Raw genomic sequence first — 55,824 nt, forward strand, 5'->3', positions numbered from 1 at the left:
AAACTCGCCCTCATCGCCGTCGCCAGGAAGCTGCTCACGGTCCTCAATGCCATGATGCGAGACCGAAAGCCGTACCTACAGACCAAACCGACATAACAGTTGCCGGCCTTCGCCGGGACGACGGTGGAGTTTGTGGCGCGGCCAGTGAGACGTACTCGCCCCCTCACCTCGACGTCAGCGTGATCGCCTCCGCGGTTGCGGCTTCCACAGCGCCGCGGCTGTAGAGCAGCGGCACATACTGGCCCGTCGCCCACAGCGGCGCGAGGTCGCGGTAGTGGCCGCTGAAGGGATCGCCGGATTGGCCCGGCGTGTTGACGGCGCGGCTCGCATCCCAATTGCCGACATCGAGCACCATGCGGAATGAAGCGCCGGAGATCAGATGATAGTCGGAACGGCGATAGGTGGCGGCGCGCGGCACGTTGGCGGCGCCGCCAAAGGCGAGCGGGCCGACCTGCATCTGCGCCGCGGTCGCCTTGTCGGCGAGCGGCATCAGCGCGTGATTGAACTGCGCGACATGCAGCCGGCCCCAGCGCCAGGTCGACGCATCGGGACCGAGTTTGTCGGCAACATCGGCGACGGCCTCGCCGAGGCTGTCGCGCAGCACGCGGTCGCGCTCGGCTGAGGGATCGCTGCCGAGCGCCGCGTCCGGCTTTTCGAGATAGCCAACAATCGCGGAGATGCTGGAGGCTTCCGGCGCGATCAGCTCGGCCGCCTTCGGCGCGGTGGTCTTGAGCAGCACCGGGCCGAGATGGTTTGCGATCCACACCTCATAGACCGCGGCGGCCGCGCTGTCGGCCGCGTCGCGCGCATCCCACGCCTTGAGCAGATCGAGGCCCTTCTTGACGTTCGCGTCATCCGACGTGAGCGGCTTCAGCAGCGCGACCAGGCGCCGCGCGAGCATGCCGGTGTCGTCGTTCTGCAGCGCCATCGCGTCCGCCAGCGTCACCTTGCTGTTGGCCTGCAGCACCTCGGTGATGCGCTGCCAGCGCGCGCTGTCGGCCCATTCGAATCCGACCCTGCGCTCACCCACCGGATAGTCCGCCGGCAGGTTCATCTGGTTGGCGGTGGCGATGAAGCCCTGCTTCGGCTGATAGAGCTTCGGCAATTCGTCGAGCGACAGAAAGCCCTGCCACTCATAGCGGCCGTCGCCGGGCACCGGCATCAGGCCGTCGAAACTGGCGCGGCGCGGCGTCTTGCCGGCGGCGACCCAGCCGATATTGCCGCTGATATCCGCATAAACTTGGTTCTCCGACGGCGCGCCCCAGCGCCGCATCGCACCGAGGAAGCCGTTCCAGCTTTTCGCGGTCATGTAGTCCGACGAGCCGAAATAGGCCGAGGTGCCCGGCTCGAACCAGATCGAGCGCACGGCGAACGCATGCTTCTTGTCGGCGTCGACGAAGATCACCGGGCCGTGGCGGGTGAACTTCAGCTCGAGGTCGCGGTCGGCCTCGCCCTTCACCGCTTCCTTCTCGTGCACGATCCGCATGTCCTCCCAGCCGGTGCCGTAGCGGTACTGGTTCGGATTGTCGGGATTGAGCTCGTAGACGTAGAGGTCTTCCTGATCGACGTTGAAGATGGTCAGCCCGAACGCGATGGTGTCGTTGTGGCCGATCGAGATGCCCGGCAGCGCCGGCTCGCCGGCGCCGATCACGGAGATGCCGGGTGCGTTGAGGCCGACGATGTAACGCAGCGACGGCACCGAGTGCTCGCGATGCGGATCGTTGGCGAGGATCGGACGTCCGGTCGCGGTGCGCGATGCCGCGATCACCCAGTTGTTGGAGCCGATGGTGTCGCGCTGCTGATCGGCCTCGGCGAGGAACGTGTCGGGGTCGTGCGCCAGCGCCGCCTTCTGGTCCTTCGGCGCGGCGAACTTCACCGGCCGCGTGGCAAGATCGTAGGCGGCGAGCACCGCCTTCGGCACGCTGCAGGGATCGAGGCCGTCGGGAATCCTGGTGGTCCAGGTCGGCTCCAGCTTGACGCGGAAACGATCGGCATCGAGGCCGACAGCGCAGGCCACCCGCGAGCGCTTCACCTCGGAGGCGACGTTGCGCGTGAGACCATGGCTGCGGACGCGCACGACGTCCTCCGCCGACCACAAATCCGGCATCGTGCCTGCGATCCTGAACTCGATCGGCAGCGCGCGCTTGCCCGCCTGGACGTCGGCGACATAGGCGTTAACGCCGGCGACGAAGGCCTCCGCATAGGATTTCGCCTTCGGGCCATAGGCGGCCCATTCCGCATTCATGTCGCCGCGATAGAGGAACAGACGCAGCGCCTTGTCCTGCTCGGCATAAGCGGGGCCAAAGTCCTTCGCCAAGAGGCCGAGCCCGCGCTTGCGCCAGAGATCGATCTGCCAGAGCCGGTCACGCGCGGCGTTGAAGCCCTGCAGGAAGAACAGGTCGTGCTCGTTGCCGGCATAGATGTGCGGAATGCCCCAGACATCGACCAGGATCTGGCCCGGCACCTTCAGCCCCGCGACGTCGGTCTTGACCTCGCGCGCTGCGACGAGCGGGCTCGGTTTCTCGCGCGCGGTGGCGGGAGCGGCGAACATCGCGGCGCAGAGCGCGGCGGTGAGTAGCTTGGTGACCCGGTTGAGATCCGTGTTCATGTTGTTCTCCGATGGTTGTTATTGATTGTTGTGCGCACTTGACGAGATTGAATTGAGCGGCAACCGCAGCGGCGCTGCGCCCCCTCTCCCGCTTGCGGGTCGCGACGAGCAAAGCTCGCGCTGAGAGGGCTGGGGTGGGGGTGTCGCCGCTTGCGACACTCTTGGTGAGGAGAGAGCCCCCACCCGTAGCGCATCTGACGATGCGCTACGACCTCCCCCGCGAGCGGGAGAGGTGGAGAAACATCGCGGCGACACCGCTCCCCTACTCCCCCTCGTCGCTCGCCAGCACGCCCTTCACGGCGCGGGCCCAGCCGGCGAGCTTGCGCTCGCGCGTCGCCTGGCTCATCGCCGGCCTGAAGCGGTGCTCGAGCCGCCAATTGTCGGCGAACTTCGCGGGCTCCGGATAGACGCCGGCATCGAGGCCGGCGAGATAGGCGGCGCCTAGCGCCGTGGTCTCCTGGATCATCGGGCGATCGACCGGGGCGTTGAGCAGATCGGCGAGCCGCTGCATGGTCCAGTCCGAGGCGGTCATGCCGCCGTCGACGCGCAGCACGGTGTTGGCGGCGTTGGCCTCGGGCCAGTCGGTGCGCATCGCGGCCCACAGATCGAAGGTCTGGTAGCAGACGCTCTCCAAGGTCGCATGCGCGAGCTCGGCCGGGCCGGTGTTGCGGGTCAGCCCGAACAGCGCGCCGCGCACGCGCGGATTCCAGTACGGCGCGCCCATGCCGACGAAGGCGGGCACGAGATAGACGCTCTGCATGCTGTCGGATTTGTCGGCAAGCGGCCCGGTCTCGGCGGCGTGCTTGATGATGCCGAGGCCGTCGCGCAGCCACTGCACCGCGCTGCCGGCGACGAAGATCGAACCTTCGAGCGCGTAGGTGCGCTGGCCGCCGAGCTGGTACGCGATGGTGGTGAGCAGCTTGTTCTTCGAGGCCACCGGCGTGGTGCCGGTGTTGAGCAGCGCGAAGCAGCCGGTGCCGTAGGTCGACTTCATCATGCCGGGCTCGAAGCAGGCCTGACCGATGGTCGCGGCCTGCTGGTCGCCGGCGATACCGGAAATCGCGATCGGGCCGCCAAATAAGTCCGCCGTGCTCTCGCCGAACCGGGCGGAGGAATCTTTCACCTCGGGCAGCATCGAGCGCGGCACGCGCAGCAGCTTGATGAGGTCGTCGTCCCAGGCGCCGGTGTGGATGTTGAACAGCAGCGTGCGCGAGGCATTGGTGGCGTCAGTGGCGTGGACTCTCCCGCCGGTGAGCCGCCACAACAGATAGCTGTCGACGGTGCCGAACAGCAGTTCGTCGCGCTCGGCGCGCTCGCGCGCACCCGGCACGTGATCGAGGATCCAGGCCACTTTGGTGCCCGAGAAATAGGGATCGATAATGAGACCGGTCTTGGCCGAAATCGCAGGCTCATGGCCCTCGGCCTTGAGCCTGGCGCAGATGTCGGCGGTACGGCGGTCCTGCCAGACGATGGCGCGGTGCACGGCCTGTCCGGTGGCGCGGTCCCACACCACGGTGGTTTCGCGCTGGTTGGTGATGCCGATCGCGGCGATGTCCTTGGCCTTGAGGCCGGCCTTCTCCAGCGCCTCGCGGCACACCATCACGGTCGAGGTCCAGATGTCCTCCGGCTCGTGCTCGACCCAGCCGGAGGCAGGGAAATGCTGCGGAAACTCCTGCTGCGCGACGGCGGCGATGGAGATGTCGCCGCGAAACACCATGGCGCGCGACGATGTGGTGCCCTGATCGATGGCCAGCACGAAAGACATGAGCGTTTCCCTTAAAGAGCTTCATCCCGAGAAGGATTGGTGCAGGCGCAAAGGGAGCGGATTACCGCGGCGAGGTCAAGATTGGTGGTGAGTGTGGCCGGATGGTCGAGGCAAGAGTCCGCGACGGTATCAGTCCCGTCATCCTGAGGTGCGAGCGGAGCGAGCCTCGAAGGGTGCACGGCCCCCAAGTCGGGCCGTCGACCCTTCGAGGGCCGCTGAAGAAGCGGCCACCTCAGGGTGACGGTGATAGAGCGAACGCAAGGAGAGAGACAGAGTCCGATCACATCGGCCGGTAGGTCCTGACGTCGGCGGGGACGTTGACGCCGATCTTGATCGCACCGACCGCGCGGATGATGTCGTCACCGAGCAGCTGGGCGAAGCAGGCATAGCCCCAGTCGTTCATGTGCAGGCCGTCGGCGGTGACGAAATCGGTGATGGGGATCGCCTGTTTCTCGTGCCAGTCGCGCATCACCTCGAAGCGCGGGAAGATGCCGACATGGCGCAGCGCGGCGATGCGGCCGAGCAGCTTCACCATGCCGCGCGCGCTTTCGGGACGCTCGGTGACGCGCGGCGAATATTGCGGATCGACCAGCACGACGTCGGCGCCGGACGCCTGAAGGCGCGCCACGCCGTCCTCGACCTGCTTGGCGGTCTCGGCAGGATCGAGGTTGCGCAGCACCGCGTTGGTGCCGACCTGCCAGATCACCATGTCGGGATGTACGTCGATCACTTCGGTTTGCAGCCGCGCCATCATCTCGGGCGCGTCCTCGCCGCCCTTGCCGCGATTGAGCACGGTGATGTCGGCGGACGGATATTGCCGGCGCAACTGTCCGGCGAGCCGGTTGGGATAGGTGAATTCCGGCGCAGACGAACCATAGCCCTGGGTCGAGGACGAGCCGAACGCGATGATGACGACCGGCTTGCCGGCGGCGAGCTTGGCCGCGACATGCGGTAGCGAGCCGGTGCTGTTCGGCACACCCTTGGGCTGCTGACAGGGCACGCGGTGGAAGATGTCGCTGGCGGATTTCGCGGCCTGCTTCACCCTGTCGAACGCCTTCGCGGCGACGCCGGGTTGCGGCTGCTGAGCGGCGGTCGCTTCGATCGCGGCGGGCCTACTCGGCTCCGTCTTCGTGGCTTCAGCCTTGGTACCGGATGAGATCGCTGCATGCTGGTCGCCCTGCCCGGTCTGCGCGCGCAACGGCGCGACCGCGAGCAGTGCCAGCGCCGCAACGGCGCACAGACTCCGCTTTGCGGAAGCGCGAAAAGGAAAGGCAAAACGCATTTACTCTGCTTCCTTAATTCTGCTGCACCGGGCCCAGATGGGCCGCATCGATCACGAATTTCGCCAGTGCGCGGCCGAGACAGGCATGAACCTTCTTGGCCAGATCGACACCATGCGAGGTGCTGAACAGGTCAAAATATCCGGCGTCGCTCCACTGCTTCATAATCGCGAACCGGTCGAACAGCGGAACGTCGTGCTGCTGCGCCACCACCTTCATGTTGTCGAGATATGGCGGCGCAGAGATCATCGTCTCCGTACGCGGGCTGTATTGCAGATTGACCAGCACCACGTCGGTCCCGGCGTCCCGCAACGCAACAACGCCTTCGTTGATGGCGGTACGGAAATCGTCGGGATCGACTGCTCGCATAGCATCGACCGTTCCGGTCTGCCAGATAACCAAAGTAGGCTTTTTTGCTTCAACAAGCTTAACAAGAGTTCCCGCGGTCTCCTCGGCGGTGCTCTTTCCCTGTAATTCTACGGATAGATCGATCGTCGACGACGGCAACGCCTCCTTCAGCGCCGCCTGCAGCGTGGCCGGATAGGCGCTCGCCTCGTTGCCCTGGATGGTCGAGGAGCGGCTGCCGACGACCAGCACGTTGAGCGGCCGGTTGGACTTGATGGCGTCGGTGACCTTGGGCAGCGAGCTCTCGCTCGTAAGCAGATAGGCGGGCACGTCGCAGGGCGGCGGCGGTGCCGGCTCCGCCGTGTCGCCGGCGCGCGCGGGCGCCGCCGCCAAACCGGCCGTCAGGCAGGCTGCGAGCAGCGTCAGGCCCAGCATCGTCCGCGCGGACTTCATGCTCCCCCTCCCGCCAGATCGGCGTTGCCGGCGGCGCCTTTTTTCGAGGCGCCTTTGTCGGCGGAGTGTTTGTACCACGAAATGATCCACGCCATGCCGCACATGATGAGGATGCCGCAGACGCTGATCAAGGCGTGCAGTGCGGCACCGCCAGATACTTCGGCAAGCACGAAGTGACCGGCAAAGGCGAGGAAGACCCCGAGGCAGAATATCTCAAGCGAATGCTGGCCACACAGGATCAAAGGTCGCAGCCAGGGCGATTTCAGCCCCGGCCAGTCCTTGGGCAGGAAGCGTACGGTGAGCGCGGCGAGCGCCAGGAAGTGCGCGAACCGCAACACGTCCAGGTCGGTCTTGTTGATCGGATACATCCATTGCTCGATCACCTTCGGCATGATGTGGCCGAGCTGCGGCACGTACCAGGTCAGCGTCACGAAGAACGCCGCGACCAGATAGACGATGCAGATCCACATCGTGATGTTCGACGACAGGATGCGCGACATCCGCCGCGCGCCGCCGAGCGCGCACCAGGCGCCGAACACGAACAGCAATTGCCAGGCGAACGGATTGAACGCCCAGAAGCCGTTCGGGTAGGCCGAGAGATAGAGGTCGAACTGCCAGGTCAGCGCGTAGAGCACGACCGAGAGGCCGAGCGTGACGTCGGGCTTCCATTTCATCAGCCACAGGATCAGCGGCAGGAACAGCATCAAGACGATATAGAGTGGCAGCACGTCCATGTTGACGGGACGGAAGCGCAGCAGCAGCGCCTGGACGATGGTGACGTCGGGCTGCTTGAGGAAGTCCATGATCCCCATTTCCTCGCTGTAGAGCGGGTTCTCGAACGAGGTCGCGACATAGGAGATCTCGGCGAGGAAGATCGTGAACAGGAAGACATGCGCGACATAGATCTGCCAGACCCGGCGCAGGATGCGCGCGGTCGCGATCACGAAGCCGCCCTCCAGCATGGCGCGGCCGTAGACGAAGGCCGCGGTGTAGCCGGAGATGAAGATGAAGATCTCGGTGGCGTCGGAGAAGCCGTAATTGCGGATCGTCAGCCAGGTCAGAAGATTGGTCGGCAGATGATCGATGAAGATCAGCCACAGCGCGAGCCCGCGGAACAGATCGAGGCGGAGCTCGCGCTCGCCGGTCGCCGGCAGCGTGATCGCGGGCGCAGCAACCTTCGCCTCGACCTCAGCCTTTACCTCGGCCTTGGCGTCAGCCACCGGCGAACCGGCTATGGGGTCGGCAATCGAGCTCATCAAACACCGTGTCGGCCGCGGACGCCCCGCACGCCGTGCTGAAAAGATAATATCGGTCCGCGAGTTGCCGACAAAGCACGGAGTGCGGCGGCATGCGGCCGCGCTTTAGAGCGGAACTATGTTGAAACCGCGATGAACGGACCGCCCTTGGGCCGCCTTTTCACGGCCCGGCGGGCGATTGGTTCCGGCGGCTCAATTGGCTATGATGGCGCCCTGTTCGAGCATGATCCGGTCGAAAACGGACCATACGCCAGGACCATCGGATTGAGCCGCATGTACCGCGCCGTTACCCGCCAGATCGAAGTCACCGTCGAGCCGAACTTCATGCCGGAGCGCTCGTCGGTCGACCGGCGCGAATATTTCTGGTCGTACAAGATCGTGATCGTCAATTCGGGCCCGGAAACGGTGCAACTGCGGACGCGGCACTGGATCATCACCGACGCCGCCGGCCGCCGCCAGGAGGTACGCGGCGAGGGCGTGGTCGGCGAGCAGCCGGTGCTCGCGCCCGGCGAGCGCTTCGAATACACGAGCGGCGTGCCGCTGCCGACCGCCTCCGGCTTCATGACCGGCAGCTATCAGATGGTCACCGAAGCCGGCGAGCGCTTCGACATCGACGTGCCGACATTCTCGCTGGACAGCCCGAGCCCGGGCGGCAAAAGGGTGTTGAACTGACGCCTGCGTAGCCCGGATGGAGCGAAGCGCAATCCGGGGCAGGTGCATACGCGATTGGAGCGGCCCCGGATTGCGCGGAGCCTGTCATCGGGCGCGCGTTCGCGCGACCCGTTGGCTTCATCCGGCCTACGATGACGAACGCGCCTGCTCCACGCCGGCTTCCTGCGGCGTGAACTCATACACCGACGAGCAGAACTCGCAGGTCACGACGACCTTGCCGTCCTTCACCATCTCGGCGCGGTCGTTCGGCGCGAAGCTCTTCAGCATCGACGACACCGCATCGCGCGAGCAGGAGCACTGCGCGCGCAGCGTTTGCGGGTTGAAGACGCGAACGCCGCGTTCGTGGAACAGGCGATAGAGCAGCCGCTCGCCGGACAGATCGGGATCGATCAGCTCGACGGCCTCGACGGTCGAGATCAGCGACTGTCCCTCGACCCACGCATCGTCGTCCGGCACGCTATGCGTAGCCGTGCCTTCCGGCGCATCGCCGGGATGCAGATCGGCCTGCTTGGCCCGCTCGGGCGCCTTGGGCAGGAATTGCAGCAGGATGCCGCCGGCGCGCCAGTGCAGCTTGCCGCCCTCGCCACCGCGCATCTCCTCGCCGACCGCAAGCCGCACACGCGTCGGAATCTGCTCCGAGCGCAGGAAATATTCATGGGCTGCCTCTTCCAGGCCGCCGCCGTCGAGCGCGACCAATCCCTGGTAGCGGCTGGTGTTCGAGCCCTGATCGATGGTCATCGCAAGGTGGCCTTTGCCGAGCAGCTCGCCCGAGCTCTGGCCGTTCTTGAGGCGCGATGCGTCGTAGCGCGCATAGGCGCGCAGCCGGTCGGGCGCCTGGAAATCGACGATCAGGAGCGACACCGGACCGTCGGTCCGGGTCTGCAGAATGAAGCGGCCCTCGAACTTGACCGACGAGCCGAGCAGCGTGGTCAGCACGATCGCCTCGCCAAGCAGCTTGCCGACCGCGGGCGGATAATCGTGCTTGTGCAAGATCTCGTCGAGCGCGGGGCCAAGCCGGGTCAGCCGGCCGCGCAGGTCCAGCGCGCCGACCTCGAAGGCCAGCACGGCATCGTCGACAGGAACCGCTGAGGGCGCGCGAACCGGCGCCTCGGGCGTGATTTTGATGTCGGGGGATTGTGAAACCATGGCGCTCTATCTGGGGTCTCGGACCGCAAAACGAAAGGGGTTCACCGGAACGGATCTATCCGTCGTCCCTGCGAAAGCAGGGACCCATAACCACCAATGTGAGTTGCTGCATCAAGCTGGGGTCCCAGCTTTCACAACAATTGACAGCGGTGGTTATGGGTCCCGGGTCGCGCTGCGCTTGCCCGGGACGACAGCGCTTACTGATCTACGACTACGCGACCGCGTCGAAACACCAGGCCAGGATGCCCTTCTGCGCATGCAGGCGGTTTTCCGCCTCGTCGAACACCACGGATTGTGGCCCGTCGATCACCTCGTCGGTGACCTCCTCGCCGCGATGCGCGGGCAGGCAGTGCATGAACAATGCGTCCGGCTTGGCGAGCGACATCAGCTTGGCATTGACCTGATAGGGCCGCAGCACGTTGTGGCGGTGCTCGCCCTCCTTGTCACCCATCGACACCCAGGTGTCGGTGACGACGCAGTCGGCGCCGCGCACGGCGGCTTCCGGATCGCTGCCGAGCATGATCGGCGCGCCGGTCGCCTTGATCCAGTCGCGCATCGGCTTCTTCGGCGACAGCTCCGGCGGGGTTGCGACATTGAGCTGGAACTTGAACCGCTCGGCGGCATGCGCCCAGGAGGCCAGCACGTTGTTGTCGTCGCCGGTCCAGGCCACGGTCTTGCCCTCGATCGAGCCGCGGTTTTCCTCATAGGTCATGAGGTCGGCCATCACCTGGCAGGGATGCGAACGCCGGGTCAGGCCGTTGATGACGGGGACGGTGGCGTGAGCCGCGAGCTCGAGCAGCGCGTCATGGTTGAGGATGCGGATCATGATCGCATCGACATAGCGCGACAGCACGCGCGCGGTGTCGGCGATGGTCTCGCCGCGGCCGAGCTGCATCTCGGCACCGGTCAGCATGATGGATTCACCGCCGAGCTGGCGCATGCCGACGTCGAACGACACCCTTGTGCGGGTCGACGGGCGCTCGAAGATCATCGCCAGCGTCTTGCCTTCAAGCGGCTTCCTGCCCTTCTCATGCGCCTTCAGCTTCGCCTTCATGGCGGCTCCGGCGGACAGCATGTTGCGCAGCTCGCCGAGCGGCAGCTCGTTGATATCGAGGAAGTGACGGACCGGCTTGCTCATTATCCAGCCGCCTTCTTCGGCTGGGCCGCCGACAATGTCGCGCAGGCGCGCTCGAGCGCGGTGATCGACGTATCGATCTCGGCCTCGGTCACGATCAGGGGCGCCAGGAACCGTACCACATTGTCGCCGGCGCCGACGGTGAGCAGCTTCTCGTTGCGCAGTGCTGCGATCAGGTCGCCCGACGGCACCACGGCCTTGACGCCGATCAACAGCCCCTCGCCGCGCACCTCCGACAGCACGCCGGGATAGCGGTCGACGACGGAAGCGAGCTTCTGCTTGAGCAAGAGCGACATCTTTTGCACATGCTCGAAGAAGCCGGGTTTCAGCATGACGTCGAGCACGGCATTGGCGGCGGCGACCGCGAGCGGATTGCCGCCGAAGGTCGAGCCGTGCGAGCCGGGCGCCATGCCTTCGGCCGCTTTCGCGGTCGCCAGCACCGCGCCGATCGGGAAACCGCCGCCGAGCGCCTTGGCCAGCGACATCACATCCGGCGTGACGCCGGTGCGCTTGTAGGCGAACAGCTCGCCGGTGCGGCCCATGCCGGTCTGCACTTCGTCGAAGGCGAGCAGCAGGCCATGCTCGTCGCAGAGCGCGCGCAGCGCCTTGAAGAACGCCTGCGGCGCCGAGCGCACGCCGCCCTCGCCCTGCACCGGCTCGATCAGGATGCCGGCGGTGTGCGGACCGATCGCCTTCTTCAACGCCTCGATGTCGCCATGCGGCACCTGGTCGAAGCCGTCCATCGGCGGGCCGAAGCCTTCGAGATATTTCGCCGAGCCGGTCGCGGCCAGCGTGCCCAGCGTGCGGCCGTGAAAGGCGCCCTCGAAGGTGATGATGCGGTAGCGCTCGCCATGGCCCTTGGAGAAGTGATAATGGCGGACCAGCTTGATCACGCCCTCCATCGCTTCGGCGCCGGAATTGCAGAAGAACACGAAGTCGGCAAAGCTCTGCTCGCACAGCCGCGCGGCCAGCACCTCGCCGTCCGGGCTCTTGAACAGGTTCGACATGTGCCAGAGCTTGGTCGCCTGGTCCTGCAGCGCCTTGACCAGATGCGGATGCGCATGCCCGAGCGCGTTCACCGCAACGCCCGAGGTGAAATCGAGATAACGGTCGCCGTTGGTTGCGATCAGCCAGGCGCCCTCACCGCGCTCGAAGCCGAGATCGACCCTGGCGAAGACGGGGAGCAGATGCGACGTGGCAGCGTTGGTCATGGCGTTCACTGACGGTTTTTGAGCCGACAATTGCCGCGGGGCTTGACGCCAGCGCAGCAACGGCCAGCTTCGGAAAACAAAACGGCCGCCTTTGCGGGCGGCACGTGGCGGACATTCTATGCTGCGGTCGGTAGGTGTCAATCGCCACGAAGTGGCCTTCCTGCAATGCGAAACGAGCGCAATCCGGAGCATTCCGGTGCGGTGGAAAAGCCTCATCGCAATGCTTAACTGTATCGGAACATGTGGACGCACGGCCGCGGACTCTTGCGCCAGAGTCACGCCATATTGTAGCGTTTGGCCTGTCGGGTACGACATCTCGTGCGGCAGTACTGGACCCTCTAAGTAGCCTTCGTATCGCGCGTAAACGTTCGGGCGCAAGACCGCGCCCGGCGAGGGCTAAGGGATTCTGGCCGCAGGGATATTTGTCCAGATTGGCTCGCAGCGCCGCTCCAATGATTGGCCGGCGCTACGCGAAGGGAAGAATGCGATGACTGTATTGACCTGGTCCGACGATCGCGTCGAGCAGCTGAAGAAACTCTGGGAGTCTGGCCTGTCGGCCAGCCAGATCGCGGCGGAACTTGGCAATGTGACGCGAAACGCCGTGATCGGCAAAGTGCATCGGCTCGGCCTCTCCGGCCGCGCCAAGGCCCCCTCCACGGCCGCGCCGCGGCAGCGCAAGGCCCGCCCCGCCCAGCACATGATGCGGGTGGCGCGCCCGGTGTCCCGCGGCAACACCGCGCTGGCGCACGCCTTCGAGGTCGAGATGGAGCCCGATCCGATCTCCTACGACAATGTGGTGCCGATGAGCCAGCGGCTGTCGCTGCTCGAACTCAACGAGGCCACCTGTCACTGGCCGGTCGGCGATCCCTCAAGCCCGGAATTCTTCTTCTGCGGCGGCAAGGCGCTCGGCGGCCTGCCCTATTGCGCGCATCACTCGCGCGTCGCCTACCAGCCCGCCGCCGATCGCCGCCGGCCGTCGGCGAAACCGCAGATCAAGTGAGCACTCGGGAAACTACGGAAGACCTGAAAAACAAATCCCCGCGAAAGCGGGGATTTTTTTATGGCGCGTGGCCCGTTACATCATCGGCGTCGTCCCGGCGAAAGCCGGGACCCATAACCACTAATGCGTGTTGTTAGAAAGCCGTCTGGCCCCGTGCCGATTACGCCGGCCGCGGCGTATGGGTCCCGGCTCCCGTGCGCAATTGCGCACTAGGCCGGGACGACACCGTGCTACGGGATATGAATCCCGCAACGGCCATTACGGCTGCGGCTCGGCCTTGGCAAAGCGGTCGTCGAGCGCGTAGCCGGCGCCGCGCACGGTGCGGATCGGATCCTGCTCGCGGCCCGGATTGAGCAGCTTGCGCAGGCGGCCGATATGCACGTCGACGGTGCGTTCATCGATGTAGATGTCGCGGCCCCAGACGCTGTCGAGCAGTTGCTCGCGGCTGAACACGCGGCCGGGATGCTCGAGGAAGAATTCGAGCAGGCGATACTCGGTCGGCCCGAGATCGATCGGGCGGCCCGAGCGCGCCACGCGGCGCTTCTCGCGGTCGAGCTCGATGTCGCCATAGGTCAGCACGGTTGCAAGCCGCTCCGGGCTCGCGCGGCGCAAGAGGCCCTTCACCCGCGCCAGCAGCTCCGGCACCGAGAACGGCTTGACGATGTAATCGTCGGCGCCGGTGGCAAGCCCGCGCACGCGCTCGCTTTCCTCGCCGCGCGCGGTCAGCATGATGATCGGAAGCTGCTTGGTCTCGGGCCGCGCCCGCAGGCGGCGGCACAGCTCGATGCCGGACAGGCCCGGCAGCATCCAGTCGAGGACCACGAGGTCGGGAACGCGCTCCTTCAGCCTCGTGTCGGCATCGTCGCCGCGCCCCACCGTCTCGACATCGTAGCCTTCCGCATCGAGGTTGTAGCGCAACAGCGTCGTCAGCGCTTCCTCGTCTTCGACTACCAGAATGCGTGCGCTCATCGGTTTAAGTTCTTTCTCTGTGGTGATCCGTTGCCCAGACGCAAACCGAAACGCTTACTTCCTTGAGCATAGTCCCCGCGGAAACGAATTGTCGCGAGGATCGTCCAGTTTCACTCTTGCCGGTTTCGCGCTTGCCGATGATGCCTTCAGTTGCCCGGCACCGTGGTGGCAAAAGTGGTCATGTCCCCCTTCGGGCGCTTGTCGGTGATCTGCTGGCCCTCGATCATGTAGAACACGGTCTCTGCGATATTGGTAGCGTGATCGCCGATCCGCTCGATGTTCTTGGCGCAGAACATCAGATGGATGCAGAACGAGATGTTGCGCGGATCTTCCATCATGTAGGTGAGCAGTTCGCGGAACAGCGAGGTGCAGATCGCATCGACCTCCTCGTCGCCCTTCCAGACGTTCATCGCCGCCGGCAGGTCGTGCGCGGCGTAGGCGTCGAGCACCGACTTGACCTGCGACAGCACGAGGTCGGTCATGTGCTCGAGGCCGCGGATCAGCTTCAGCGGCTGGAAATCGCTCTCCAGCGCCGCGACACGCTTGCCCATGTTCTTGGCGAGGTCGCCGATCCGCTCGAGGTCGGTGGCGACGCGCATCGCGCTGACGATCTCGCGCAGGTCGATCGCCATCGGCTGGCGGCGCGCGATCGTCAGCACCGCGCGCTCTTCGATGTTGCGCTGCAGATTGTCGATCTCGATGTCGGCGGCGACCACGCGCTTGCCGAGCGCGACGTCGCGACGGATCAGCGCGTCGACCGACTCGGTAATCATCCGCTCGACCAGGCCGCCCATCTCGGCGACCAGGCGGGTCAACTCCTGCAGGTCGCTGTCGAATGCCTTGGCGGTATGTTCAGAAGCCATCGCTTGTCTCCCTCAAACCATGATCCCGGGGATCATGGTTTCGTGTCCTGAATTTTAGCATGCCCTGATCGGAAAACCGGTTTCCACTTTTCCGGATCATGCGCCGGTCAACCGAACCGGCCGGTGATGTAGTCCTGGGTGCGCCGATCGCTCGGTGAGGTGAAGATCTTGTTGGTGTCGTCGAACTCGATCAGCTCGCCGAGATACATGAAGGCGGTCTTGTCGGAGACGCGCGCCGCCTGCTGCATGTTGTGGGTGACGATCGCGATCGTGTAGTCCTCGGAGAGCTCCTGGATCAGCTCCTCGACCTTGGCGGTCGAGATCGGGTCGAGCGCCGAGCACGGCTCGTCGAACAGGATCACCTCGGGGCGCACCGCCACGGTGCGCGCGATGCACAGGCGCTGCTGCTGGCCGCCGGAGAGCGACAGGCCGGACGCGTTCAGCTTGTCCTTGACCTCGTTCCACAGCGCGCCGCCGCGCAGCGCCTTCTCGACCCGGTCGTCCATCTCGGACTTCGAGATCTTCTCGTAGAGGCGGATGCCGAAGGCGATGTTCTCGTAGATCGTCATCGGGAACGGCGTCGGCTTCTGGAACACCATGCCGACCCGCGCGCGCAGCAAGTTGAGGTCGAGCTTGGGGTCGAGAATGTTGGTCTGGTCCAGCATCAGCTGGCCGACCGCGCGCTGGCCCGGATAGAGGTCATACATCCGGTTGAAGATGCGCAGCAGGGTCGACTTGCCGCAGCCGGACGGGCCGATGAACGCCGTGACGCGGTTGGTGCCGAGCGTCAGGTTGATGTTCTTCAGCGCGTGGTGCTCGCCGTAATAGAAATTGAGATTGCGCACCGTGACTTTCGGCGGCGCTTCAGGCAGCGGAACCTGGGGAACGTGGCCCGCGGCAGTCGTGGAGACGGAAAGCTCGGTCATTTTGCGGCCCTTTCGGCACCAAGGATACGCGCGCCGATATTCAACGCGAGCACGGTGAATGTAATGAGCAGCGCACCGCTCCACGCCAGCTCTTTCCAGTAGGCGTAGGGGCTCTGCACGAAGTTGTTGATGGTCACCGGCAGGTTGGCCATCGTCTTGGTCAGATCCAGGCTGAAGAACTGGTTCGACAGCGCGGTGAACAGCAGCGGCGCGGTCTCGCCGGCGACGCGGGCGGTCGCCAGCAGCACGCCGGTGATCAGCCCCGATCGCGCGGCACGATAGGCGATCCGCTTGATCACCAGCGAACGCGGCAGGCCGAGCGCGGAGGCGGCCTCGCGCAGCGGATTGGGCACCAAGAGCAGCATGTCCTCGGTGGTGCGCAGCACGACCGGGATCACGATCACCGCGAGCGCGAGGCTGCCTGCGATCGCCGAGAAGCCGCGCATCGGCACCACCACCGCACCATAGATGAACAGGCCGATGATGATCGACGGCGCGCTGAGCAGGATGTCGTTGATGAAGCGGATCACCGAGGTCAGCTTGTCGTGCTTGCCGTATTCGGCGAGGTAGGTGCCGGCGAACAGGCCAAGCGGCGCGCCGATGCCGACGCCGATCACGGTCATGATGACCGAGCCGACGATGGCGTTGAGCAGGCCGCCTTCGGTCGAGCCGGGCGGCGGCGTGTTCTGGGTGAACAGCTGCACGCTGAGGCCGGCAAGGCCGTTGTAGAGCAGCGTGATCAGGATCAGCGCCAGCCAGGTGACGCCGAACAGCGCCGCGCCGACACAGAGTGCGCGGATGACGATGTCGCTGCGGCGGCGGGATTTGTAGATCGGGTTCATGGCGTTACTTCCCCGCCTTCTTTTCAAGCCGCATCAGCATCAGCCGCGCGCCGGCGAGCACGAAGAAGGTCAGCACGAACAACAGCAGGCCCAGCAGGATCAGGCCGGACTGATGCAGGCCGTCGCTCTCGGCGAACTCGCTAGCGATCGCCGCCGAGATCGTGGTGCCCGGCGCGAAGATCGACGACGAGATCCGGAACGAGTTGCCGATGATGAAGGTCACCGCCATGGTCTCGCCGAGGGCGCGGCCGAGCGCCAGCATGATGCCGCCGATCACCCCGACGCGGGTGTAGGGGATCACGACGTTGCGGACGACTTCCCAGGTGGTGCAGCCCATGCCGTAGGCGGCTTCCTTCAGCACCGACGGCACGGTCTTGAACACGTCGACCGAGATCGCGGTGATGAAGGGCAGCACCATGATCGCAAGGATCAGCGCGGCGTTGAACAGGCTGAGATAGGACGGCGGACCGGCGAACACCGCGCCCAGCACCGGGACGCCTTCGAAGATCCGGATCATGAAGGGCTGGAAGGTGTTGGCCAGGAACGGGCCCAGCACGAAGAAGCCCCACATGCCGTAGATGATCGACGGGATGCCGGCGAGCAGCTCGATCGCGATGCCGATCGGGCGGCGCAGCACTTGCGGGCAGAGCTCGGTGAGGAACACGGCGATGCCGATGCCGACCGGAATGGCGATCATCATCGCGATGACGGAGGTGATCAGCGTGCCGTAGATCGGGCCGAGCGCGCCGAGCACCGGCGGATCGGCCGAGGGCGCCCAGCGCTGCGTCCACAGGAAGGCGAAGCCGTATTCCTTCATCGCCGGCCAGGCGCCGACGATCAGCGACAGGATGATGCCGCCGAGGATCAACAGAACCGAGATCGCCGAGATGCGGGTGATCCAATAGAAGGTGAGGTCACCGAGCTTGAAGGCGCTGAGGGCCTTGGCGCGATCGTAAGGTCCCGCGGCTTCCATCACATCGCTCTGAACAGCCATGTCTGCCACGCCAATCCCCTCTTTAGTATGCAAAAAAGCCACGCAAACCGCTACGCCCCGAAGCGATCTTCACTGACGCATTTGGCCGGGCGTCGTCGTTCCAGCCACGCCTCTTGAGGCGCGAACCCCCGGCCTCGATCCCGCGCTTGTTGCCGCGGTGATGGAGACCGGGTCTTGGTCGCTCAACCTGTGCCGCGATCGAGTCGGCACAGGTCCTGCCGCAACGTCGGCCTTAGCTCTTGATGTCCGACGACCAGGTCTTCTCGATCAGCTTGACGACCGCGTCCGGCATCGGGATGTAGTCGAGCTCTTCAGCTGCCTTGTCGCCCTTCTCGAAGGCGTACTTGAAGAACTTGAGCGCTTCCTGCGAGGCCGCCTTGTCAGTCGAGTCCTTGTGCATCAGGATGAAGGTCGCCGCGGTGATCGGCCAGGAGGCTTCGCCCGGCTGGTCGGTCAGGATCACGTAGTAGCCGGGAGCCTTGGCCCAGTCGGCGTTCGAGGCGGCGGCCTGGAAGGCAGCGATGGTCGGCTGCACGGTCTTGCCGGCCTTGTTGACCAAGCCGGTGTAGGTCAGCTTGTTCTGCTTGGCGTAGGCATATTCGACATAGCCGATCGCGTTCTTGGTCTGGCTGATGTTGCCGGCAACGCCTTCGTTGCCCTTGGCGCCGACGCCGACCGGCCATTCGACCGCGGTGCCGGAACCGACCTTGGACTTCCAGTCGGCGTTCGACTTGGAGAGATAGTCGGTGAAGTTGAAGGTGGTGCCCGAACCGTCCGAACGGCGCACGACGGTGATGGCGTCGGCCGGCAGGGTCAGCTTCGGATTGAGCTTGGCGATCGCCGCGTCATTCCACTTCGTGATCTTGCCGAGATAAATGTCGCCGAGCACTTCGCCCGACAGGATCAGGTCGCCCGGCTTGATGCCTTCGAGGTTCACGACCGGGACGATCGCGCCCATCACCATCGGCCACTGGACGAGGCCGTCCTTCTCGAGTTGCTCGTGCTTGAGCGGCGCGTCGGTGGCGCCGAAGGTCACGGTCTTGGCCTGGATCTGCTTGATGCCGGCGCCGGAGCCGATCGACTGGTAGTTCAGACCGTTGCCGGTCTCCTTTTTGTAGGCGTCAGCCCACTTCGAATAGATCGGGAACGGAAACGTCGCGCCCGCGCCGGTAATATCGGCAGCGAAGGCCGACGTCGAAGCGGCGATCATGCCGGCTGCGACGATTGCTTTGATGAAATTCATGGGTTGTCTCCATCCAGTGAGCGAAGCGCCGAATGCGCCCGATCGCGCTCACGCCGGTCCATCTAGGAGCGGTCGGTGCTGCTTTTACGAAGGTTGGATGACAGTTGGATGACAGCGCTAAGCAGCTGAAAATGCTTAGCTTTGGGTTGGTGACGGGGTCTTCGGGCGGGGAAAACAGGCGGTAAAAGTGGCGCCGTTCTTGGGCACGCTCTCGATCAAAAGACGCCCGCGATGACGGTTAAGAATATGTTTCACCAACGATAATCCGAGGCCCGTTCCGCCTTGGTTGCGGCTGTCGCCGACGTCGACCCGGTAGAAGCGCTCGGTCAGTCGCGGCAGGTGCTCCGGGGCGATGCCGGGGCCGAAATCCCGTACCATGACACGGATTTCGGGGGTCCCCTCGCCCGATGCGCCCGAAACGGCCTGATTCAGCGACACTATGACGCGGCCCCCGGAGGCGCCGTATTTGAGAGCGTTCTCGATCAGGTTCTCGAACAGGCGGAGCAGTTCCTCGCGGTCGCCGGCGATCATGACCGGGGCCTGAGGCAAATCGACCTCGATCTCGACCTGGCGCTCGCTGGCCAGTGCCTCGAGCCCGTCGGCCACCTGGCGGATGATCGGCACGATATCGATCGAGGCCTCGGGCCGTACATGGGCCGACAGTTCGACCCGCGACAGCGACAGCAAGTCGTCGATCAGCCGCGCCATGCGGGTCGCCTGGGTGTGCATGATGCCAAGGAAGCGCTCGCGCGCCCGTGCGTCCTCACGCGCCGGCCCCTGCAGCGTGTCGATGAAGCCAGACAGCGCGGCGAGCGGCGTGCGCAGCTCATGGCTGGCATTGGCGACGAAGTCGGCGCGCATCTCCTCGACCCGGCGCAGCGGCGTCAGATCGTGGAAGGTCATCAGCATGCATTTCTCGGTGCCGCCGAACTGGGTCGGCACCGGCACCGGCGTGATCACCAGTTCCATCCAGCGATCGACCGGAACGTGGTCGGTGTAGGTGGCGCGGCGCGGCTCGGTGGTCGCGATCGCCTCGCGCAGCGCGGTGATGATCTCCGGCGAACGCAGGGCAAATTGCGCCAGTTCGTTCTTGCGCAGCGCGGGCGCGAGCTGCGCCGCGGCGGTGTTGAGATGGATGACGCGGCCGGCGCGATCGAGCAGCACGGCCGGGTCCGGCATGCCGGCGACGACCGCGCTGACCGCAGCGGCCTCAACCGGATTGACGCCGCGGACATCCTCGCGCGAGGTTCCGGCATCATGCAGCCGCCACGGCACCAGCGCCGCGGCCGCGATGCAGACGAACACGGCGCAGGCGCGCACCAGCGACAATTCGCCGAGCGCGACCACCACGCTCAACGCCAGCGCTGCGGCAAGCAGGATCAGCGCGGAGTGGCGCAACCGGTCGGGCCAGGGCGAGAAGATGGAGGAATGCGAATCGTCAACTGCCATCGCGGCGGCTTTCATCCCGTCGGTTCATGTCTCGCCCAGGCGCGGTCATAGCGACCTTCCCTCGGGAGGCATCGGGCCGCTTCATCAGACCCCGGAGTCACCGCGCTTGCGAACCAGAACCGCCTCATGGTGCGGCTCGGCGCGGGGACCCGAATCAGCCTGCGGCAGCCGTTTGAGTCGGGCGCCGACGATAACCTCCCGAAACGTCAGCAAGATTACAGATATGACGAACGGCGCAATATAGTAGAGCAGCCGGAACAGCAGCATACCGCCGAGCAGGTCCTCGCGGTCCATCTGCCAGAGGCCGACCAGCATGGCGGCGTCGAACACCCCGAGGCCGCCGGGGGAGTGGCTGGCGAAGCCGAGCAGGGTCGCCGACACGAAGATGACCGCGACCACGACGAAGCCGAGATTTGGCTCGTCCGGCACCAGTACGTACATCGCCAGCGCGCAGAAGCCGAGGTCGAGGATACCGATCGCGATCTGCAGCAGCGTCAGCGGACCGCCCGGCAGGGTCACCGTCCAGGGGCCGCGCCCGACCACCCGCGGCTGGGTCCAGACCCAGACCACATAGGCGACCAGCGCGGTGATGATCGCGAATGCCAGCGCCCGGTTGAGCCAGGGCGGCAGCTGGTCGATGTTGGCGGCGGCCTCCGGGTGGTAGGCGATGCCGAGCCCGAGCACCGCGGCATTGCCGAGCCAGAAGGTGAGGCCGGCGAGAAAGCAGATCTTGGCGACGTCGATCGCGTTCAACCCCCACGCCGAATAGATCCGGTAGCGCACCGCGCCGCCGGTGAAGACGCTGGCGCCGACATTGTGGCCGATCGAGTAGGAGGTGAAGGCCGCGAGCGCGTTGATGCGGTAGGGCACATGGGCGTGACCGATCGCGCGCACCGCGAACAGATCGTAGAAGGTCAACGTGAAGTAGCCCGCCGCGACGAACAGTCCCGCCAGGGCAATCTGCCGCGGCTCGGTGCTCTTGATGGCCTCGAGCACCTCGTTGGTGTCGATGCCGCGCAGCATGTGATACAGGACGTAGCAGGCGATGCCGATGACGGCGATGCTGATGACAACACCCAGCCGATGCAGGATTTGCTTCTGGCGCAGAAACGCCATCGCCCTGCGTATTGCTTCCAGCATCTAGACCTCGAATTGCGATCCCGCGACGACGGCTCCCGGGCGAACTCCGCCGGCGCTTCGCTGTGCCCTGGCCCGTGTAGCGCGTTTTAAACCGGAGTGGAATTCGTCAAAAGACAATAAAACGCGCATCTTCAAGATATTACGGATGATTCATGACAGCGGGTGCACAAATATGCGCGTTTCCCGCCGCCTTCGACAAGACTTGACATGCGCGTGCGCGCAGTTAGCCCGCCGAACGGTCCGCAAGGCCATCCGGAAAACTACGGTGAAGCACCGGCACGGCCGAATAGAGAATGATCTTCCGCTAGCCAGCCGACAGGCGCTCGGCTGATCGTCAATCCCGCGCGGCCGTGACCGCGGCGACGATCTCGGCGGCATCGGGAAAATGTCCCTTGGCGCGCCTGGCGACAACCTCGTCGCCAAGCTTGACCTCGAAGATGCCGCCCTTGCCGGGGATCAGCGTCGCATCGACGCCAAGGCGCTCGCGCAACAGCGCCGCGGCCTCTTTCGCGCGCTTCTCATAGCCGCACGGCCGGCAATAGGTGATCGAGACATTCCTCATGTCGCGCCCTCTTTGCTCTCATGCGGCATGGCGCTGCGCGGAGGCGGCCTCGATGCCGGCGATCCAGCCGGCCACAGAGCGGCCGATCGCCTCCGGATGATCCTCCTGCAGATAATGCCCGCCCGCGCCGAGTTGAATGACCGCGCAATGCTTGAGCGTCTTGGCGAATTCGGCGGCAAAGGCCGGTGACACCAGCGCCCCGGGCGACCCAACAAACAGCAGCTTCGGATAGGTCGATGCCGCGAGCGCGGCATGCGCCGCCGTGAGCGCCTGAGTAACGTCGGCCGGCTCGCCCGCGATCGGCAGTTCGCGCGGCAGCATCAAGGTCGGCATGCGGCTCTCGCGCGTCGCAAACGGCGCGCGGTAGGCGGCCATCTCCTCCTCCCTGAGCGTGCGCAGGATCGAGCCGGGCAGCACGCGTTCGACGAACGCATTGTTATCGAGGATCATCGCCTCGCCCACGCCCGGCGTGCGGAATTTCCGGAACGTCTCCCGCGCGGCGTCGTGCTGGTGGAAGTCCGACCAATCGCGCATCGGGCGGATGAACTCCATGAAAGCGAGCCCGCGCACCAGTTGCGGACGGCGTGCCGCGAGGTGGAAGGCAAGCGCCGTGCCCCAGTCCTGGGCGACGAGATAGGCCGAGGCGATGCCGAGTTCGTCGATCAGCGCGTCGAGATAGTCCGCCTGGTCGAAGAAGCGATAGCTGATGTCGGGCTTGCCGGATTGGCCGTAGCCGATCAGGTCGGGCGCGATGCAATGCCCGACGGGGGCGACCAGCGGCATGATGTTGCGCCAGATGTAGGACGACGTCGGATTGCCGTGCAGGAACAGCACATGCGGCGCGTCGCTGCGGCCGGTCTCGCGATAGGCCATCGTGCTCCCGAGCACGGCGCGATGATGCAGGCTGATATCGGCGGATATGGTCATGGCAACTCCTTGAACACGGTTTGGAATGCGATCGTCTTGAAACGCGTCAGCGCCGCTTCGCTGCGTTCGACCTTCATGCGCAGCATCGCGCCCTGCCAGGATGCGAGCAGGAAATCGGCCAGCTGATCGGGATCGAAGTCGGAGGCGATCTCGCCCATGGCCTGAGCCTCGGCGATGCAGGCGGCAAACGGCGCGCGCCATTCCCGGAAGATGTCGTCGAGCTGCTCGCGCAGCATCTCGCTGGAGCCCGACGCCTCGAGGCTGAAATCGCCGATCAGGCAGCCGCGGGTGAAACCGTCATGCGTGAGCTTGCCGGTGATCAGATCGAGATAGCTTCTCAGCCTTTCGCGCGGCGCCAGCGTCGTGTCGCCCAGCGCTTCGGCGACGAGGCCGCGCACATAGAGGAAGTAGCGGTCGAGCACCTCGGACGCGAACAGCTCCTTCGAGCGGAAATGGTTGGTGAAGGAGCCCTGCGGCGCACCGGCGGCGGCGGTGACGTCGCGCACGCTGGTGCCGTGATAGCCGGTCCGGAACATTTCCTTCAGGCCGGCGTCGAGGATGGCATCGCGGAGAGAGGGTTTTGGCATGGCTGCGATTTAATACGTACGTACGTATTAATGTCAAGCGCTAAAATGAATGCGGCTCGCCCTGCGCTTGGCGACGCCGCTCAGGCCCGTCGGATCAAGAGGTTGAGGTTAGCTCGCGGGCTTGCTGCGCGAAACCACCCAGTCGCGCAGCCAGGAGCCGATCGCGCAGCCGACGAGATAGAGCGCGAACATGACCAGGAAGAGATCGAGCCAGTAGCCGAACCGGCCGGGCACGATCCGCGCGAACGACGCCGCCACCAGCGCGGCGGCGAGCAGTGCCAGCCAGCGCATCCAGACCTTCGAGACGCCCTGCGCCCGATGCACCACCGCGATCCAGCCCATGCAGAAGCCGAGCAGCGCCGCGCCGAGCAGCCAACCCCAGAAGAATGTCGCGAGCACGGTCATCGCTACTTCACCACGAATTCGATGCGGCGGTTCTGCGCCTTGCCGTCTTCACTCTCGTTGCCGGCCAGCGGCTGCGTGCTGCCGTAGCCGATCGGCGTGAAGCGGCTGGCGGGCAGGCCGGCGCGCACGAGGTAATCCACCACGGCCTGCGCGCGCCGCTCCGACAGCGCCTGGTTGGCGGCCTCCTCGCCGTCGCTGTCGGTATGGCCGGCGATCTCGATCGTCGCATTGGGGCAGCGCAACGCAGTCTCGATCAGGCGGTCGAGCAGGCCGGCGGAATCCGGCACGATGTCGGCCTTCCCCGACTCGAAGCGGATCTTGCCCTTTGAGAGGATTTCGGAAAACAGCTGCTGGCACACCGTGGGATCGACCGGGGCAGCCGCCGGCTTGACCGTGACCTCGGCCTTGTACTGCCAGCCCTGTGGAAAATCCTTGCCGAGCCCGTCGCGGATCTGGCCTGCGGCGGCATCGTAGAGCGCATCGCCCGACAGCTTCACCTCGCGGTCCGATACCACCAGCGTTCCGGTCGACAGCCGCGACAGCGCGCCGAGCGCGGGCACCACCGCGGCCGCGAAACCCGACGGCGCGCCGACGCTGGCCTTGAGGTTGTCGACCACCTTCTCGCTGAAGAACTTGCGGCCGGCGGCTGCGACCAGCGCAGCATGCACGTTGTTGTCGGGCACGTAGCCGGTCAGCGTCAGCGTCACCGCGACCGGGTCCTTGTAGGCCTGGAACACGTAAGGCGGCGCCTTGATGTCGTTGGCGGCGATCGAATAGCCTTCCGGCAGGTTCTTCAGCGCCGCGGCGACCGCCTCGCGTCCGCCGAGCTCGCGCGCCATGCCGGCGAGGGCAACCTTGTTGTCGGTCAGCGTGATCTTGCCTTCCTTCAGCTTGCCGATCTGGTCGAGCAACAGCAGCGCCGCCGCGTCGAACCGCAACGGCGCGCCGCGGGCGAGCACCATCTGATCCACCACCTCGACACCGCCGAGACTGGCCTTCGCGGCCTCGGTCAACTTCCCCTTGCTCGACGGCAGCGGCGCATTGCCGCCGAGCGTGACCCGCACCACGTCGCGTTCGGCGGACCAGACAAAGGGCTTGGCTTCGGGAACAAGGCGGGTCTCGTCGTTCACCAGCCGCACGCCGGGCACAGCTTCGACCGACGCCACCGCGCTGAGGCGGCCGTCTTCGGAGAAGGCGTTGGCCGCGAACGTCACGTCGCGCCCGTCGACGCTGATGCGGCGCTTGTCGAGGACAGTGTCCTTCAGTGCGGTATTAGAGCGCGCGGCAAGGTCCGCTTCGACCGTTGTGGTGCTGGTCCAGGCCGCAATACCCCAAAGCACGACCAGTGGAATCACCCCCGGCCACCACTTGCTACTCCACTTGAAAAGTCCGTGCATTCAGCGTCCTGCGGGGTCGGGAACCAGAGAGAAAACAAACCCTTGGCTGACTGTCAAACCCCAAATGACGCCCATGGCGGGGGCGCCATGTCGGACCGGGATAACAGTTTCTTCAGTGGTCTTTCGCTAAGTTTGCCGCGGAATGCAAATCGGCCGGCCCGCGCCCTCATGAAACAACTCCGCAACACCGTGATCCGTGCCGGCATGGAGGCGTTGTATTTCTCGGGTGCGCATATCCTGCTGCGTCCGATCTTCGCCGGCGTCGGCGCCATCTTCATGCTGCATCACGTCCGCCCGCGGCGCGGCGATGCGTTCCAGCCGAACCATCATCTCGAGGTCACGCCGGACTTCCTGCGCGCGATGCTGACGCATCTGCGCGCGCTCGACGTCGACGTGATCAGCATCGACGAGGCGCATCGCCGTCTCAGCGAACGGAATTTCGCACGGCGCTTCGCCTGCTTTACCTTCGACGACGGCTATCGCGACAACCGCGATTTCGCGCTGCCGGTGATGCGCGAGTTCGGCGCCCCGTTCACGGTCTATGTCGCGAGCGATTTCGCCGAGGGCTGCGGCAGATTGTGGTGGATCGCGCTGGAGCGGGTGATCGCGGCGGCGTCCGCGATCGAGGTGCCGATCGACGGCACCATGACACGGATCGACACCGCGACGGCACCGGCCAAGCGTACTGCTTTCGGCCGCATGCACGACTGGCTGCGTTCCCTGCCCGGCGAGCAGGAGATGCAGGCCGAGATATCAGCGCTGTGCGCCCGTCACGGCGTCGACGAGACCGGCATCGCGCGCGAGCTCTGCATGTCCTGGGACGAGTTGCGCGGCTTCGCCGACGACCGGCTGGTGACGATCGGCGCGCACACCATCACCCATTGCAATCTCGCCAGGCAGAGCGAGACCATCGCATCGTTCGAGCTCGCGACCAGCCGGGCGCGGATCGAGGATGCGCTGCAGCGGCCGGCATTGCATCTCGCCTATCCCTATGGCGACCGGATCGCCGCCGGGCGGCGTGAATTCGCCCTCGCCCGGTCGATCGGCTTTCGGACCGCGGTGACGACGCGGCCGGGCATGCTGTTTGCCGAAAGCGCCGACCATCTGACCGCCCTGCAGCGGGTCTCGCTGAACGGCAATTACCAGGACGCGCGCCTGCTGCCGGTGCTGACATCAGGCGCAGCCACCGCGGTGTGGAACGGCTTTCGCCGCATCGACGCTGCGTAACGCGTTTCCCGTTTTCATCCCGACTCGACGCAACCCAATTTCGGTCTGACTTCCCGTTCCCCCTGAAAGGGGGAAGGTCGGGATGGGGGTCAGCCACAAGCGACGGTGCCTGGCGAGAGAGCAGATCCCCACCCGCTTTGCTCTGTCGAGCAAAGCGACCTCCCCTTTTCAAGGGGAGGTACCGATCCCTCCCCTCTCCTTGACTCGCTCCCCGGGCGCGCCCAGAACCACTGGCAACGCAATGGAGGAGCGCATGTTCAAGGATCTGTTTTCGCTGAAGGGCCGCGTCGCACTGGTGACCGGGGGATCGCGCGGCATCGGCAAGATGATCGCGGCCGGCTTCCTCGCGCAGGGTGCCGCCAGGGTCTACATCACCGCGCGCAAGGCAGGTCCCTGCGAGGCGACCGCCCAGGAGCTGTCCGCCGCCTATGACGGCGAATGCATCGCGCTGCCGATCGACATCTCGACCGTCGAGGGCTGCGAAAAGCTCGCGGGCGAGATCATCAAGCGCGAGCCGAAGCTCGACATCCTCGTCAACAATGCCGGCGCGGCTTGGGGCGCAGACTTCGACGAATTCCCGGAGAGCGGCTGGGACAAGGTGATGAACCTCAACGTCAAGTCGATCTTCTTCCTGACCAAGGCGCTGGCCAAGCCGCTGCGCGCGGCGGCGACGCACGACAGGCCGGGCAAGGTGATCAACATCGCCTCGATCGACGGCATCTTCGTCAACCCGATGGAGACCTATTCCTATGCCGCGAGCAAGGCCGCGGTGATCCATCTGACGCGCCGCATGGCGACCCGCCTGGTCAAGGACAACATCAACGTCACCGCGATCGCGCCCGGCGCCTTCAAGTCGGACATGAACCGCGCCGCGCGCGACCACGCCGACGAGGTCGCCAAGCGCGTGCCGGCGAAGCGCGTCGGTACCGACGAAGACATGGCGGGCACCGCCATCTACCTCGCCTCGCGCGCCGGCGACTATGTCGTGGGCAACACCATCGCGGTCGATGGCGGCGTGGTCTACGCGACGGCAGGGCTGGAGATCGCGGGGTAAGCGGCCGCGCCTTCTAAAGCAACTGCGCGACCGATCTATGGCAACGGCCCCGCCGAAGGACGGGGCCGTTTTGTCGCTGGCTCACCTGCTTCCAAAGGGCTGTGACGCCTCTGGCGCATGTCATTCAAATGCATTACATTCGATGCGAGTGAAGGAGATCGCTATGGCTTCGAATGCCCTGGTCCAAACCCGCATCGATGCGGAGGTAAAGGAAAAGGCCACCGAGGTTCTGGAGAACATGGGTCTCACGGTATCCGACGCCGTGCGGATCCTACTGACACGCACGGCCAATGAAGGAATGCTTCCACTGGAGCTCGTGAGCAACAGCCAGGCTTACGACAGCTGATTTCGCGAGAAGGTGCACCAGGCGTTGGCGGATACCCGGCCCGGTCTCGATGATTCCGAGGTCGAAGCGCATTTCGCGCAACGCCGCGCCGCCGCGCTTCGAAAAGCGACAGGGCGTAAGCGGTGAAACTCGTCTGGTCGCGCTTCGCGTCATCCGATCGCGACGACATTTCAGCTACATCGAGGCCGAGAATCCCCGTGCCGCGGTCCACGTCGATGAACAGATTGCCGATGCTGCGCGGCGCCTGCTCGACTTTCCTGACAGTGGCCGGCCCGGGCGCGTCGCCGGCACGCGCGAGTTGGTCATCCCGCGCACACCTTATGTCGCGGCGTACCTTGTCGACGGTGAGACCGTTCGCATCTTGCGCGTGATTCACGGCGCGCAGATGTGGCCCGACGAACTTACAAATGACGATTGAGGCCGGGCTCCGTACCGGCATCTGATCAAAAAAGAAAGGGACGAGCCCGGGACCTCTTCGGCTCGCCCCTTCCTGTTCTCTCCCTGCGGAAAGAAACCGTTAGGTCACGATGCGATTCTCGCATCACGACCGAATCTGTCGCTTGAGCATGATCTCTTCGGAAAACCGCTTCACACTTTTCCGGATCATGCTCGGGCCGATCAGCTCTCGATCCTCACATATTCGAAGTCGCCGGGCTTGTTGTCGATGCCGACCTTGGGCGCCGAGATCCACGAGGCGAACTCGCCGGGTTCGGTCACCGGCTTCATCAGCGAGGCGATGAAGTCGCCGTCCGCGGTCGACGGCAGCCAGTCGTTCTTGCGCTTGGCCCAGGTGGCGTCGTCGATCAGCAGGCCATCGGGCGTCGCATGGACGTCCTTGAACTCGCCGATCTGGCGGTGGAAGGCGGTGTTCGGCACCGCCAGCTTGTAGTCGATGCCCGCGGTCGAGATCACCTTGTTCCAGCGCAGCATGCCCTTGACGCAGTCCTGCGTGTAGTCGTCGCGCAGCCGCATGTTGAGCGCGGTCAGCGCCGGCTCGTCGACCATCTTGATCTGGCCGTCCACCATCTTCATGACCGGATAGGTCGAGCTCTTGAGCTGGTGGTCGTCGTCGATCGTGGTCTCCTTGTAGCGGCCCTTGATGCCGGCGTTGAAGGCATTGGCCGCGTTGGTCGACACTTCCGAGCCGAACAAATCGAGCGACAGCGAATAGTGCAGGTTCAGCTTCTTCTGGATGGTCGGCAGGTCAATCACGCCAAGCGCGCGGATCCTGGCGATGTCGTTCGGATCGGTGATGCCGGCTTCCTTCATCGCATCGCAGGTGCGCTGCACGACGCGGGTGATGCCGGTCTCGCCGACGAACATGTGGTGGGCTTCCTCGGTCAGCATGAAGCGGCAGGTGCGCGACAGCGGATCGAAGCCCGACTGCGCCAGCGAGTGCAGCTGCATCTTGCCGTCGCGGTCGGTGAAGTAGGTGAACATGAAGAACGACAGCCAGTCCGGCGTCGCCTCGTTGAAGGCCCCCAACATGCGCGGGCTATCCGCGTCGCCCGAGCGGCGGCGCAACAAATCGTCGGCCTCCTCGCGGCCGTCGCGGCCGAAATATTTCTGCAAGAGGTAAACCATCGCCCAGAGATGGCGGCCTTCCTCGACATTGACCTGGAACAGGTTGCGCATGTCATAGAGCGAGGGCGCGGTCTTGCCGAGATGGCGCTGCTGCTCGACCGAGGCCGGCTCGGTGTCGCCCTGGATCACGATCAGGCGACGCAGCATCGCGCGGTGCTCGCCGGGGACCTCCTGCCAGGCCGGCTTGCCGTAATCCTCGCCGAACGGGATGACGCGATTTTCCTCCTGGGGAGCAAGGAGAATGCCCCAGCGATATTCGGGCATCCGCACGTAGTCGAACTTGGCCCAGCCGCGCGGATCGACCGAATAGGCGGTGCGCAGATAGACCAGCGACTCCTGGAAGCCCTCTGGCCCCATGTCGCTCCACCAGTCCATGTAGCCGGGGTGCCAGCCCTCCAGGGCTTTGAGCACCTGGCGGTCCTCGGCGAGATTCACATTGTTCGGAATCTTGGTCGAGTAATCGACGTTCATGATGTTCATGTTCATGGCCGTGCTCCCTTAAACTCGCGTCATGTCGAATTGCGCCTTCTGGCCGGTGCCGTAGCGGCGCAGTGCGCCGTCCTCACCGACCGCGTTCGGCCGCTGGAAGATCCAGTTCTGCCACGCGGTGAGGCGGGAGAAGATCTTCGATTCCATGGTCTCCGGACCGACGAAGCGCAGATTGGCTTCCATGCCGGTGAGGCCGTCGGGCGAGAACGAGGTGCGCTCCTCGAAGAACACGCGGACCTCGTCGTCCCAGTCGATGTCGTCGAGCGCGAAGGTGACGAGGCCGAGCTCCTCGGCCTCCTCCGCGTCGAGCGCCTTGCCGATCGACGCCTGCGCGCGCTCGAGATCCGACGGGTCGGCCTGGAAGCGCGATTGCAGCCGGGTCAGGCCGTGGCTCATCAGATAGGGCCCGAAATTCATCGCCGTCAGTTCGATCGCCGGCGGCGGGCGGTTGTCGCCCTGCTTCTGGCCGATCAGCATGTAGGAGCGGTCGGCGGCGAATACGAGCTCGGCCAAAGTGCCGACGAAGCAGGAGCCGGGCTCGACCAGCGTCACCAGCGTGCGCGAGGTGACGTCGATGCGCTTGAGCACGCGCTTCCAGTAATGCCTGACCTCGTTGACCAGCCAGTGCGCCTTGTTGGCCTCCAGGAACGCGTCATAGGACACGACATTGGCGCGGTCGCCATGGCTCTTGAACACCAGCATCGCGATCTCGAGCTCGTTGATGCGCAGATGCAGGATCGCATCGTCGAGCTCGCGGGCGACCTGCAGCGGCCAGAACGCCGGCCCTTGCGCGATCATGCCGTCGATGTCGGCGGGCGCTGTGGTCTCCGGTGCCTTGATCGAGATGGTGGCGATGCGCGCCGCGCGATCGATGTCGACGCTGACGAAGCCGTAGCGGATGGCGCTGTCGTCGATGGTGCGCGTCAGCGGCGCCAGCGCGATACCTTTGCCGGCGCCGTTGCGCTTCGACCTGGCGGCGAATTCCTTGACGCGCTCGGCCAGCTTGCCCTCGAGCTTGGAGTTCGGCGCAATCTCGTCGACCAGGCGCCAGGAGACGGCGCGCTTGCCCTTGATGCCTTCCTCGATGGTGCAGAAGAAATCGGCGTGGTCGCGGCGCACCTTGCGCTTGTCGACGACGCGCGTGAGCCCGCCGGTGCCCGGCAGCACCGCGAGCAGCGGCACTTCGGGCAGTGCGACGGCAGCAGCGCCGTCATCGGCCATCATGATGTGGTCGGTCGCGAGCGCGAGCTCATAGCCGCCGCCGGCCGCGGTGCCGTTGACGACGGTGATGAAGCTCTGGCCGGAATTCTCGCTGGAGTCTTCCAGGCCGTTGCGGGTCTCGTTGGTGAATTTGCAGAAGTTGACCTTGTGGGCATGGGTCGAGCCCGCCAGCATGCGGATGTTGGCGCCGGCGCAGAACACGCGGTTCTTGCCCGAGCGCATCACCACGACCTTGACCTCGGGATGCTCGAAGCGCAGCCGCTGCACGGCGTCCGCAAGCTCGATGTCGACGCCGAGGTCGTAGGAATTCAGCTTGAGCTGGTAGCCCTCGAACAGGCCGGCGTTCTCGTCGACGTCCATGGTCAGCGTCGCGACATCGCCGGCAACGTCGAGCTTCCAGTGCCGGTAGCGCGACGGATCGGTCTGGAAGTCGATGTACTTCGCCCCGCCTGCAAGGACGCGATCGTCACCAGCCATGGGCCACCCTTATCTGTTGTCTTGCTGTTGTTCGTTTGAAGGTTCGTCGTCGAGGTCTTCATGCACAATAATGCATGTTTTCGATCTGGTCTAGTTCAAAACGCAAAAACATGCATTTTGTTTCATGTTTGCGAAATTCATTCGCTCGGCCAATGGCCTGGCACCGGCACCAAAGGTCAGGCGGCCAGTGCCGGGTCGTCGCGGAGCGCCGCCCTGGCGAATTCGGTGACCGCTTCGAGCGTCACCGCGGGCGCCTCGCGATGCGGCGAATGGCCGGCGCCAGCGATGGCCACGACGTCGACCGGGCAGTAGCACTCGTCCTGGGCGATCTCGACCTGGCGCATCGTGCCGTACTGGTCAGCCGCGCCCTGCACGATCAGCACCGGCACGCGGATATAGGCGAGATATTCGGAGATATCCCAGTCGCGGAATGCCGGATCGAGCCAGGCGTCGTTCCAGCCATGGAAGGCGTTGTCGACGTCCTTGTGCCAGTGCGCCAGCTTCTCCTTCAGATTGGTGGTCTCATACGCCGTCTTGATCTCGGCGATCGACTGCACCGAAATGTCCTCGACGATGAAGTGCGGCGCCAGCAGCGCGAGGCCGTGCAGGCGATGATCCTGATGCGCGCCGGCATAGATCGCCGCGATCGACGCGCCGTCGGAATGACCGAGCAGCAAGCCGCGGCGGAAGCCGATCCGGTCGAGCAGCTTCGGCAGCACGTCGAGCGCCTCGCGATGCATGTAGTCGACCGGACGCGGCAGCTTCGCCGGCGACGACGCGCCATAGCCTGATCGCGAATAGGCGAACACGCCGGCGCCGGTCGCCGCCTGCAGCTTCTCGGGGAAGTCGCCCCACAACCCGACCGAGCCGAGGCCTTCGTGCAGCATCACGATGGTCGGCGCGGTCTCGGGTGAGGGACCGATCATGCGGTATTCGAGCTCGGCGCCGTCGATGCTGAGGAAGCCTGTGGGGTTTAGATTTTGCATGCAGGACCTTCCTCATCGTCGTCCCGGCGAAGGCCGGGACCCATAACCACAGGCTTCAGTTGTTGCGCAAAAGCCGTTGAACAGCGTCTTTCAAAACGAAAGCCACGGCGTATGGGTCCCGGCCTTCGCCGGGACGACGCCTGACTATTGCGCGCCATCCCGCAACTTGAATCGCTGTATTTTCCCGGTCGCCGTCTTCGGCAGATTGTCGACGACATCGATCCAGCGCGGATATTTCCACGGGCCGATCTTCTGCTTGACGTGCTCCTTCAGCGCCTCGTGCAGGCCGGCCGCTGAGCTTTCGGGCCGCAGCACCACATAGGCCTTCGGCTTGAGCAGGCCTTCCGGATCCGCCTCCGGCACGACGGCGGCTTCCAGCACCGCGGGATGGGTGATCAGCGCGCTCTCGACCTCGAACGGCGACACCCAGATGCCGGAGACCTTGAACATGTCGTCGGCGCGGCCGCAGAAGGTGTAACGGCCGTCGGCATCGCGCGTGTATTTGTCGCCGGTGCGGGTCCAGGCGCCCTCGAAGGTGGCGCGGCTCTTGGCGCGCTGATTCCAGTAGCTCTCGCCGGCCGAGGGCGCATCGACCAGGAGCTCGCCGACCTCGCCGTCCGCGACGTCGGCACCGAGCTCGTTGACCAGCCGCACCTTGTAGCCGGGCACCGGACGGCCGGACGAGCCGTATTTGATGTCGCCGGGCGCATTCGACAGGAAGATGTGCAACAGTTCGGTCGAGCCGACGCCGTCGAGGATGTCGACGCCGAACCGCGCGCGCCAGGCATTGCCGACCGATTCCGGCAGAGCCTCGCCGGCCGAGGTGCAGACGCGCAGGCGATTGCCGCCGGACTGTGCTTTCGTTGCCTCGTCGTTGAGCATCGCCGCGAACAGGGTCGGCACGCCGAAGAAGATGCTGGGATGATATTTGTTCATCAGCGCGAACATCACGGCCGGCGTCGGCCGCTCGGAGTTTAGCACCGTCGAGGCGCCGACCGACATCGGGAAGGTCAGCGCATTGCCGAGTCCGTAGGCGAAGAACAGCTTTGCCGCCGAGAGGCCGACATCATCCTCGCGGATGCCGAGCACCTGCTTCGCGTAGGTCTCCGCGGTCGCCGCGAGATTGGAATGCAGATGGCGCACGCCCTTCGGCATGCCGGTCGAGCCCGACGAATAGAGCCAGAATGCCGGCTCATCGGCGTGCGTCGGCGCGGTCGCGAACACGTCGCTCTCGCGCGCGATCTCGTCGGACAGCTTGTTGTGACCATGGGCATCCTTGCCGGAGACCACGACATGCTCGAGGTCGGGCATGCGCGCGATGATGTCCTTCACGACCGGCAGCAGCGCCTCCGACACGAACAGCACTCGGGCCCGGCAATCACCGAGGATGTAGCCATACTGCTCCGCGGTCAGCAGCGTGTTGAGCGGCACCGGCACCACGCCGGCGCGGATCGCGCCGAGGAACACGATCGGGAAGTCGACCGTGTCCAGCATGATCATGGCAACCCGCTCCTCGCGGCGGACGCCGAGCCGGCGCAGCATGTTGCCGACGCGGCGGGTCTGCTGCTGCAACTGGCCATAGGTGATTTGCGACACCGTATCGTCGAACACGACCTTGTCGCCGCGGCCTTCATCGACGTTGCGGTCGAGCAGCCAGGAGACCGCGTTGTAAGTCATGCTCCGCTCCTCGGACCCAGACGTGCCACGCTTCCCTCTCCTGTGAATTTAAGAATTATAATTCATACAAAGCCACCACGTTGGCTTGCTGTCAATCCTTATCGGCACTATGTTTCCTAGAACCTCGGTCTGATTCAGTCAGGACCGCGCGTCGCACAGGGATCATGACCGCAGCCAACGACCCGGAAACCGACTTCCTTGAGCAGCTCGGCCAGCGCGTGCGCACGATGCGCGCCTTGCGCGGCATGTCGCGCAAGGTGCTCGCCAAGGTTTCCGGCATTTCCGAACGCTACATCGCCCAGCTCGAAAGCGGCAAAGGCAATGTCTCGATCGTGCTGCTGCGCCGTGTCGCAGGCGCGATGGGGGCGCATCTCGAGGACCTGATCCCCTCCAGCGAGCCCGTGCCGGACTGGGCCGTGATCCGCGATCTCCTGCGCAAGGCGTCGCCGAGCCAGATCGCCCAGGCCAAGGACATGCTCGCCGGCAGCAGCCCGCTGGCGCCGCGCCGCGCCTCCTTCTCCGGCATCGCGCTGATCGGCCTGCGCGGCGCCGGCAAGACCACGCTCGGGCGAATGCTGGCGAAGAAGATCGGCTGGAGCTTCGTCGAGCTCAACAAGGAGATCGAGGCGCAGAACGGCCTCTCGGTTGCCGAGATCATCGCGCTGTACGGCCAGGAGGGCTTTCGCCGCATGGAGCAGGCCGCGCTGACGCAGCTGCTCGCGCGCAAGGAATTGATGGTGCTGGCGACCGGCGGCGGCATCGTCTCCGAGGCGCTGACCTTCGACCTGATCCTGTCGTCGTTCTACACGATCTGGCTGAAGGCCGAGCCGGAAGAGCACATGGCCCGTGTCCGCCGCCAGGGCGATCTGCGCCCGATGGCCGACGATCGCTCGGCGATGGCGGAATTGCGCAACATCCTGGTCAGCCGCGAGCCGCTCTATGCCCGCGCATCGGCGGTGGTCGACACCGCCGGACTTTCGGTCGACGCCGCCGCTGCGCGGCTGATCGATTCGGTGCGGCCGGTGCTGCAGAACGAGGCGCGCTCGTTCGGCCTGCGCAGCGTGGCGCTGTAGGCGCACCACAACTACTGCGTCACAACCGGTTTATCCCCTCATCCTGAGGAGCTTGCGCAGCAAGCGTCTCGAAGGACGAGGCCACTAGTCGGGCCTCATGGTTCGAGACGCGCTTCGCGCTCCTCACCATGAGGGACCTCCCACGCATTAAAACTACAGCAACCGGCTCTTCACATCCTCAGCGCCGTCGCGCAGCAGCGGCAGGAAGCGGTCGATCAATTCCTGCATCGGCACGCGATCGACATGCGCGCCCATGTTGATCGCAGCGACGATGGTGCCGTCGTAGCGGCGCACCGGCACCGAGATCGAGCGGAAATGCGGCTCCGCTTCGCGGTCGACCAGTGAGTAGCCCTGCGCGCGATCGGCAATGATGGTGGCGAGCAGCTTCTTCGGATCGGTGACGGTCTGCGGCGTCACCGGATCGCGGCGCATCGCCTTCAGGCGCGCCGCGAGCTCGGCGTCGGCAAGCCGGCCGAGCATCGCGCGGCCGACCGAGGTGCAGAACGCCGGCAGCCGGTAGCCGATGTCGAGACCGGCGGAGAACACCCGCGTCGGGCTCGAGCGCGCCACGAATACGACGTCGTCGCCGTCGAGCAAGGCGAGCGAGGCAATCTCCTGCGCTGCCGTCGCGATGCGATCGAGCACCGGCTGCAGCACCGTCACAACCTGGTTGGACTGCAGGAACGAGCCCGCGAGCGTCAGCACATGCGGCGTCAGCGTGAACAGCTTGCCGTCGGTGGCAACGAAGCCGCGATGCGCGAGCGTGAACAGGATGCGGCGCGCGGTGGCGCGCGGCAGATCGGCGGCGCGCGCCAGATCGCTCAGCGTTGCCGGACCAGACACGGTGCCGAACACCTGCAGCAGGCGCAGGCCGCGATCGAGCGCCTCGACGAAATCGGTGGCGCGCTCGTCCTGGTCGGTCCGCTTCAGCTTGGGCATGGCGTTTTAGGTTGGGTTGCGGCTTTGAACGGTTCAAAAATTGCGCTTGCTGTCCGAAACAGACATGGCATAATTCGCACATTCGTTCAATAGGCGAACAAATCCAAATCCGGGAGACGCCGCCATGATGAGCCAGGAAGCGAACGATCTGATCACCCGCACCGGGCGCAAGGACCCCTGCGGCAGACTGATGCGGAGCTACTGGCAGCCGGCGGCGCTGGTGGACGAATTGGACGGGCCGCGCCCGGTACGACCGGTGCGGCTGCTCGGCGAGAACCTGGTGCTGTTCCGCGGCGAGGACGGAAGCTATGGGCTGATCGATCGCCATTGCGCGCATCGCGGCGCCGACCTCGCCTTCGGCCGGCTCGAGAATGGCGGGCTGCGCTGCGCCTTCCACGGCTGGCTGTTCGACACGTCAGGCCAGTGCATCGAGACGCCGGCAGAGCCGGCCGGCTCGCAGCTGTGCAAGGGCATCAGGCAGCGTTCCTATCCCGTGGTCGAGAAGAGCGGCATCCTGTGGGCCTGGCTCGGCGAAGGCGCCCCGCCCGCGTTTCCGGAGCTCGACTGCTTCGTCGCGCCCGGCAGCCATACGTTCGCATTCAAGGGCCACATGAACTGCAACTGGCTGCAAGCGCTCGAGGTCGGCATCGATCCGGCGCACGCCTCCTTTCTGCATCGCTTCTTCGAGGACGAGGACACCTCGGCGGCTTACGGCAAGCAATTCCGCGGCGCCTCGGCCGGCAGCGACATGCCGATGACCAAGATCCTGCGCGAATATGATCGCCCCATCATCAATGTCGAGCACACCGAATACGGTCTGCGCCTGATCGCGCTGCGCCAGCTCGACGACGAGCGCACCCATGTGCGCGTCACCAACCAGCTGTTCCCGCACGGCTTCGTCATCCCGATGTCGACCGAGATGACGATCACGCAGTGGCACGTGCCGGTCGATGACGAGAATTGCTACTGGTATGCGATCTTCACCAGCTACGCGGCGCCGGTCGACAAGCAGAAGATGCGCGACCAGCGGCTCGAGCTCTATACGCTGCCCGACTACAAGTCGCGCAAGAACAAGAGCAACGATTACGGCTTCGATCCGCACGAGCAAGCGACCGAGACCTATACCGGCATGGGCACCGACATCAACGTGCATGACCAGTGGGCGGTGGAATCGATGGGGGCGATCCAGGACCGCACCAACGAGCATCTCGGCCAGAGCGACAAGGCGATCGTGCAGTATCGCCGCCTGCTGCGACAGGAGATCGAGAAGGTTGCAGGCGGCGAGAAGCCGATGCTGTTCCTCGACGAGGCCTCCGCGCGCAGCATCCAGGGCCCGGCGACGATGGACGGCATCGGGCCGACCCAGGGCTGGGAGCTCTACTGGATGGAGGTCGACGTCAAGCGCCGCCGCGGCGCGCCATGGGCCGCCCCGGTGCCGCGCGAGATCGCCGGCAAGGTGCATCATCTGACGGCGGCGGAGTGATGTGTGTGGACTTGTCATTCCGGGGCGATGCGGCAGCATCGAACCCGGAATCTCGAGGTTCCGGGTCTGGTCCTTCGGACCATCCCGGAACGACAGCAACAAAGGAGTGACGCGGTGAGCTTCGTCGAGCGTCACGGCCTGTGGTCGGATGAGCAGAAGGAGGCCGCGAACCGCCTCCGCCGTGTCGTCGAGGAGAAGAACCTCGAAGTCATCCGCCTGTCGTTCCCCGACCAGCACGGCATCCTGCGCGGCAAGACGCTGATCGCCGGCGAAGCGGTGCGCTCGCTGGAGGGCGGCTGCTCCATCACCACGACGATGCTCGCCAAGGACACCTCGCACAAGACGGTGTTTCCGGTGTTCACCGCCGGCGGCGGCTTCGGCATGAAGGAGATGGAAGGCGCGGCCGACGTGCTGATGGTCGCCGATCCCACCACCTTCCGCGTGCTGCCCTGGGCTGACAACACCGGCTGGCTGCTCTGCGACCTCTATTTCAGCGACGGCCGGCCGGTGCCGTTCGCGACCCGCAACCTCTATCGCAAGGTGCTCGATCAGCTCGCCGGCCGCGGCTACGATTTCGTCGCCGGCCTCGAGGTCGAATTCCATCTGTTCAAGCTCGACGACGCCCACATGGCGCCGGAGGACGCCGGCCAGCCCGGACGGCCGCCGTCGGTCAGCCTGCTGTCGCACGGCTATCAATACCTCACCGAGCAGCGCTACGACCTGATGGAGCCGGCGCTCGAGATCATCCGCCGCGACATCATCGCGCTCGACCTGCCGCTGCGCTCGGTCGAGGTCGAGTTCGGCCCGAGCCAGTGCGAATTCACCTTCGCGCCGACAGTCGGGCTCGCGCCGGCCGACACAATGGTGCTGTTTCGTTCAGCGGTGAAACAGATCGCGCGCCGCCACGGCCATCACGCGACCTTCATGTGCCGGCCGAAACTGCCGAACGTGTTCGCAAGCGGCTGGCACCTGCACCAGTCGCTGGTGTCGCGCGCCGATGGCGAGAACGCCTTCATGGCCAAGGAAACCGCCGAGCCGCTCAGCGCGCTCGGCCGCGCCTGGCTGGCCGGCTTGATCGAGCACGCGCGCGCCTCAACCGTGTTCACGACGCCGACCATCAACGGCTACAAGCGCTACCGATCCTATTCGCTGGCGCCGGACCGCGCGATCTGGGGCCGCGACAACCGCGGCGTGATGATCCGCGTGCTCGGCGGCGCCGGCGATCCGGCAACCCGGCTGGAGAACCGGATCGGCGAACCGGCCGCCAATCCCTATCTCTACATGGCAAGCCAGATCCTCTCCGGCCTCGACGGCGTCGACCGCAAGCTCGACCCCGGCCCGTCCGCCGACACGCCCTACGAGGCCAAGGCCGCGCTGTTGCCGAAATCGCTGCGCGAGGCCGTGTTCGCGCTCAACGACGATCCGTTCTTCCGCCAGGCGCTCGGGCCGGAATTCGTCGACTATTACGTCTTCATCAAGAACGCGGAGATCGAACGCTTCCAGGCCGAGGTGTCCGACTGGGAGCACCGCGAATATTTCGAGATGTTTTGACGGAAGCGTCCGCGCAAGAGCTCCGCATGCTCTAGAGACGTGCGAGATGGGCCGCAACGGCCGCTTCGTTCCATTCCAGACCGACACCAGGCGTGTCGGGAATATGCAAAAGACCATCCTTGATTTCATACGGCCGTTCGAGAATCGGATCGGCCCAGTCCTGCCACTCCAGCCAATGGGCCGTCTCCGTCGCACGCATGACGTGAGCGGCGACTTCCGGATAAAGATGCGTTGAGATCGGGATACCCGCCGCGCCGGCGATCGCAGCCGCGCGCATCCAGCCCGTCACTCCGCCGATGCGCATGAAATCCGGCATCACCAGGTCGCAAGCCCTCTTCGCGATCGCCTTATGCATCTCCCTCGGGCCGTAGAAGTTCTCGCCGATCTGGATCGGCGTCTTCAGCTCCGCCGCCAGTCGGGCGTGTCCGTCGAGATTGTCATAGACGACAGGCTCTTCGATCCAGTCGAGGCCATAATCATCGATCGCATGGCACCGCTCGATGGCTTCGGCGAGATTTAGCCCCTGGTTGTAGTCCACCATCAAATGCATCCGATCCCCGACTGCTTTTCGAACGGCGTCGAGGGTTGCCAGATCCTCGCGCGGATCGCTTCTGCCGAGGCGCAATTTCAGGGCTGAGAACCCTCCTTCGTCCCGCAATTCCAAAGCCTCGGCTGCGACGGCGGCCGGCTCCTTCAGCCAAAGGCCATTGCTGTTGTAGGACCTCACGGCGCCGACCGTCGCCCCCAACAGCACGCACAGCGGCTTGTTTGCGGCTTTCGCCAACGCGTCCCACGCGGCCATGTCGAGGCCCGACGCGGCGATCATCGACAATCCCTCATAGCCGACGAAGTGAAGCGATTTGCGCGCCGCCGCGAACAACTCGACAGGCGCCACGCTCCGACCTCTGAGCAATTCGCCGAGATCATGCAACGCCGGAACCAGATATCGCAGCGATTTCACGATGTAAGGCTCGAGATAGCTTCGCCCGACAATGCCCTCCTCCGTCACCAGATCGACGAGAACGAGCGGCCACTCCGATAGCGTGGCAATGCGCGCGACCACGGGCCGCTTCAGCTTGATCACCACCGGACGAGCTTTGATCTCTCTGAGCGTCAATGAAACGGGCATGGCATTGGCTTTCGCAGCGCGAGGAAGCTGACTGGCGCGGGCCGAAAAATCCCGGAAACCATTCCAATTGGTTTTTCAACCGATGTAAATTCACTACCCGGTATATTTAAGAGGGTGACTGCATCGCGCGATCTGCAGAACCGACCCGGCGGCGCATCCTTGCTGCCGCATACGTCCTGTTTCGCCAGCGCGGATACAGCCGCGTGAGCATGGACGAAATCGCATCGGCGACGAGGGTTACGAAGCGCACGCTCTACAATCATTTTCAAAGCAAGGATCAGCTGCTCGCCTTCGTGCTCGAAGCCCAGAACGAACTGGCCCTGGCCGCGTTCGCGACGTTTGGCGACAAGCTGTCCGGCTCGCCGGCAGCGATCATCGACGGCCTGTTCCGCGACCTCGCGGTCTGGGCGGACAGGCCGCGATGGGCCGGCTCGGGATTCACCAGGCTGGTCATCGAGCTGGCCGATCTCCCTGGCCATCCCGCACGCGCAATTGCGCGCCGGCACAAGGCCTTGCTCGAAACCCATCTCGGCGCGCTGCTGAAGCGGGCTGGCGTCCGCGAGGCTGACCGCCGCGCACGCGAGATCTGGCTGCTATCCGAGGGCGCGATCTCCCTGATGCTGGTGCATGGCGACCGCGCCTATGCAGCGGCAGCGGCCGACGCAGCGAAACGACTGCTGCGGGGCTCTTCACGGTAAGCCGCGGCAGCCCGCCTCTCTGATCCGTCATCCTGAGGAGCGCCAACGGGTCCGCGCGAAGCGCGGCCCGATGACAGGCTCCGCGCGTCTCGAAGGATGCACGGCCACCAGCCGGGCCATCGATCCTTCGAGACGCCTGCTACGCAGGCTCCTCAGGATGACGGCGATACGGCAATGCTTGCTGCTCAAATCCCGAGATACTTGTGCTGCAGATCCGGTTCGGCGAGCAGCTGCTCGCTGGTGCCGCTCCACACCGTGCGGCCGCGCTCGATGATGTAATGGCGATCGGCGATGCGGGCGAGGTTTCCGACGTTCTTGTCGATCACCAGCACCGACTGCCCGCGTCCCTTCAGCATCGACAGGCAGCTCCAGATCTCGTCGCGGATCAAAGGCGCAAGGCCTTCGGTCGCCTCGTCGAGGATCAGCAGCTTCGGATTGGTCATCAGCGCACGGCCGATCGCGAGCATCTGCTGCTCGCCGCCGGACAGCGTGACGCCCATATTGCCCGACCGCTCGGCGAGCCGCGGAAACAGCGCGTGGATCTTGTCGATGGTCCAGGGATCGGAGGCACTGAAGCGATTGCCTGACGCGGCGACGAGATTTTCGCGCACCGTCAGGTTGGGGAAGATCTGGCGGCCTTCCGGTACCAGGCCGATGCCGAGCTTCGCGATCCTGTAGGACGGCAGGCCGCGCACCGCCCCGCCGGCGAAGCGGATGGCGCCTGATCGCGCCGGCGTCAGGCCCATGATCGAGCGGATCGTCGTGGTCTTGCCCATGCCGTTGCGGCCCATCAGCGCGACCATCTCGCCCGACTTGATCTTGAGCGACAGGCCGAACAGCACCTGGCTCAGCCCGTAGCAGGTCTCGATCGCGTCGACTTCGAGCAAAGTATCAGCGGTTTTGGTGTCAGCCATCCTAGCTTCAGTCATGGCGCGTCACCGCATGCTGTTCGCCGAGATAGGCGCGCTTGACCTCGTCATGCTTGCGGATCGCGTCCGGCGCGTCGCAGGCGATGACGCGGCCATAAACCAAGACCGTGATGCGGTCGGCGAGCGCGAACACCGCCTCCATGTCGTGCTCCACCAGCACGATGGTGACTTCCTTGCGCAGCTCCTTCAGCAGCGCGACCATCCGCGCCGATTCGGTGACGCCGAGCCCGGCCATCGGCTCGTCCAGCAGCAACAGCTGCGGCCTGGTGGCGAGCGCGACCGCGAGCTCGAGCTCGCGCTGCTCGCCATGGCTCAATTGGGACACCACGATATCGGCGCGCGGGCCGAGGCCGACGCGCTCGAGCGCCGCGCGCGCGGACTCGCGCAGATGCCGCTCCTTGCGCGCATTGCCCCAGAAGCGGAACGAGTGACCGTCATGCGCCTGCGCCGCCAGCGCGACATTGTCGATCGCGGAGAAATCCTTCAGCAGCGAGGTGATCTGGAACGAGCGCGCCAGCCCGAGCCGGCTGCGCTTGTAGGACGGCAGGTTCGTGACGTCGCGGCCGGCGAAGCGGATGGTGCCGGAGTTCGGCATCACCTGCCCGGTGAGCTGGCTGATCAGCGTGGTCTTGCCGGCGCCGTTGGGGCCGATGATCGCGTGCAGCTCGCCTGGCACCACCTCCATCGAGAGGTTATCGGTCGCGGTGATACCGCCGAAGCGGCGGACCAGATTGTCGACGCGGAGCAAGGGATCAGGCAAGGAATCAGCCACGGCGCATCCTCCCGAGCAGGCCCATGATGCCGCCGCGCGCGAACAGCACGATCAGAAGCAGCACCGGACCCAGGATCAGCCCCGAATATTCGGTGAACTGCGACAGCAGCTCCTCGAGCAGGAGATAGACGATCGCGCCGATGACGGGACCGAACAGCGAACCCATGCCGCCGAGGATCACCATCACCATGAGGTCGCCGGAGCGGGTCCAGTACATCACGGCGGGGCTGACGAAATCGGTGTTGTTGGCAAGCAGCGCGCCGGCGAGGCCACAGATCGTGCCTGATATCACGAAGCAGACCAGGCGGTAGCGATTGGCATGGAAGCCGATCGCCTGCATGCGTTGCTCGTTGGAGCGGACGCCCTGCACCACGAGGCCGAAGCGCGAATTGACGATGCGCCAGATCAGATAGAGGCCGCCGAACAGGCAGGCCAGGCAGAGGTAATAGAACTGGTTGCGATCCGACAGGTTGATCAGGCCGGCGAAATCGCTGCGCTTGTAGACGGTGAGCCCGTCGTCGCCGCCGTAGCGCGACAGCGCGGAGGCGATGTAGTAGGCCATCTGCGCAAAGGCCAGCGTGATCATGATGAAATAGACGCCGCGGGTGCGCAGTGAGAGCGCGCCGATCAGCAGCGCAAACAGCGCCGAGACGGCGAGCGCCACCGGCCACTGGATGAAGCCGGAGCCGATGCCCTCGGCGGCGAGGATGCCGACGGCATAGCCGCCGATGCCGAGATAGGCGGCGTGGCCGAAGCTCATCATGCCGCCGTAGCCCATGATCAGATTGAGGCTCGCGGCGGCGAGCGCGAAGATCACGATGCGGGTGAACAGCGTGAGGATGAAGATATTGCCCGTGACCGCCGAATAGAGCGGCAGCAGGATCAGGGCGGCGCACATCAGCGCCGCGACCGCGTTGGAGACGTTGAGCTTTCGCATCATCGTTTGGCCGCCGGGAACAGCCCCTCCGGCCGCAGCACAAGGATGATGGCCATCAGGAGGTAGATCAGCATCGAGGACAGCGCCGGCGCCGCGGTGGACGCCGCCGCCCCGCTCAGCACCTTGCGCAGCAGGTCGGGCAGGAAGGCGCGGCCCATCGTGTCGATGATGCCGACGAAGATCGCGGCCATGAACGCGCCGCGGATCGAGCCGATGCCGCCGATCACGATGATGACGAAGGCCAGGATCAGGATGTTCTCGCCCATGCCGATCTGCACGGTGAGGATCGGCGCCTGCATCAGACCGGCGAGACCGGCGAGCGCCGCGCCAAGGCCGAACACCAGCGTGAACAGCAGCTTGATGTTGATGCCGAGCGCCCCGATCATCTCGCGGTTGGAGGCGCCGGCGCGGATCAGCATGCCGATGCGGGTGCGCATCACGACGAGATAGAGCATCGCTGCGACCGCCAGCGCGACCACGATGATCATGAGGCGGTAGGCCGGATAGTAAACGCCGGGAATGATCTGCACCGGCACGGTGAGCCAGGCCGGCAGCGGCAGCGCGAGGCCCGCCGGGCCCCAGATCAGCCGGACGGCGTCGTTGAAGAACAGGATCAGGCCGAACGTCGCCAGCACCTGATCGAGATGGTCGCGGCCATAGAGATGCCTGAGCGCGACATATTCCAGCACGATGCCGAGCAACAGCGTGGCGCCCAGCGCCATCAGCGCGCCGAGCACGAAGCTGCCGGTCCAGGCCACGAAGGTCGCCGCGAAATAGGCGCCCATCATGTAGAGCGAACCGTGCGCCAGATTGACGAAGTCCATGATGCCGAACACCAGCGTCAGTCCGGCCGCCAGCAGGAACAGCAGGAGACCGAATTGCAGGCCGTTCAGAAGTTGTTCGACGACGAGATACATCGTGAGGCTACGTCACCTTTAAATGAAACAGCGGCAGCGCGCATGCGCCGCCGCTTATACGGCTTGATGTTCTCCCTCGCCCCGCTCTTGCGGGGCCGGGACGAGCAAAGCTCGCCCTGAGAGGGTTGGGGTGACGGGCTCATTCTGCGAACCGAATTCGCGGAAAGAGCCCCTCACCCAATCGCTTCGCGATTGACCTCTCCCCGCAAGAGCGGGGCGAGGTAAAGCGAAAGCAAGCCGCGCGCCAAAAGACGCCCGACCTCACTTCATCGCGCACTTGTCGTGGAAGCGATCCTGGTCGTCCTTGACGATGGTCGCGACCGTCTTCAGCGACAGCTGGCCCTCGGCGTCCTTGACCACGTCCTGCAGGTAGAAGTTCTGGATCGGAATGTGGTTGTTGCCGTACTTGAACGGTCCGCGCACCGACTTGAAGTTCACCTTCTCCATCTCGGCCTTCATCGCGTCTTTCTTCGTCAGGTCGCCCTTCACCGCGACCACGGCGCTGTTGATGAGGTTGGCAGCGTCGTAGGACTGCGCGCCGTAGAAGGTCGGCCGCAGGCCCGGATATTTCTTGCGGTAGTCGGCGACGAACTTCTTGTTCTCCTCATTGGGCAGGTCGTTGACCCATTGCTGCGCGCCGGGAACGCCGAGCGCATTGTCCTTTTGCAGCGGCAGCGACAATTCGTCGATCGTGAACGCGGTGTAGAGCGGGATCTGCTGCTTGATGCCGGCTTGCGCGTACTGGTTCAGGAACTGCACGCCGGCCGCACCCGGATAGAACACGAAGATCGACTCGGCCTTGGAGTTCTTCGCCTTGGTGAGCTCGGCGGAGAAGTCGAGTTGGCTCGGCCACACCGTATATTCCTCGCCGACCACCTCGCCCTTGAACGTGCTCTTGACGCCGGCCAGCATGTCCTTGCCCGCGGCGTAGTTCGGGCCGATCAGGAACACCGACTTGACGCCCTTCTGGTTCATGTAGGTGCCGACCGCCTGCGGGGTCTGGTCGTTCTGCCAGGAGGTCGAAAACACGTAAGGCGAGCACAGTTCGCCGGCGAGCTGCGACGGACCGGCATTGGCCGAGATCAGGAAGGTCTTGGAATCGACCGCGGTCTTCAGCGACGCCAGCAGGACGTTCGACCAGATGTAGCCGACGATGAAATCGACCTTGTCGGACTGCACCAGCTTCTCGGTCTTCTGCTTGCCGACATCGGGCTTCTGCTGGTCATCCTCGTAGATCACCTCGACCGGCTTGCCGTCGATCTTGCGGCCGAGATGGTCGAGCGCAAGTTCGAAGGAGTTGCGCATGTCGTTGCCGATCACGGCGGTCGGACCGCTGAAGGTCGAGACGAAGCCGATTTTGACGCTGTCAGCCGCCGTCGCGGGCTGCGCCAGCGCCAGAGCCATGGCGCCTGCCAGCCAAAATGCCTTTTTCATATTCACTCCCCTCCTCAACCAAAGATCCCGCCAGGCTCGATCACGAGGGCCCGGGGGTCACGCGTTGCGCACGTCGTTCTGTGACGTATTTTGTGCGCGATATCGCAAGTCTGCAGCAAGCATGAACCGACGGCGCTGACTTAGAACCTTCGGCGCATACCCCAGCACCTTGCATCATAATTCGTCTAAATCGACCATGGCAAGAAATATAATGCCGGTTGCGTGGGCAACGATTGTCGCAGGCACCGGCCTTCCGCAACGACCCACGCCCGCACTGCAGCAGGCTTTAACGATCCGGTAAAGCACCCGGAAACCACGGGCCGGCAAGCGCCTGCGGGCTTCATGGTCCGGAAAGCATCACTGGCCGACGCTGCCGCCAAAGGGGTGCGTCACATGCTGAATTACATCTTCGGCTTCAATGCCCGGATGGGCCGACTGGCTTTCTTCTTCTGCAGCTTCGTGGTGGGCCTGGGCTTTATGATGCTGGTCTACGGCGTCACCGGCAACGCACCGGCGAGCGGCAGGATGGACGTGCTGCTGGCGCAGGCATCGAGCAACCCCGTGCTCGTCATTGCCTTCTACGGCATGCTGGTCATCTGCTTCATGCTGCAGTCGATGCGGGTGCGCGACATGGGCTGGGATCCAGTCTGCGTGATGGCGGCATGGATCGCCCTCCTCGTGCTCGACAGGGCCATCGCCGGACGATTTCCCGAATATGCGCTGACCTATCAGCACACCGAAACGGTGGTCGGCGCCGCCGTCAATGGCGCAATGAACATCGTCCTGCTGGTCTGGCGGAGTGGCGGCTATTTCGAGGAACCGCCGCCATTGCCGCGCGAGACCGGCGGCGATAGCCTGTTCGAAAGACGCAGTACGCCGGCCGCAGGCGGCAGCCGCGTCGCGCGGATCGCCAACGGTGAGTTCGGCGGAAAGACGCGCTAGCGCGCTCTCTCTCCACCGTCGTCCCTGCGAAAGCAGGGACCCATAACCACCGTCCTGTGTTGTCGAAGCAAGCTGTGGCCCCAGCGATCCAAGACGATTCCCATTCGTGGTTATGGGTCCCGGATCGCGCTTCGCTTGTCCGGGACGACGCGGAATTTGCCGCGCGATCACTGAGCCACAGGCTGGCGGCGAAAGCCGATCACCCCTTGTCCACCGCCCATTCGGCGCCGTCGATCGCATAGGACGCGTGGCGGAAATCCCTGATCGTCGCGACCTTGTCGGCGGACCAGTCGAGCAGCATGAACGATCTCGGCGGCGCGCCCTCTGCGTTCGGGTCGAACACCAGGATCGCAGGGCGTCCCTCGACCTGTCCGGTCACCAGGTGCCAGTCGTCGATCTTCGAATAATTGCCGAAGTAGCGCGACACCTCGGCCTTGCCGTTCAGCCGCGTGCGGTTGACGAGCTCGAGTCTGATGTCATCGGCGATCATGGCGCGGATGGCATCGAAGTCGCGGGCGTTGAAGCGGCTGACATAGGCGTTGAGCCTGACGCGGTCGGCCGGCGACAGGCCGGGCCGCGGCGCATCGTCCGGTTCGCTCGCAAACTCGCGCAGCTGCGTGCGTCCACGGTGCAGCGCGGCTTTCACCGCGGGCAGGCTGAAATCCATGATGCCGCAGATCTCCTGCAAGGAGCAGCCGAGCACGTCCATCAGGATCACGCTGGAGCGCTGTGCCACCGGCAGGCGCATGAAGGTGCGCAGGCCGGTCGCGGCGATCTCGCGGCGGTCCAAATCATCCAGCTCTCCGGCCATCATGTCCACCTCCTCCGGCGCGTGGAGCGCTTCCTGGCGGTTGCGCCGCCTGAGGAAATCGAGCGCGGTGTTGTGCGCGATCCGGAACAGCCAGGCTTGCGGATTCTGGATCGGGCCTGCGGACGCGAAGGCTTCCATCGCCTTGATCAACGCATCCTGCAGCACATCCTCGCCGTCGATGACCGATCCGACCATGCGGGCACAGTAGCGATGCAGCCTCGGCCGCATCGCCGCCAAGAGCGCGTCGACGTCGGTCGCGGCCGGCGCTTGGTGTGGTGACGTCATGATGGCTCCGCCAGATCGGTGCACTGCCCGCCGGTTCACGGCTCATCCAGCATACGATAATTCCCGACAATCACCGCACTTCGAACCAGCGGCGGCTCGGCGCAACGATCGCGGATGCCGTCCTGGAAGGCCTGGAACGCGGCCAGTTTCGGGATCGGGCTCGAGCCGTCTTCGGCGGCGGTCTCGACCATGTGGATGAAGGTATCGTCCTCCAGCCGCAGGGTCAGATAGCGCACGCCGTCCGGCTTCGCCGCCTTCAGCTCGGCGAACACGGCCGACACCAGCGCGGCATTCTTCTCCGCCATCTCCGGCTTCGCCTTGTACCTGATCAGGGTCCGTCTCATCGCAGCCTCCTTGGCCTGGTTCTGCGGCCTGAACCGGCCGCCTCAGACCCAAGGACGTTTGCCAACCGCCAAAGGATGCGGTCCGGCAAAAATAAATTTTGGCCGCATCCTTTGCCCGTTCCGGTTCGTCCTTCCCGGCGAAGCGCGCCGCAACCTCGCGGCGCAGCAAGGGAGAACGACCATGCAGACCCCTCAGCAGCGCGCCGAGCAGCGCTGGGTGCTCGGCCTCACCGCGCTGGCATCTTTCATGATGGCGCTCGACGCCATGATCATGACCACGGCCTTCGCCACCATCCGCGCCGATTTCGGAAGCCGGGTGGAGACGCTGCAATGGACCGTCAACGCCTTCAACCTGACCTTCGCGGTGCTCCTCCTGAGCGGCGCGGCGCTCGGCGACCGGTTCGGGCGGCGGAGGATGTTCGTAGCCGGGATCGGCCTGTTCGTCGTGGCATCCGCGGCCTGTGCACTGGCCGGCGACGCCGCAGCATTGATCGCCGCGCGCGCATTGCAGGGCGCAGGCGCGGCGCTGGTGATGCCGCTGGCGATGGCGATCCTGAGCGGCGCGTTCGGCCGCGAGGAGCGCGCCCGCGCGCTCGGCATTTTCAGCGGCATCACCGGATGCGCGCTGATCATCGGTCCCGCGATCGGCGGCTTCATCACCGAGCATCTCGGCTGGCGCTGGATCTTTTGGATCAACCTGCCGATCGGCCTCATCGCGATCGCCCTCGTGATCACCCGCCTGCGCGAAAGTTTCGGGCCGGCTGCGCCGCTGGACGTCACCGGCCTCGCGCTGGTCGCGCTCGCGGCGCTGGCCCTGGTCTGGGGCCTGCTGCGCGGCAACGGCGTCGGCTGGGCCAGCGCGGAAGTGACGGGCGCGCTGATCGCCGGCGTCGCGCTGGCAGCGATGTTCGTGCTGTGGGAGCTGCGCGCCACAAGCCCGATGGTGCCGATGCGGCTGTTCGCGGCACGGCCGTTTGCATCCGGGATGGCCGCAAGCGTGCTGTTATACGCCGCGATGTATGGCGTGCTGTTCCTGCTGCCGCAGTTCCTGCAGATCGCGCTCGGCTTCGACGCCTTCGGTGCCGGGCTGCGTTTGCTGCCGTGGACGGCGACGCTGTTCGTCACCGCGCCGATCGCCGGCGCCGCGGTCAACCGGTTCGGCGAGCGCACGCTGGTCGTCACCGGCCTCCTGATGCAGGCGGTCGGGCTCGGATGGATCAGCGAGATCGTGAGCCCCACAGTGCCCTATTCGGCGCTGGTCGCGCCGCTGGTGCTCGCCGGCGTCGGCGTGTCGATGGCGATGCCGGCCGCGCAGAACGCGGTGCTGGGCGCGGTCGCCGTCAGCGAGATGGGCAAGGCGTCGGGCGTCTTCAACATGGGCCGCTTCCTCGGCGGCATGTTCGGCATCGCGGCGCTGGTGGCGAGCTTTTCCGCCAATGGCGCAGCCGATTCATCCGGTCATTTCGCAAACGGATTCGCGTCGGCGATGAGCCTTGCCGCAACGCTGTCATTTGCCGGCGCGGTCGCGGGACTGTTCCTGCCGATGCGGCGGCGGGCCGTCGCCGCGACCGCGCCGCAGGATGCGTGAGGCCTGCGGCGATTGGGTTTTGCTATCGGGCGATCGGGCATTTCGTGTTGGAATGAGGCTGCGAATGAATACATAATCCAACGACGAAGCCGTTCGAACCCGAGGGCGACATCAGATGACGCAAGCGCCGGCCAAACCTCATCGCGTGGTGATCGTCGGCGCCGGCTTCGGCGGCTTGGAAGCCGCCTTCGGTCTCGCAGGGGCGCCGGTCGAGATCACCCTGATCGATCGCCGCAACCACCATCTGTTCCAGCCGCTGCTCTATCAGGTCGCGACCGCTTCGCTTGCCACCAGCGAGATCGCCTGGCCGATCCGCTATCTCCTGCGCGACCGGCCCGAGGTGACGACGCTGTTCGCCAATGTCTGCGGCGTCGACGCCGCGGCGAAGCAGGTGCAACTCGACGACGGCGGCAGCATTCCTTACGACACGCTGGTCCTCGCCACCGGCGCGCGCCACGCCTATTTCGGCCATGACGAATGGGAGCCGTTCGCGCCCGGCCTGAAGACGCTGGAGGACGCGACCACGCTGCGGCGGCGCATCCTGGTCGCCTTCGAACGCGCCGAGCGCGAGACCGATCCGGCCAAGCGCGCGGCACTGCTGACCTTCGTCATCATCGGCGCCGGCCCGACCGGCGTCGAGATGGCCGGCACCATCGCCGACCTCGCCAAGGACACGCTGCCGCAAGACTTCCGTCACATCGATACGCGCAAGGCGCGCGTGGTGCTGATCGAGGCCGGCCCGCGCGTGCTGGCAGGATTTCCCGACGATCTCTCGGCCTATGCGCAGGCGTCACTTGAGAAACTCGGCGTCGAGGTGATGCTGGGCGAGCCGGTCACCGAATGCTCGGCCGACGGCGTGGTGTTCGGCGGCAAGAGGCTGGAGGCGCGCACCATCGTCTGGGCCGCCGGCGTGCGCGCCTCGCGCGCCGCCGAATGGCTGAACGCGCCGGCCGATCGCGCCCATCGGCTGCAGGTCGAGCCGGATCTGACCGTGCCGGGCCATCCCGATGTCTTCGCCGTCGGCGACACCGTCACGATCAAGGATCCCGACGGCAATCCGGTGCCGGGCATCGCGCCGGCCGCCAAGCAGGAGGGGCGCTATGTCGCCGCGCTGATCAAGGCCCGGCTCGACGGCAAGACGCTGCCGCCGTTCCGCTACAAGCATGCCGGCAGCCTCGCCCAGATCGGCAAGAAGAAGGCGGTGATCGATTTCGGCTGGCTCAAGCTGCGCGGCTCTCTGGCATGGTGGATCTGGGGCCTCGCCCACATCTACTTCCTGATCGGCGTGCGGCATCGGATTGCGGTGGCGATGAACTGGCTCTGGATCCACACCCGCGACCAGCGCGCCGCACGGCTGATCACGCAAGGCAGCAGCAAGGTCGCGCAGTAGCGCTCTCGCGGAGCTGGGCGCGCTCACGCTATGGCCGCCCGTGGGAACACCGTCATTGCGAGGAGCGATAGCGACGAAGCAATCCATCTCTCAGCAAGCGGTGAGATGGATTGCTTCGCTCCGCTCGCAATGACGTGGCTCGAGATTTTGCGAGTTCCTCACCCCATCACCTGATGCGGCGAGCGGCCGAACGCGGCCTTGAAGGCGCGGCTGAAATGCGAGACGTCGCTGAAGCCGAAGCTCAGCGCGACATCGGTGACATGGCTGAAGCGCCGCTCGGCCAGCGCCTGGTAGGCGCCGGCGAGGCGCTGCTGCCACAGCCAGCGGATCGGCGTCGAGCCTTCGCGCGCGAACAGGCGATTGAGCGTGCGCGGCGCCATGTTCTGCGCGGTGGCGATCGCATCGAGATCGAGCCCGGGATCGTCGAGATTGGCCAGGATGTAGGCCTTGACCCGCACCAGTCGTTCGTCGCCGCGCTGCGGCCCTTCGTCCGTCAGCTCGGTCTGCAGCGTGGTCGCGAAAATATCGAGTGCCGCCGCGCTAAGCCGTATCGCCGCAGGTCCGGCCGCGTCATCGAGCTGCGTCAGCCGGCGGATCAGCGATCCCGCCAGCGCTCCCACTTTCGACGCGTTGCCGACCCGCCGCGCCGTCAGGCGCTGCGCATCCGGCAGGCGTGCGAGCAGCAGCGGCCGCGGGATCGACACCATGATCGCGCGCGCGCTCGGGGCGAATTCCAGCGTGAACGGCTGCGCCTGGTCATGGAGCATCAGATCGCCCCGGCGCATGCGCACGTCGCGGCCGCCTTGTGCAAAGCTGACCTCGCCGCGCAGCGTGAGCCACAGCATGAAATAGTCGCGCGGATCCCTGCGGACGTCGCTCGCGCTGCGCATCACCCGGATGCGGTCGGCGGCCGGCGTCGACGACCAGATGTCGTTGATGGCAAGCGGGCCGAGATGGCGGATCGAGATCGACGCCCGGAACGCCTCGTCGGCGACGCGGCGGCATTCGGTCAGCGAGAATTCGCGGCAGGTGACGTGATGCCAGCGGTCGAAACTGTCACCCGGCGCAACAAGCGTTTGCGCGACGACTGTGTGATCTGGGGTCTGCATCGGACCTTGCTCCCGCCCAACCCGGCAGCGGGATATTCTGCGTCCAGCCCTCCCTTCTGGCAAGCAGAGACCAGCGGCTGGCCGGCGCAGCCAAGAACGATCGCGGGAACCGGCGTAGAAATTGTCTCTCACCAGGAGGAGACACCACATGGGCTACCAATGCGAAATCATCGATCCGGCCCGCACGGTCATGATCGTCGTCGACATGCAGAACGATTTCGTGGCCGAGGGCGCCAAGCTGCGTTCCGCCCAGGCCGCCGCCATGGTGCCGCGGCTGGCGCAGACCCTGAAGGCCTGCCGCGACAAGGGCATCCGCGTCGTCTACACCGCGCATGTGCATCGCCGCGACGGCAGCGATATGGGGCTCTACGACGATCTCTATTCGCCGATCGCCGACCGGTCGTCGCTGGTCGACGGCACCGAGGGCGTCGAGATCTTCGACGACCTCGCACCCGCCCCCGGCGAGCACGTCATCAAGAAGCACCGCTACAGCGCGTTCTTCGCCACCGATCTCGATCTCATCCTGCGCGAATGGGGCATCACCACGGTGATCGTCTCGGGGACCACGACCGAGAACTGCTGCCACGCCACCGCGCGCGACGCCATGTTCCACAATTACAAGGTCGTCTTCCTGTCGGACGCGACGGGCACGTTCGATTATCCGGATGTCGGCCAGGGCGCGCTGTCCGCCGAGGAGGTGCACCGCGCCACGCTGACGATCCTCGCATTCTCAACCGCGCATGTGATGACGGCGGCCGAGATGCTGGCGCGGGTGAAGGTGGCTGACGGAGCAGCGAAGGCAGCGTAGCGAGTTCACGAACAGCGCACCGCACATTCGGTCCGCCTCTCCCCTTGTGGGAGAGGCCGGAACGCATGAAGCGAAGCGAAATGCGATCCGGGTGAGGGGTCGCGGTCTCTCCGCGCAGCACGCCGCATGGAGAGATACCCCTCACCCCAACCCTCTCCCACAAGGGGAGAGGGGGCGCAGCGGTGTTCGCGGCAGCAACCTCACTTCACCAGCGAGCAGCCGCCGTCGGCCAGCGGGCGGAACGCCTGGTCGGCCGGGATGGTCGCGATCAGCTTGTAATAGTCGTAGGGGTACTTCGACTCGTCCGGCTTCTTCACCTCGAACAGATACATCGGGTGGATCACGCGGCCGTCCTGGCGGATCGTGGTTTCGCCGAACAGTTTGTCCTTGCCCTTGAAGGTCTTCATCTGCGGCACCACCGCCTTGGCGTCGTCGCTGCCGGTGGCGGCAACCGCGTTGAGGTAGGCGAGCGTCGAGGCGTAGACGCCGGCCTGGTTGCCGCTCGGCATCTTGCCGTTCATGCCGGGACGCGCGGCGAAGCGCTTTGCGAACGCGCGGGTGTCGTCGTTCATGTCCCAGTAGAAGGCTTCCAGCAGCTGCAGGCCCTGCGCGACCTTCAGGCCCATGCCGTGGATGTCGTTCACGAACAGCAGGAACGCCACCATGGTCTGGCCGCCCTGCTGGATGCCGAACTCGGCCGCCTGCTTCACCGCGTTGATGGTGTCGCCGCCGGCATTGGCGAGCCCGATGACTTTTGCTTTCGAGCTCTGCGCCTGGAGCAGGAAGGACGCGAAGTCCGACGTGCCGAGCGGATGTTTGCTCGAGCCCAAAACCTTGCCGCCGTGCTTCTCGATGTAGTTCGTCGCTTCGGCTTCAATGCCTTTGCCGAGCGCATAATCCACGGTCACGAAATACCAATCCTTGCCACCGCGCTGCATCATCGCGGCCGCGGTGGTGTTGCCGGTGGCCCAGGCGTCGTTGACCCATTGAATGGTGTTCGGCGAGCAGGCCTTGCCGGTGAGATCGGAGCTCGCGGTCGACGACGCCAGGAACGTCATCCGGCTATCGCGCAGGATGGTGTTGATGGCGAGCCCGACCGCCGAGTTCGGCACGTCGACGATGGCATCGACGCCTTCGACATCGAGCCATTTGCGCGCGATCGCAGATCCCACGTCGGCCTTGTTCTGGTGATCGGCATAGACGATCTCCACCTTGATGCCCTTGCCGCCGCCGCCGAAATCCTCCGCGGCCATGCGCGCGGCTTCCACCGAACCCATGCCGTTGGTGTCCTGGAAGATGCCGGAAATGTCGTTGAGCACGCCGACGCGCACCACATCGCCGGAAATCTCCGCGCGTGCGCTGCCGGCGGCGCAGGCCAATGCCAGCGCAAGTCCAATCCTCAATCGCCCGACCCCGAAGCCCCTCATCGTCTCCCTCCCATGTTTCCTCAATCGACCTTTTGCTGGTCTTGAGCGTCTCGTCAGGCCGGCGTGATCTCGACCGGCAGGCTGCTGAGCCCGCGCAGCGTGTTGTTGAAAAGGCGCTTTGGCTCGCCGGTGATGTCGATCCTGGCGACACGACGCGCCAGCGCCGCCATCATCACCTCGCCTTCGAGGCGGGCGACGAGCTGGCCGACGCACATATGGATGCCCGAACCGTAGCCGACGTGGCCCGACGTACGACGGGTGATGTCGTAGCTGTCGGGCTGTTCCCAGCGGCGCGGATCGCGATTGGCCGCGGCGAGGAACATCAGCACCTTCTCGCCTTCGCCGATGCTGGCCCCACTGAGCTCGACGTCACGGGTCGTGGTGCGGAAGAAAGTCTGGACCGGACTTTCGAACCGCACGGCTTCCTCGAAGGCGTTGCGCGCCAGCGTCGGATCGTTGCGCAGCTTCTGGAACTGGTCGGGAAAGCGGGCAAGGCAGTAGACGGCGGCGCCGATACCGTTGACGGTCGTGTCGAGACCGGCCGACAGCAGCGAGCGCACCAGCAGCGGCGCTTCGGTCGCGGTAATGGCGCCGGTATCGACATGGGCGTGGATGCAGGCGCCGATGCCGCCCGGGGTGAGATTGTCGCGCTGGCATTGCTCGGCAACATAGGCCTGATGCGGCGCCGAGCGCTCTATCGCCTCCTTGCGGAGCTCGTTCGGCGGGCCGAAGGCATTGAACACCAGACTGGCGTAGGGCAGCAGATGCTCGCGGCCCTCCGGCCTCAGGCCGAGCGCATCCGGGAAGATCGACAACGGATAGGCTTCCGCAAGGTCCGTGATCGCGTCGAACCTGCGCTTCTCCAGCAGCGCATCGAGGCGGGCCTCCGCGGCGGCGGCAAATTGCCCGCGAAGCTGCTTCATCACGGTCGCCGAGAGCACCGTGCTCAGCACGGCGCGGGTCCGGGTATGGGCTGTCTCTTATACACATCTGACGCTGCCGACGACCATGGTATAGTGTAG

48 protein-coding genes and 3 pseudogenes are annotated in these 55,824 nt (G+C 65.3%); 14 read left to right on the top strand and 37 right to left on the bottom strand.

Annotated elements, in window-relative coordinates; all coding sequences use genetic code 11:
• Positions 1–163: 163 nt before the first annotated feature.
• The 5 genes from PMN64_RS14545 to PMN64_RS14565 form a co-directional block, all read right to left on the bottom strand.
• Positions 164–2,608, bottom strand: a complete 2,445-nt coding sequence (locus PMN64_RS14545) for a penicillin acylase family protein (protein WP_411781158.1) — start codon at positions 2,606–2,608, stop codon at positions 164–166.
• 262 nt (positions 2,609–2,870) lie between these two features.
• On the bottom strand, positions 2,871–4,373 hold the full coding sequence (gene glpK / locus PMN64_RS14550) for a glycerol kinase GlpK (RefSeq protein ID WP_304498450.1): 1,503 nt from the start codon (positions 4,371–4,373) through the stop codon (positions 2,871–2,873).
• A 280-nt stretch (positions 4,374–4,653) separates the two neighbouring features.
• Complete coding sequence (locus PMN64_RS14555; RefSeq protein ID WP_411781159.1) at positions 4,654–5,655, bottom strand: SGNH/GDSL hydrolase family protein; 1,002 nt, start codon at positions 5,653–5,655, stop codon at positions 4,654–4,656.
• A 13-nt stretch (positions 5,656–5,668) separates the two neighbouring features.
• On the bottom strand, positions 5,669–6,451 hold the full coding sequence (locus tag PMN64_RS14560; protein ID WP_411781160.1) for an SGNH/GDSL hydrolase family protein: 783 nt from the start codon (positions 6,449–6,451) through the stop codon (positions 5,669–5,671).
• Positions 6,448–7,707: an OpgC domain-containing protein gene (locus tag PMN64_RS14565; RefSeq protein ID WP_411781161.1), complete on the bottom strand. Its 1,260-nt coding sequence runs from the start codon at positions 7,705–7,707 to the stop codon at positions 6,448–6,450. Before PMN64_RS14565 ends, PMN64_RS14560 begins: the two co-directional genes overlap by 4 nt.
• 273 nt (positions 7,708–7,980) lie before the next feature.
• Between PMN64_RS14565 and apaG the strand changes: the two genes are divergently transcribed.
• The gene (gene apaG, locus PMN64_RS14570; protein ID WP_411781162.1) at positions 7,981–8,379 is read left to right on the top strand and encodes a Co2+/Mg2+ efflux protein ApaG; all 399 of its coding nucleotides are present in this window, start codon (positions 7,981–7,983) and stop codon (positions 8,377–8,379) included.
• Positions 8,380–8,505: 126 nt separating this feature from the next.
• On the opposite strand, the gene PMN64_RS14575 is transcribed toward apaG, so the two are convergent.
• From PMN64_RS14575 to PMN64_RS14585, 3 genes are all read right to left on the bottom strand, one after another.
• Positions 8,506–9,525, bottom strand: coding sequence for an Hsp33 family molecular chaperone (locus PMN64_RS14575; protein WP_304498446.1), 1,020 nt, complete (start codon positions 9,523–9,525; stop codon positions 8,506–8,508).
• Positions 9,526–9,736: 211 nt separating this feature from the next.
• Complete coding sequence (gene argF / locus PMN64_RS14580; RefSeq protein WP_016844071.1) at positions 9,737–10,663, bottom strand: ornithine carbamoyltransferase; 927 nt, start codon at positions 10,661–10,663, stop codon at positions 9,737–9,739.
• On the bottom strand, positions 10,663–11,871 hold the full coding sequence (locus tag PMN64_RS14585) for an aspartate aminotransferase family protein (RefSeq protein ID WP_304498445.1): 1,209 nt from the start codon (positions 11,869–11,871) through the stop codon (positions 10,663–10,665). Before PMN64_RS14585 ends, argF begins: the two co-directional genes overlap by 1 nt.
• A 487-nt stretch (positions 11,872–12,358) precedes the next feature.
• Between PMN64_RS14585 and PMN64_RS14590 the strand changes: the two genes are divergently transcribed.
• Positions 12,359–12,871 carry a GcrA family cell cycle regulator gene (locus PMN64_RS14590; protein ID WP_304498444.1) on the top strand — a complete coding sequence of 171 codons (513 nt, stop codon included), beginning with the start codon at positions 12,359–12,361 and terminating at the stop codon, positions 12,869–12,871.
• Between the two features lie 258 nt (positions 12,872–13,129).
• On the opposite strand, the gene phoB is transcribed toward PMN64_RS14590, so the two are convergent.
• The 13 genes from phoB to PMN64_RS14655 form a co-directional block, all read right to left on the bottom strand.
• Positions 13,130–13,840, bottom strand: a complete 711-nt coding sequence (gene phoB, locus PMN64_RS14595; protein ID WP_016844067.1) for a phosphate regulon transcriptional regulator PhoB — start codon at positions 13,838–13,840, stop codon at positions 13,130–13,132.
• Between the two features lie 146 nt (positions 13,841–13,986).
• Positions 13,987–14,703, bottom strand: coding sequence for a phosphate signaling complex protein PhoU (phoU, locus tag PMN64_RS14600; RefSeq protein ID WP_016844066.1), 717 nt, complete (start codon positions 14,701–14,703; stop codon positions 13,987–13,989).
• Between the two features lie 107 nt (positions 14,704–14,810).
• Entirely contained in the window at positions 14,811–15,629 is an 819-nt protein-coding gene (gene pstB / locus PMN64_RS14605; RefSeq protein ID WP_016844065.1) for a phosphate ABC transporter ATP-binding protein PstB, read from the bottom strand.
• Positions 15,626–16,471, bottom strand: a complete 846-nt coding sequence (gene pstA / locus PMN64_RS14610) for a phosphate ABC transporter permease PstA (RefSeq protein ID WP_050386784.1) — start codon at positions 16,469–16,471, stop codon at positions 15,626–15,628. Before pstA ends, pstB begins: the two co-directional genes overlap by 4 nt.
• A 4-nt stretch (positions 16,472–16,475) precedes the next feature.
• The gene (gene pstC / locus PMN64_RS14615; protein WP_038384873.1) at positions 16,476–17,465 is read right to left on the bottom strand and encodes a phosphate ABC transporter permease subunit PstC; all 990 of its coding nucleotides are present in this window, start codon (positions 17,463–17,465) and stop codon (positions 16,476–16,478) included.
• 232 nt (positions 17,466–17,697) lie between these two features.
• The gene (pstS, locus tag PMN64_RS14620; protein ID WP_411781163.1) at positions 17,698–18,708 is read right to left on the bottom strand and encodes a phosphate ABC transporter substrate-binding protein PstS; all 1,011 of its coding nucleotides are present in this window, start codon (positions 18,706–18,708) and stop codon (positions 17,698–17,700) included.
• A 135-nt stretch (positions 18,709–18,843) separates the two neighbouring features.
• A complete protein-coding gene (locus PMN64_RS14625) occupies positions 18,844–20,157 on the bottom strand; it encodes an ATP-binding protein (RefSeq protein WP_411781164.1) in 1,314 nt (437 codons plus the stop codon).
• An 84-nt stretch (positions 20,158–20,241) separates the two neighbouring features.
• Positions 20,242–21,297 (bottom strand): lysylphosphatidylglycerol synthase domain-containing protein, encoded by a 1,056-nt coding sequence (locus tag PMN64_RS14630; protein ID WP_026192163.1) that lies wholly within the window; start codon positions 21,295–21,297, stop codon positions 20,242–20,244.
• 334 nt (positions 21,298–21,631) lie between these two features.
• A complete protein-coding gene (locus tag PMN64_RS14635; RefSeq protein ID WP_028340520.1) occupies positions 21,632–21,859 on the bottom strand; it encodes an Rdx family protein in 228 nt (75 codons plus the stop codon).
• An 18-nt stretch (positions 21,860–21,877) separates the two neighbouring features.
• Positions 21,878–22,786, bottom strand: coding sequence for a haloalkane dehalogenase (locus PMN64_RS14640; RefSeq protein ID WP_411781165.1), 909 nt, complete (start codon positions 22,784–22,786; stop codon positions 21,878–21,880).
• A complete protein-coding gene (locus PMN64_RS14645; RefSeq protein ID WP_028340518.1) occupies positions 22,783–23,373 on the bottom strand; it encodes a TetR/AcrR family transcriptional regulator in 591 nt (196 codons plus the stop codon). Before PMN64_RS14645 ends, PMN64_RS14640 begins: the two co-directional genes overlap by 4 nt.
• Positions 23,374–23,481: 108 nt before the next feature.
• The gene (locus PMN64_RS14650) at positions 23,482–23,778 is read right to left on the bottom strand and encodes a hypothetical protein (protein ID WP_028340517.1); all 297 of its coding nucleotides are present in this window, start codon (positions 23,776–23,778) and stop codon (positions 23,482–23,484) included.
• 2 nt (positions 23,779–23,780) lie between these two features.
• Positions 23,781–25,175 carry an OmpA family protein gene (locus tag PMN64_RS14655; RefSeq protein WP_411781166.1) on the bottom strand — a complete coding sequence of 465 codons (1,395 nt, stop codon included), beginning with the start codon at positions 25,173–25,175 and terminating at the stop codon, positions 23,781–23,783.
• Positions 25,176–25,343: 168 nt separating this feature from the next.
• On the opposite strand from PMN64_RS14655, the gene PMN64_RS14660 reads away from it, so the two are divergent.
• The 4 genes and pseudogenes from PMN64_RS14660 to PMN64_RS14675 all read left to right on the top strand — a co-directional run bounded on the left by PMN64_RS14660 (position 25,344) and on the right by PMN64_RS14675 (position 28,220).
• Positions 25,344–26,402 carry a polysaccharide deacetylase family protein gene (locus tag PMN64_RS14660; RefSeq protein ID WP_411781167.1) on the top strand — a complete coding sequence of 353 codons (1,059 nt, stop codon included), beginning with the start codon at positions 25,344–25,346 and terminating at the stop codon, positions 26,400–26,402.
• Positions 26,403–26,655: 253 nt separating this feature from the next.
• Positions 26,656–27,456, top strand: coding sequence for an SDR family NAD(P)-dependent oxidoreductase (locus PMN64_RS14665; protein ID WP_028340514.1), 801 nt, complete (start codon positions 26,656–26,658; stop codon positions 27,454–27,456).
• Positions 27,457–27,619: 163 nt separating this feature from the next.
• Positions 27,620–27,928: pseudogene (locus PMN64_RS14670) on the top strand (type II toxin-antitoxin system RelB/DinJ family antitoxin).
• Positions 27,925–28,220 (top strand): annotated as a pseudogene (locus tag PMN64_RS14675) (type II toxin-antitoxin system RelE/ParE family toxin). The pseudogenes PMN64_RS14670 and PMN64_RS14675 overlap by 4 nt, the downstream one beginning before the upstream one ends.
• A gap of 200 nt (positions 28,221–28,420) precedes the next feature.
• On the opposite strand, the gene boxB reads toward PMN64_RS14675, so the two are convergent.
• The 4 genes from boxB to PMN64_RS14695 all read right to left on the bottom strand — a co-directional run bounded on the left by boxB (position 28,421) and on the right by PMN64_RS14695 (position 34,236).
• A complete protein-coding gene (gene boxB, locus PMN64_RS14680) occupies positions 28,421–29,872 on the bottom strand; it encodes a benzoyl-CoA 2,3-epoxidase subunit BoxB (RefSeq protein ID WP_411781168.1) in 1,452 nt (483 codons plus the stop codon).
• 12 nt (positions 29,873–29,884) lie between these two features.
• A complete protein-coding gene (gene boxC / locus PMN64_RS14685) occupies positions 29,885–31,573 on the bottom strand; it encodes a 2,3-epoxybenzoyl-CoA dihydrolase (RefSeq protein WP_411781169.1) in 1,689 nt (562 codons plus the stop codon).
• A gap of 176 nt (positions 31,574–31,749) precedes the next feature.
• Positions 31,750–32,559, bottom strand: coding sequence for an alpha/beta fold hydrolase (locus PMN64_RS14690; RefSeq protein WP_411781170.1), 810 nt, complete (start codon positions 32,557–32,559; stop codon positions 31,750–31,752).
• A 144-nt stretch (positions 32,560–32,703) separates the two neighbouring features.
• Positions 32,704–34,236, bottom strand: coding sequence for a benzoate-CoA ligase family protein (locus tag PMN64_RS14695; RefSeq protein WP_411781171.1), 1,533 nt, complete (start codon positions 34,234–34,236; stop codon positions 32,704–32,706).
• Between the two features lie 80 nt (positions 34,237–34,316).
• Between PMN64_RS14695 and PMN64_RS14700 the strand changes: the two genes are divergently transcribed.
• Entirely contained in the window at positions 34,317–35,309 is a 993-nt protein-coding gene (locus PMN64_RS14700; RefSeq protein WP_259245216.1) for a helix-turn-helix transcriptional regulator, read from the top strand.
• 153 nt (positions 35,310–35,462) lie between these two features.
• Here PMN64_RS14700 and PMN64_RS14705 read toward each other — a convergent pair whose 3' ends face one another.
• Complete coding sequence (locus PMN64_RS14705; protein ID WP_411781172.1) at positions 35,463–36,248, bottom strand: IclR family transcriptional regulator C-terminal domain-containing protein; 786 nt, start codon at positions 36,246–36,248, stop codon at positions 35,463–35,465.
• A gap of 124 nt (positions 36,249–36,372) precedes the next feature.
• Between PMN64_RS14705 and PMN64_RS14710 the strand changes: the two genes are divergently transcribed.
• Positions 36,373–37,731 (top strand): Rieske 2Fe-2S domain-containing protein, encoded by a 1,359-nt coding sequence (locus tag PMN64_RS14710; RefSeq protein WP_411781173.1) that lies wholly within the window; start codon positions 36,373–36,375, stop codon positions 37,729–37,731.
• 114 nt (positions 37,732–37,845) lie between these two features.
• A complete protein-coding gene (locus PMN64_RS14715; protein ID WP_411781174.1) occupies positions 37,846–39,282 on the top strand; it encodes a glutamine synthetase family protein in 1,437 nt (478 codons plus the stop codon).
• A 31-nt stretch (positions 39,283–39,313) separates the two neighbouring features.
• Here the strand turns inward: PMN64_RS14715 and PMN64_RS14720 are convergent, their stop codons facing one another.
• Positions 39,314–40,411, bottom strand: coding sequence for an enolase C-terminal domain-like protein (locus tag PMN64_RS14720; protein ID WP_411781175.1), 1,098 nt, complete (start codon positions 40,409–40,411; stop codon positions 39,314–39,316).
• Positions 40,412–40,566: 155 nt separating this feature from the next.
• On the opposite strand from PMN64_RS14720, the gene PMN64_RS14725 reads away from it, so the two are divergent.
• The gene (locus tag PMN64_RS14725) at positions 40,567–41,109 is read left to right on the top strand and encodes a TetR/AcrR family transcriptional regulator (protein ID WP_411781185.1); all 543 of its coding nucleotides are present in this window, start codon (positions 40,567–40,569) and stop codon (positions 41,107–41,109) included.
• Positions 41,110–41,294: 185 nt separating this feature from the next.
• On the opposite strand, the gene PMN64_RS14730 is transcribed toward PMN64_RS14725, so the two are convergent.
• From PMN64_RS14730 to PMN64_RS14750, 5 genes are all read right to left on the bottom strand, one after another.
• Positions 41,295–42,023, bottom strand: a complete 729-nt coding sequence (locus PMN64_RS14730; protein WP_411781176.1) for an ABC transporter ATP-binding protein — start codon at positions 42,021–42,023, stop codon at positions 41,295–41,297.
• 7 nt (positions 42,024–42,030) lie between these two features.
• Positions 42,031–42,798, bottom strand: a complete 768-nt coding sequence (locus tag PMN64_RS14735) for an ABC transporter ATP-binding protein (RefSeq protein WP_411781186.1) — start codon at positions 42,796–42,798, stop codon at positions 42,031–42,033.
• 4 nt (positions 42,799–42,802) lie between these two features.
• Entirely contained in the window at positions 42,803–43,750 is a 948-nt protein-coding gene (locus PMN64_RS14740; protein WP_376708661.1) for a branched-chain amino acid ABC transporter permease, read from the bottom strand.
• Complete coding sequence (locus PMN64_RS14745) at positions 43,747–44,664, bottom strand: branched-chain amino acid ABC transporter permease (RefSeq protein ID WP_018269575.1); 918 nt, start codon at positions 44,662–44,664, stop codon at positions 43,747–43,749. The genes PMN64_RS14740 and PMN64_RS14745 overlap by 4 nt, the downstream gene beginning before the upstream one ends.
• Positions 44,665–44,925: 261 nt before the next feature.
• Complete coding sequence (locus PMN64_RS14750; protein ID WP_411781177.1) at positions 44,926–46,098, bottom strand: ABC transporter substrate-binding protein; 1,173 nt, start codon at positions 46,096–46,098, stop codon at positions 44,926–44,928.
• Positions 46,099–46,320: 222 nt separating this feature from the next.
• Here PMN64_RS14750 and PMN64_RS14755 point away from each other — a divergent pair, with 222 nt between their 5' ends.
• Positions 46,321–47,040: a DUF805 domain-containing protein gene (locus tag PMN64_RS14755; RefSeq protein WP_411781178.1), complete on the top strand. Its 720-nt coding sequence runs from the start codon at positions 46,321–46,323 to the stop codon at positions 47,038–47,040.
• Between the two features lie 199 nt (positions 47,041–47,239).
• Here the strand turns inward: PMN64_RS14755 and PMN64_RS14760 are convergent, their stop codons facing one another.
• The gene (locus PMN64_RS14760) at positions 47,240–48,136 is read right to left on the bottom strand and encodes a sigma-70 family RNA polymerase sigma factor (RefSeq protein ID WP_411781179.1); all 897 of its coding nucleotides are present in this window, start codon (positions 48,134–48,136) and stop codon (positions 47,240–47,242) included.
• A 35-nt stretch (positions 48,137–48,171) separates the two neighbouring features.
• A complete protein-coding gene (locus PMN64_RS14765; RefSeq protein ID WP_137481187.1) occupies positions 48,172–48,480 on the bottom strand; it encodes a hypothetical protein in 309 nt (102 codons plus the stop codon).
• 181 nt (positions 48,481–48,661) lie between these two features.
• Between PMN64_RS14765 and PMN64_RS14770 the strand changes: the two genes are divergently transcribed.
• Positions 48,662–50,068: a DHA2 family efflux MFS transporter permease subunit gene (locus tag PMN64_RS14770; RefSeq protein ID WP_411781180.1), complete on the top strand. Its 1,407-nt coding sequence runs from the start codon at positions 48,662–48,664 to the stop codon at positions 50,066–50,068.
• Positions 50,069–50,183: 115 nt separating this feature from the next.
• Positions 50,184–51,458: an NAD(P)/FAD-dependent oxidoreductase gene (locus PMN64_RS14775; RefSeq protein WP_411781181.1), complete on the top strand. Its 1,275-nt coding sequence runs from the start codon at positions 50,184–50,186 to the stop codon at positions 51,456–51,458.
• A gap of 158 nt (positions 51,459–51,616) precedes the next feature.
• Here the strand turns inward: PMN64_RS14775 and PMN64_RS14780 are convergent, their stop codons facing one another.
• Positions 51,617–52,567, bottom strand: coding sequence for a helix-turn-helix domain-containing protein (locus PMN64_RS14780; RefSeq protein ID WP_411781182.1), 951 nt, complete (start codon positions 52,565–52,567; stop codon positions 51,617–51,619).
• Between the two features lie 148 nt (positions 52,568–52,715).
• On the opposite strand from PMN64_RS14780, the gene PMN64_RS14785 reads away from it, so the two are divergent.
• On the top strand, positions 52,716–53,375 hold the full coding sequence (locus PMN64_RS14785; protein WP_411781183.1) for an isochorismatase family protein: 660 nt from the start codon (positions 52,716–52,718) through the stop codon (positions 53,373–53,375).
• 200 nt (positions 53,376–53,575) lie between these two features.
• Here the strand turns inward: PMN64_RS14785 and PMN64_RS14790 are convergent, their stop codons facing one another.
• Positions 53,576–54,802, bottom strand: coding sequence for an ABC transporter substrate-binding protein (locus PMN64_RS14790; RefSeq protein ID WP_411781184.1), 1,227 nt, complete (start codon positions 54,800–54,802; stop codon positions 53,576–53,578).
• A 53-nt stretch (positions 54,803–54,855) separates the two neighbouring features.
• A pseudogene (locus PMN64_RS14795) lies at positions 54,856–55,776 on the bottom strand (cytochrome P450); the annotation flags it as partial.
• Between the last annotated feature and the right edge of the window lie 48 nt (positions 55,777–55,824).

This window comes from Bradyrhizobium sp. UFLA01-814, assembly GCF_046718885.1.
Taxonomy (GTDB): domain Bacteria; phylum Pseudomonadota; class Alphaproteobacteria; order Rhizobiales; family Xanthobacteraceae; genus Bradyrhizobium; species Bradyrhizobium elkanii.

Bases quoted from the DNA above. Each gene is read 5' to 3' on its own strand.
- PMN64_RS14740 (WP_376708661.1), bottom strand. From the start codon at position 43,750: ATGATGCGAAAGCTCAACGTCTCCAACGCGGTCGCGGCGCTGATGTGC.
- phoB (WP_016844067.1), bottom strand. From the start codon at position 13,840: ATGAGCGCACGCATTCTGGTAGTCGAAGACGAGGAAGCGCTGACGACG.
- PMN64_RS14790 (WP_411781184.1), bottom strand. From the start codon at position 54,802: ATGAGGGGCTTCGGGGTCGGGCGATTGAGGATTGGACTTGCGCTGGCA.
- PMN64_RS14775 (WP_411781181.1), top strand. From the start codon at position 50,184: ATGACGCAAGCGCCGGCCAAACCTCATCGCGTGGTGATCGTCGGCGCC.
- PMN64_RS14555 (WP_411781159.1), bottom strand. From the start codon at position 5,655: ATGCGTTTTGCCTTTCCTTTTCGCGCTTCCGCAAAGCGGAGTCTGTGC.
- pstB (WP_016844065.1), bottom strand. From the start codon at position 15,629: ATGACCGAGCTTTCCGTCTCCACGACTGCCGCGGGCCACGTTCCCCAG.
- PMN64_RS14770 (WP_411781180.1), top strand. From the start codon at position 48,662: ATGCAGACCCCTCAGCAGCGCGCCGAGCAGCGCTGGGTGCTCGGCCTC.
- PMN64_RS14760 (WP_411781179.1), bottom strand. From the start codon at position 48,136: ATGACGTCACCACACCAAGCGCCGGCCGCGACCGACGTCGACGCGCTC.
- PMN64_RS14645 (WP_028340518.1), bottom strand. From the start codon at position 23,373: ATGCCAAAACCCTCTCTCCGCGATGCCATCCTCGACGCCGGCCTGAAG.
- PMN64_RS14780 (WP_411781182.1), bottom strand. From the start codon at position 52,567: ATGCAGACCCCAGATCACACAGTCGTCGCGCAAACGCTTGTTGCGCCG.
- PMN64_RS14660 (WP_411781167.1), top strand. From the start codon at position 25,344: ATGAAACAACTCCGCAACACCGTGATCCGTGCCGGCATGGAGGCGTTG.
- pstS (WP_411781163.1), bottom strand. From the start codon at position 18,708: ATGAATTTCATCAAAGCAATCGTCGCAGCCGGCATGATCGCCGCTTCG.
- argF (WP_016844071.1), bottom strand. From the start codon at position 10,663: ATGAGCAAGCCGGTCCGTCACTTCCTCGATATCAACGAGCTGCCGCTC.
- PMN64_RS14565 (WP_411781161.1), bottom strand. From the start codon at position 7,707: ATGAGCTCGATTGCCGACCCCATAGCCGGTTCGCCGGTGGCTGACGCC.
- PMN64_RS14665 (WP_028340514.1), top strand. From the start codon at position 26,656: ATGTTCAAGGATCTGTTTTCGCTGAAGGGCCGCGTCGCACTGGTGACC.
- PMN64_RS14710 (WP_411781173.1), top strand. From the start codon at position 36,373: ATGATGAGCCAGGAAGCGAACGATCTGATCACCCGCACCGGGCGCAAG.
- PMN64_RS14575 (WP_304498446.1), bottom strand. From the start codon at position 9,525: ATGGTTTCACAATCCCCCGACATCAAAATCACGCCCGAGGCGCCGGTT.
- PMN64_RS14730 (WP_411781176.1), bottom strand. From the start codon at position 42,023: ATGGCTGACACCAAAACCGCTGATACTTTGCTCGAAGTCGACGCGATC.
- PMN64_RS14655 (WP_411781166.1), bottom strand. From the start codon at position 25,175: ATGCACGGACTTTTCAAGTGGAGTAGCAAGTGGTGGCCGGGGGTGATT.
- pstC (WP_038384873.1), bottom strand. From the start codon at position 17,465: ATGGCTGTTCAGAGCGATGTGATGGAAGCCGCGGGACCTTACGATCGC.
- pstA (WP_050386784.1), bottom strand. From the start codon at position 16,471: ATGAACCCGATCTACAAATCCCGCCGCCGCAGCGACATCGTCATCCGC.
- boxB (WP_411781168.1), bottom strand. From the start codon at position 29,872: ATGAACATGAACATCATGAACGTCGATTACTCGACCAAGATTCCGAAC.
- PMN64_RS14650 (WP_028340517.1), bottom strand. From the start codon at position 23,778: ATGACCGTGCTCGCGACATTCTTCTGGGGTTGGCTGCTCGGCGCGGCG.
- PMN64_RS14745 (WP_018269575.1), bottom strand. From the start codon at position 44,664: ATGTATCTCGTCGTCGAACAACTTCTGAACGGCCTGCAATTCGGTCTC.
- phoU (WP_016844066.1), bottom strand. From the start codon at position 14,703: ATGGCTTCTGAACATACCGCCAAGGCATTCGACAGCGACCTGCAGGAG.
- apaG (WP_411781162.1), top strand. From the start codon at position 7,981: ATGTACCGCGCCGTTACCCGCCAGATCGAAGTCACCGTCGAGCCGAAC.
- PMN64_RS14720 (WP_411781175.1), bottom strand. From the start codon at position 40,411: ATGCCCGTTTCATTGACGCTCAGAGAGATCAAAGCTCGTCCGGTGGTG.
- PMN64_RS14705 (WP_411781172.1), bottom strand. From the start codon at position 36,248: ATGCCCAAGCTGAAGCGGACCGACCAGGACGAGCGCGCCACCGATTTC.
- PMN64_RS14695 (WP_411781171.1), bottom strand. From the start codon at position 34,236: ATGACTTACAACGCGGTCTCCTGGCTGCTCGACCGCAACGTCGATGAA.
- PMN64_RS14590 (WP_304498444.1), top strand. From the start codon at position 12,359: ATGACTGTATTGACCTGGTCCGACGATCGCGTCGAGCAGCTGAAGAAA.
- PMN64_RS14635 (WP_028340520.1), bottom strand. From the start codon at position 21,859: ATGAGGAATGTCTCGATCACCTATTGCCGGCCGTGCGGCTATGAGAAG.
- PMN64_RS14750 (WP_411781177.1), bottom strand. From the start codon at position 46,098: ATGAAAAAGGCATTTTGGCTGGCAGGCGCCATGGCTCTGGCGCTGGCG.
- PMN64_RS14625 (WP_411781164.1), bottom strand. From the start codon at position 20,157: ATGGCAGTTGACGATTCGCATTCCTCCATCTTCTCGCCCTGGCCCGAC.
- PMN64_RS14765 (WP_137481187.1), bottom strand. From the start codon at position 48,480: ATGAGACGGACCCTGATCAGGTACAAGGCGAAGCCGGAGATGGCGGAG.
- PMN64_RS14560 (WP_411781160.1), bottom strand. From the start codon at position 6,451: ATGAAGTCCGCGCGGACGATGCTGGGCCTGACGCTGCTCGCAGCCTGC.
- PMN64_RS14640 (WP_411781165.1), bottom strand. From the start codon at position 22,786: ATGACCATATCCGCCGATATCAGCCTGCATCATCGCGCCGTGCTCGGG.
- boxC (WP_411781169.1), bottom strand. From the start codon at position 31,573: ATGGCTGGTGACGATCGCGTCCTTGCAGGCGGGGCGAAGTACATCGAC.
- PMN64_RS14585 (WP_304498445.1), bottom strand. From the start codon at position 11,871: ATGACCAACGCTGCCACGTCGCATCTGCTCCCCGTCTTCGCCAGGGTC.
- glpK (WP_304498450.1), bottom strand. From the start codon at position 4,373: ATGTCTTTCGTGCTGGCCATCGATCAGGGCACCACATCGTCGCGCGCC.
- PMN64_RS14630 (WP_026192163.1), bottom strand. From the start codon at position 21,297: ATGCTGGAAGCAATACGCAGGGCGATGGCGTTTCTGCGCCAGAAGCAA.
- PMN64_RS14785 (WP_411781183.1), top strand. From the start codon at position 52,716: ATGGGCTACCAATGCGAAATCATCGATCCGGCCCGCACGGTCATGATC.
- PMN64_RS14545 (WP_411781158.1), bottom strand. From the start codon at position 2,608: ATGAACACGGATCTCAACCGGGTCACCAAGCTACTCACCGCCGCGCTC.
- PMN64_RS14690 (WP_411781170.1), bottom strand. From the start codon at position 32,559: ATGCAAAATCTAAACCCCACAGGCTTCCTCAGCATCGACGGCGCCGAG.